This is a genomic window from Micromonospora desertarenae, assembly GCF_056150265.1.
This window is the reverse complement of sequence record NZ_JAXCFQ010000019.1, coordinates 1-55,664: the sequence shown is the minus strand read 5'-3', so window position 1 is coordinate 55,664 and position 55,664 is coordinate 1. Positions and strand designations below refer to the sequence as shown.

The following is a 55,664-nucleotide window of genomic DNA, read 5'->3' as shown; positions in this document are numbered from 1 at the left end:
GCGTCCGGCGCGGGCGGGCGCCGCACGCCGTGCCGGGCCGCCGGGCCGCGCCGCCCCGGGGCGGCACCCTGGGACTGATCGCGCTCTGGGGCGTGGCCTGGTTCGGCGGGTACAACGTGGCACTCAACGCGGCCGAGCGGCTGGTCGACGCCGGCACGGCGGCACTGCTGGTGGCGATCGCGCCCATCCTCGTCGCGGTGGCCGCGGTCGCCGTCCTGGGCGAGCGGCTCACCGGCCGGCTCGGCGTCGGGGTGGTGGTCGCCTTCGCGGGGGTCGCCCTGATCGCGGCCGGCGGCTTCACCGGGCAGGCGGACAAGGTCGGCGTCGCGCTGGCGGTGCTCTCCGCCGTGCTGTACGCCTTCGGCGTACTGCTCCAGAAGCGCCTGCTGGCGCGGGTGGACGCCGTGACGATGACCTGGCTCGGCGCGCTGGCCGGGACGGTGGCCCTGCTGCCCTTCGCGCCCGCGCTCGTCGCGGAGCTCGCCGCGGCCCCGGCGCCGGCCACCCTGGGCATGCTCTACCTGGGGGTGTTCCCGACCGCTGTCGGCTTCCTCGCCTGGGGCTACGTGCTGTCCCGCTGGACCGCCGGCCGCACCACCGCCGCCACCTACCTGTCGCCGCCGGTGACCGTGCTGCTGTCGTGGACGCTGCTGGGCGAGGTACCGGCGCCGCTCGCGCTGCTCGGCGGCGCGCTCTGCCTGACCGGCGTGGTGTTCGCGACCCGCCGCTGACACCCTCGCGCCCGCCTCCCGATGTAAAACTTTCTAGACACGGTGTCAAGAACGCCTTACTTGACTGTGTCAAGGATTCTTTACATCGGGAGGCGGTCATGACGCACGAGGAGAAACGCGCCTGGATCATGCTGGTGGTCAGCGCGGTCGGCTACGCCGTCTACGCGACCGTCGTGCTGAGCCGGGTCGACGGCGGGCCACTCGCCGCCACCCCCTACGCCGGCGTTCTGCTGTGGACCATCGGCGGCGCGATCGTCGCGAGCATCGTGGCCGAGATCGCCATGGGCGTGGTGAACCCCCGGGCGTCCCGGGTCAGGGACGACCGCGACCGGGAGATCGGGCGGCTCGGCGACCACGTCGGCCAGGCGTTCGTCGTCATCGGCGCGGTGTCGGCGCTGCTCATGGCGCTGGCCGAGTGGGACTGGTTCTGGATCGCCAACGTCATCTACCTGTGCTTCGTCCTGTCGGCGGTGGTCGGCTCGCTGGCGAAGGTGATCGTCTACCGCCGGGGTGTCCCGCAGTGGTGAAGCCGACCCGCGTCACCAACAGCATCCGCGCGCTGCGCTTCGCGCACGACGAGATGACCCAGGCCGAGCTGGCCGAGCGGATCGGCGTGACCCGGCAGACGGTCATCGCCATCGAGCAGGGCCGCTACTCCCCCTCGCTGGAGATGGCGTTCCGGATCGCCCGCGTGTTCGGCGCGCGGCTCGACGACGTGTTCCAGTACCCCGAGGAGGCGGCACCGTGAAAGCCATCGTCCACGACAGCTACGGCCCGGCCGACGTACTCCGGCTCCGCGACATCGACCAGCCGGCCATCGGCGACGACGACGTCCTGGTCCAGGTCCGCGCCGCCGCGGTCGACCCCGGAGTGTGGATCTTCATGACCGGCCGCCCCTACCTGGCGCGACTGGCCAGCGGGTTGCGCCGGCCCCGGGTGCCGGTGCTCGGCCGGGACCTGGCCGGCGTGGTGGCCGCGGCCGGCGCCCGGGTGACCCGGTTCCGGCCGGGCGACGAGGTCTACGGCACCTGCCTGCGCGGCTCGTACGCCGAGTTCGCCAGCGCGCCGCAGCGGCGACTGGCCCACAAGCCGGCCAACCTGTCATTCGCGCAGGCCGCCGCGGCGCCGGTCTCCGGGATGACGGCGCTGCGCGCGGTCCGCGACAGCGGCCAGGTCCGCGCCGGGCACCGGGTGCTGGTCATCGGCGCGTCCGGCGGCGTCGGCTCCCACGCCGTGCAGATCGCCAAGGCGTACGGGGCGACGGTCACCGCCGTCTGCGCCCCGGCCCGGGCCGAGTTCGTCCGCTCCCTCGGCGCCGACGACGTCCTCGACTACACCAGCGAGGAGGTCGACCGCGACGGCCCGGTCTACGACGTGGTCATCGACACCGGCGGCGACCGGCCGTTCTCGCTGCTGCGCCGCGCCCTCACCCCGCGCGGGACGCTGGCGCTGGTCGGCGGCGCGTACACCAAGGGCCCGGTGCTCAGCGGCTACGACCGGCAGATGGTCCGCGCACCGCTGCTGTCCCTGTTCGTCGGCCAACGGCTGCGCAGCGTCAGCGCCGTGGAGCGGGCCGAGGACCTGGCGGAGCTGGGGAGGCTCATCGAGTCCGGCGCGCTCACCCCGGCGGTGGACCGCACCTATCCCCTGGCCGAGACGGCGGACGCGATCCGCCACCTCCGGGACGGTCACCCGGCCGGAAAGATCGTCATCACCATGCCCGAATTAACCGGTCGTTGACCAGCCGGGCCGGCTGTTAGCGTCGGGCGGTGTTCGCCACCGAACGGGTGCGACTGCGCCCACCCACGCCCGACGACGCGCCGAACCTGTTCCGCCTGAAGAGCGATCCCGAGCTGCACCTGATCACCGACGGCGAGCCGTTCCTGCCGCGCCACGTCGGCCAGCTCCGGGCCTGGCTGGAGCGGCAGGTCGTCGAGCCGGCCGACGGCCAGAGCCCGGTGCTGCTGCTGGCCGAGACCGTGGCCGACGGCACCTTCCTGGGCCGCGGCGTGCTGTGGGGGATCAACGCGTTCAACGGGTACGGCCACCTCGGCATCGCGCTGGTCCCCGAGGCGCGCGGCCAGGGATACGGGACCGAGGTGATCCACCTGCTCTGCCGGTACGGCTTCCGCAACCGCAACCTGCGCCGGCTGGAGCTGGAGACGCTGGCCAGCAACACGGCCATGCGGCGGACCGCGGAGGCGTGCGGCTTCACCCACGAGGGCACCCAGCGGGAGCGCGAGTACGACGGCGACGGCTTCGCTGACTTCGTGCTCTACGGCCTGCTCCGGCGCGACTGGAAGCCGTAACCGGGCGGTCCTTCCGGGAGGGCGGGATAGCCTACCTGCGGCGCCGCGATCCGCGTGACCGGAGGAGTCGATGCTGGGATGACGGCAGAGCGACCGATGCCCACACAGGACGACGTGCTCGGGTACTTCCACACGCTGTCGAACTGGGGACGGTGGGGCGACGACGACCAGCTCGGGACGCTGAACCACATCACCGACGACGTCCGGCTGGCGGCGGCGCGGGCCGTACGCCACGGCAGGAGCGTGTCGTGCGCCTGGGAGGTCGCCGCACCGGAGGAGATGGAGCGGTCGACGACGACGTGCCCGTGCGCCGCCGACATGCCGGGTGCCGAGAACATGCCGCCCGCCTTCCACGCCGACCGGCGCTGGGGCTTCTCGTCCGAACGGCTCGGCATCATGTTCCACGGCAACACCGTCACCCACCTCGACTCGCCGTGCCACATCTTCTGGGACGGCACGATGTACAACGGGCGGTCGCACTCGTTGGTCGACGCCGCCACGGGATCGGGGTGGGCGGCCGTCACGGCGGCGGCGAACGGGATCGTCACGCGTGGTGTCCTGCTGGACGTCGCGAGGGTCCGTGGTGTGCCGTGGCTGGAACCGGGGCAGGGTGTGTGTCCCGACGACCTGGAGGAGGCCGAGCGTCGCCAGGGGGTGCGGGTGCGACCCGGCGACGCGGTACTGCTGCGGACCGGCTACGGCCGCTTCCGGCACGAGTCCGGTGCGGCCAGTGGGTTCACGCAGGCCGGCTGGCACGCGTCCTGCCTGCCGTGGCTGCACGAACGGGAGGTCGCGCTGATCGGCGCGGACACCCCGCAGGACGTCCAGCCGTCGGGGTACGACGACGTGCTGATGCCGGTGCACGCCGTGAGCCTCGTCGCGATGGGGCTGTGGCTGCTCGACAACTGCGACCTGGAGGCGTGCGCGACGACGGCCGCCGACCTCGGCCAGTGGGACTTCCAGCTCGCGGTCGCGCCGATCCGCTTCGCCGGTATCTCCGGCAGCCCGGTGAACCCGATCGCCACCTTCTGACCTGACGTACCCCGTCAGGCCGGCCGCCCGCGATCCTGTTCACCCACGCCGCCCGGTGTCGATCCCGGTCACGAGCGGGCGTGGCATGGCGGTAAACCGGGTTGTGGGTGCGGGTGGGCGCGCGAGATCGTTTGAGGCGGCACCCTGCCGCACCTGTTGGAGGACTTCAATGGCCGACCTCGCGCCCGCATCGCTGCCCGCCCCGCCCTACTACGCGGTCGTGTTCACCTCCGTGCGGACCGCTGGCGACAACGGCTACCGGGACCGGGCCGAGCAGATGCTGAAGCTGGCTGCCGACCAGCCGGGATTCCTCGGGGTCGATTCGGCTCGGGGTGCGGACGGTCTGGGGATCACGGTGTCGTACTGGCGAGACGAGGAGTCGATCGCGGCCTGGCGGGCTCACGCGGAGCACGCCCCGGTCCGTGCCCACGGGCGGGAGCACTGGTATGCCTCGTTCGCGGTGCACGTAGCCAAGGTCGAGCGCGCCTACGGTTTCACCCGCCCAGCAGGTCGGTAGGCGCCGCCGCGGTTTCACCGCCGCCACTTTGGACGCCCCGGCCGGCCTGTTCCTTCCGCCCCTGCGTCTCGCGCAGAAGCTGGACGGTCCGGCAGCTGCGGCTGGAGCAGGACGACAGTTGTCACGATTGGTAATCGCCCGAGCACTCGGCAACTATTGTCGATCGTTCACAGTGACGTCGGCACAGTGGATGCGGAGGGGCGAGGGCGAGATGGCCGGTAACGTTCGCACGGGAGAGGTCGATGAACTGACGTTCATCAACCCGACGGGTCTCTACGATCCTCGGCCGAACGCGTACTCCCATCTTGCGGTGTTCCCGGCCGGCTGGCGGATGATCCTTCCGGCCGGACAGGGCGGCGAGACCGCGGACGGCAACCTGGTGGCGGACTTCGGGACGCAGCTCCGGCAAGCGCTGACGAACACGGAGACCGTGCTCGCGGCCGCCGGCGCCACGATGTCGGACGTGGCGAAGTTCAACCTGCTCATCGTCGACCACGACGAGGAGAAGTTCGGGGTGGTGAAACAGGAGTTCGGTCGGGTGTGGGGTGACCGCAAGCCGGCATGGACGCTGATCCCGGTGCCCGCCCTGGCGTTGCCCGGCATGCTGGTGGAGATCGACGTCATCGCTGTGGTGCCGCGCTGAGAGAACAGCTCACAGCGCCACTATCGCCGCCGTCTCCGCCGGTAGCTCGATGCGGTCGCGCATCACCGTTACCCCGTCCCCGGTCGCCAGCAGCACCCGCCGCGCCACCCCGGGCAGCGTGATCCGCTGCGGCTTCCCCGCCAGGTTCGCCGCCACCAGGCACTCCCCCCGCCGCATCACCAGGAACTGGTCCCCGTGCCGCACGTCCACCGCCGACAGCCGCGGATCCGACAGGTCGGCCCGCGACTTCCGCAGCGCGATCAGCCGCCGGTAGAACTCGTACATCTCCCGGTGCTCCGGCTTGTCCAGCTCCGCCCAGTCCAACCGCGACCGCAGGAACGTCTCCGGATCCTGCGGATCCGGCACGTCAGCCGAGGCCCACCCGTGCGAGGCGAACTCCCGCTTGCGCCCAGCGGCAACGGCAGCAGCAAGCTCCGGTTCGGGATGCGACGTGAAGAACTGCCACGGCGTGGAGGCCGCCCACTCCTCCCCCATGAACAGCATCGGCGTGAACGGCGCCGTCATCAGCAGCGTCGCGCCCACCCGCAGCAGCGCAGGCGACAGCGAAGCCGAGAGACGATCACCAACCGCCCGGTTCCCGATCTGGTCGTGGTTCTGCAAATAAGCCACTAACCGGTGCCCGGGCAGCCGCTGGCGATCCACCGGCCGCCCGTGGTGCCGCTGCCGGAACGACGACCAGGTGCCCGCGTGGAAGAACCCGCCGGTCAGCACGTCGGTCAGCGCTTCGAGGGACCCGAAGTCCCCGTAGTAGCCCTGCCGCTCTCCCGTCAGCAGCGTGTGCAGCGCGTGGTGGGCGTCGTCGTTCCACTGGGCGTGCAGGCCGTACCCGCCGGCCTCGCGGGGCGTGATGAGCCGCGGGTCGTTGAGGTCGGATTCGGCGATCAGCGACAGCGGCCGGCCCAGGTGCGTCGACAGCGCCTCGACCTCGACGGTCATCTCCTCCAGCAGGTGCGTGGCGCGGGAGTCGGGCATGGCGTGCACGGCGTCCAGCCGCAGGCCGTCGACGTGGTAGTCGCGCAGCCACATCAGCACGGAGTCGATGATGTAGCGGCGTACGCCGTCGGAGTGCGGCCCGTCCAGGTTGACGGTGCGGCCCCACGGGTTGCTCTGCTCGCTGAGGTACGGCGCGAACATCGGCGCGTAGGCCCCGGAGGGGCCGAAATGGTTGTAGACGACGTCGAGGATCACCCCCAGCCCCTTGGCGTGGGCGGCGTCGACCAGGCGTTTCAGCCCGTCCGGCCCGCCGTAGGGCTCGTGCGGGGCGAACCAGCAGACCCCGTCGTACCCCCAGTTGTGCTCGCCGTTGAAGGCGTTGACCGGCAGCAGCTCGATCAGGTCGACGCCCAGGTCGACCAGGTGGTCGAGCTTGCCGATCGCCGCGTCGAAGGTGCCCTCGGGGGTGAACGTGCCGACGTGCAGCTCGTACAGGACGCTGCCGGGCAGTTGCCGGCCGGTCCACGACGCGTCGGTCCAGGGGAACGAGGAATGGGAGTAGAGCCGGCTCGGCCCGTGCACGCCGGCCGGCTGCCAGGCCGAGCGGGGGTCGGGCAGGGGTTGGTCGTCGTCGTCGAGGAGGAAGGCGTAGTCGGTGCCGGGGCCGGCGCCGGGCACCTCGACCCGCCACCACCCGCCCGGGCCGGGGCGCATCGCGCGGTCCGCGTCGCCGGTCAGGCGCAGCCGGACCCGGGTGGCGTCCGGCGCCCACACCGCGAATTCGGTCATGACGCAGCCTCCACGGACTCGGTGGTGGGAGCCAGCAGCGCGACGGGATAGGTGCTCAGCAGATCATGAAGGAGCAGCTCAGACCCACTGTAGACCCGACCGGTGAACATGTCCCTAACTCGATGAACAGAAATCGACAGGGTGGTGCCGCGCCACCCGCCGGCGGCGGCCAGCCGCAGCGGCAGCCGGGTCGCCACCGCTGTCGCGCCACCCCGGTCGAAGGCCACCACGTGCCGGGCGGCCGGCCCGCGCACCGGCACCGGCCGGTAGCCGGTGAACAGCTCCGGGCGGTCCCGCCGCAGCCGCAGGGTCCGCGACACCACCAGCAGCTTCGCCGCCCCGCCGGCGTCGACCGCCGGCCGCCAGCCGGCGTCGAGCCGGGCCAGCAGCTCCCGGCGTACGGCGAAGTCGACCGGCCGCCGGTTGTCCGGGTCGACCAGGGAGTTGTCCCACAGCTCGGTGCCCTGGTAGGTGTCCGGCACCCCGGGCATGGCCAGCTGCACCAGCTTCTGCCCGAGTGAGTTGGACCAGCCCGCCGGGGTGATCTCGGCGGCGAAGGCACCGATCGAAGCGTTCAGGGCGGCGTCGTCGTACATCGCGTCGACCAGCGCGTGCATGGCCCGCTCGAACGCCGGGTCGGGGTCGGTCCAGCTGGTCGACGCGGCGGCCTCCCGGGCCGCCTTCTCGGCGTACGCGTGCAGGCGCTCGCGCTCGATCGGCCAGGCGCCGACGGCGGTCTGCCACAGCAGGTGCGCGAAGGCCGGGTCCGGCAGCGGTACCCGTGCCATCCAGTCGCCCACCAGCGACGCCCAGCGCTCCGGCAGCTCCGACAGGACGGCCAGCCGGGCCCGCACGTCCTCCGACCGCTTGGTGTCGTGGGTGGAGAGCGTGGTCAGGCTCGCCGGCCAGCGCACCTGCCGGGCGGTGGCGAACCGGTGGAACTCGGCCGGCGGCACGCCGAAGTGCGCCGGGCTGCCGCCGACCTCGTTGAGCGCCACGAACCGGCTCCACCGGTAGAACGCGGTGTCCTCCACGCCCTTGGCCATCACCGCGCCGGTGAACTGCGGGAACCGCTGGGCCAGCTCGTCGTCGGGGTCGCGCAGCCGGCGGGTGAGCGCGTCCAGGGCGCCGGTGAGGTCGGGGCGGCGCCGGCCGGCCTCGGCGCGGGCGGCGGCCAGGTGCCGGGCGCCCTCCGGCGGGTAGCCCCGGTACACCGGGAAGGCGGCGGCGAGTTCGGCCAGCGCCGACCGGGCCGCGGCCGGCTCCACCTCGGGGGCGAGCGCGGCCAGCCGGGTCAGCTCGGCGGCGAGCAGCCGGGTGGCCGCGGCCAGCTTGGTGTCGTGGGTCAGGTCCTGCCACGAGGTGGGGTGCCCGACCAGCCGGGTGTCCAGGGCGGTGAAGTCGGCTTCGGCGTCCGGGTCGACGAAGAGGCCGCCGACGGCGGCGAGGGCGTCGTAGCCGGTGGTGCCGTCCACCGGCCAGTCCGGCAGCTCCTCGCCGTACTCAAGGATCTTCTCCACCACCAGCCAGGCGCCCGGCGCGGCCGCCCGCAGCCGGGCCAGGTAGCCGGCCGGGTCGCGCAGCCCGTCGGGGTGGTCGACCCGGATGCCGTCTACCTCGCCGGCCGCCGCCCAGCGCAGGATCTCGGCGTGCGTGGCGGCGAAGACCTCCGGGTCCTCCACCCGCAGCCCGGCCAGGTCCGAGACGGCGAAGAACCGGCGGTACGTCAGCTCGGCGTCACCGCGCCGCCAGGAGACCAGCTCGTAGTGCTGCCGGTCGTGCACCTGGCGGGGCGTGCCCTCGCCGGTGCCGTCGGCGATCGGGAAGCGGTGCTCGTGGTAGCGCAGCTCGCCGTCGGCCAGCTTGAGGTCGTCGAGGGCGTGCGGGTTGTCGGCGAGCACCGGCAGCAGCAGCCGGCCGCGCTCCCAGTCGATGTCGAACCAGCCCGCGTACGCCGACTCGCGGCCCCGGCGCAGCACGTCCCACCAGGCCGGATTGGCCGCCGGCACGGCCACCCCGGCGTGGTTCGGCACGATGTCCACGACCAGGCCGAGGCCGGCCGCCCGCAACGCCCGCACCAGGCGTTGCCGGCCGGACTCGCCGCCCAGTTCCGGGTTGACCGCCCGGTGGTCGACCACGTCGTAGCCGTGTGCGGAGCCGGGCGTGGCGGTCAGCAGCGGCGCGCTGTACAGGTGGCTGACGCCGAGGTCGGCCAGGTAGTCGGCGAGGCCGGCGGTGGCGGCCAGGTCGAAGCCGGGGCGGACCTGCACGCGGTAGGTGGCGCGAGGGGTGGTCGCCATGTCAGGCCGTCCTCTCCAGCACCACCACGCAGCGGTCCGGGACGGTCAGCGCGCCGCCGGCCTCGACCACCGCCGTCTTCTCCGGTTCCGGTTCGGCGGTGCTGATCACCACTTCCCAGCGCTGCCCGAACTCGGGACCGGGCAGGGTGAAGTCCAGCGGCGCGTCGTGGGCGTTGAAGCAGAGCAGGAAGGAGCTGTCGACGTGGCGCTGGCCGTACTGGCCGCGTTCGCGGATGCCCTCGCCGTTGACGAAGAGCGCCACCGAGCGGCCGAAGTCGTTGCCCCAGTCCTCGCCGGTCATCTCCCGCCCGTCCGGGGTGTACCAGGCCAGGTCGGGCAGGGGTTCGTCGACCAGCCGGGAGCGCACCGGCAGGCCGGTGAAGAACCGGCGGCGGCGGAACACCTGGTGCCGGCGGCGGAAGGCGACCAGCTTGCGGGTGAACTCCAGCAGCTCGGCGTCGGCGCCGTCCCAGTCGATCCAGGCCAGCTCGCTGTCCTGGCAGTAGGCGTTGTTGTTGCCCCGCTGGGTGCGGCCCAGCTCGTCGCCGTGGCCGATCATCGGCACGCCCTGGGAGAGCATCAGGGTGGCCAGGAAGTTGCGCCGCTGCCGGGCCCGCAGGGCGAGCACCGCCGGGTCGTCGGTGGGCCCCTCCACGCCGCAGTTCCAGGACCGGTTGTGGCTCTCGCCGTCCCGGTTCTCCTCGCCGTTGGCCTCGTTGTGCTTGTCGTTGTACGACACCAGGTCGGCCAGGGTGAACCCGTCGTGGCAGGTGACGAAGTTGATGCTGTGGAACGGGCGGCGCCCGTCGTCCTGGTAGAGGTCGGCCGAGCCGGAGATGCGGGAGGCGAACTCCGCCAGGGTGGCCGGCTCGCCGCGCCAGAAGTCGCGCACGGTGTCCCGGTACTTGCCGTTCCACTCGGTCCACACGGGCGGGAAGTTGCCCACCTGGTAGCCGCCGGGGCCGACGTCCCACGGCTCGGCGATCAGCTTGACCTGGCTGACCACCGGGTCCTGCTGCACCACCTCGAAGAAGGTGGAGAGGCGGTCCACCTCGTAGAACTCCCGGGCCAGGGTGGCGGCCAGGTCGAAGCGGAAGCCGTCGACGTGCATCTCGGTCACCCAGTAGCGCAGCGAGTCCATGATCAGCTGTAGCGAGTGCGGGCTGCGTACGTTGAGGCTGTTGCCGGTGCCGGTGTAGTCGACGTAGTAGCGCCGGTCGTCCTCGCTGAGCCGGTAGTAGCTGGCGTTGTCGACGCCCTTGAAGCTCAGCGTCGGGCCGAGGTGGTTGCCCTCGGCGGTGTGGTTGTAGACCACGTCGAGGATGACCTCGATGCCGGCGGCGTGCAGCGCCTTCACCATGCCGCGGAACTCCTGCACCTGCTGGCCGAGCCGGCCGAGCGCGGAGTAGCCGTGGTGCGGGGCGAAGAAGCCGATGGTGTTGTAGCCCCAGTAGTTGCGCAGTCCCAGGTCGGCCAGCCGGTGGTCGTGCACGAACTGGTGCACCGGCATCAGCTCGATGGCGGTCACCCCGAGCCGGGTCAGGTGCTCGATCATCGGCGGCGAGGCGATGCCGGCGTACGTGCCGCGCAGCTCCTCGGGGATGTCGGGGTGGCGCATGGTCAGGCCGCGCACGTGCGCCTCGTAGATCACCGAGTGGTGGTACGGGGTGCGCGGCGGGGCGTCGTTGCCCCAGTCGAAGTACGGGTTGACCACCACCGACTTGGGCATGAACGGCGCCGAGTCGGTGGTGCTCATCCGCTCCGGGTCGCCGTGCTCGTAGTCGTAGACCGCCGGGTCCCAGGTGACGTCGCCGTCGATCGCCTTGGCGTACGGGTCGAGCAGCAGCTTGTGCGGGTTGCAGCGCAGCCCGTTCGCCGGGTCGTACGGGCCGTGCACCCGGTAGCCGTACCGCTGCCCGGGCTCGATGCCCGGGACGTAGGCGTGCCAGACGTAGGCGTCCACCTCGCGCAGCTCGACCCGCCGCTCGGCCCCGACGTCCCACTCGTCGAAGAGGCAGAGCTCGACCCGCTCGGCCACCTCCGAGAAGATCGCGAAGTTGGTGCCCATCCCGTCGTAGGTGGCCCCGAGGGGATAACGCTCACCCGGCCAGACCTGCATGTCGCTCCTTCGGCGCAAGATCATGAGCGCACCACGCACCATGAGCACACCACGCGGCGAGGCCGGCGGTGCGCACGCCGGGTATTGCCCCGCCCGCTCCGCGGCCAATCCACCCGTTCGGCCGATGACCGTAATCCGCCCGACTGATCCGCGTTGAACCCTTCGGGTGGCGTCCGTCACCTTGGCCCTTTTCGAGATGCGGGATCGGCGCCGATGCCTTTTGCTTGTTCGCGGGACGCGCCCGCGCGTCGCCGCCTCGGCCCTCGGCCACCCTTCCTTCCACTCCGCCGGCACCGGCGCCGGCGCGTTCCAGCCTGCATGGACGGAGATTGATGTGACCACGCTGCGGGTCGGCGAGCCGCTCGCCACCGCCTCGGACCGCACCTGCCGGCCCACCCCGACGTCCCGCCCCGCCATCCCGCAGCCCGCCACCGGCGGCGTGGCCCCGCCGTCCCGGCGCATCCTGATGCTGTCCTGGGAGTACCCGCCGGTGCTCGTCGGCGGCCTCGGCCGCCACGTCCACGCCCTCTCCGTCGCCCTCGCCGCCGCCGGCCACCAGGTCACCGTCGTCACCCGCCACGCCGACGGCGCACCCCTGGAGGAATACGCCGACGGCGTCCGCGTCATCCGCGCCGCCGAAGACCCCGTCACCTTCCCCCTGGCCACCAACAGCCTGCTGGCCTGGACCATGGCCTTCAACCACACCCTCACCCGCGCCGCCCTGCGCGCCACCGACACCGCCCACTACGACGTCATCCACGCCCACGACTGGCTCGTCGCACACACCGCGATGACCCTGCGCGATCACCTGGACGTCCCGCTGGTCAGCACCATCCACGCCACGGAGGCCGGCCGGCACCAGGGTTGGCTGCCGGAGGAGATGAACCGCACCATCCACGGCGTCGAGCACTGGCTCAGCACCGAGTCGACCCGGGTGATCGTCTGCTCGGGTTACATGCGTGACGAGGTGGGCGCGCTCTTCGGCGTGCCGGGCGGCCGGGTCGACGTGGTGCCCAACGGCGTCGAGCCGCGGCGCTGGCGGGCGCCGGCGGCCGCGATCGCCGCCGCCCGGGATCGGTTCGCCGGCACCGGACCGCTGGTCACCTTCGCCGGCCGGCTGGTGTACGAGAAGGGCGTGCAGCACCTGCTCGCCGGGCTGCCCCGGCTGCGGGAGCGGCACCCCGGGCTGCGCGTGGTGATCGCCGGCGACGGGCCGTACCGCGGCGAACTGGAGGCGGACGTGCACCGGCTCGGCCTCGGGGCCGCGGTGAGCATGCCCGGTTTCCTCGGCGGCACCGACCTGCCCGCGGTGATGGCGGCGTCGGACTGCTTCGCGGTGCCGAGCATCTACGAGCCGTTCGGCATGGTGGCGCTGGAGGGCGCGGCGGCCGGGGCGCCGCTGGCGGTCTCCGCGACCGGCGGGCTGGCCGAGATCATCGAGCCCGGGGTCACCGGGATGACGTTCCGGCCGCACGACCCGGACGGGCTGACCGACGCCGTGCACGCCCTGCTGTCGGACCGGGAGCGGGCCCGCGCGCTGGCCCGCCGGGCCCGGGCGATGGTGCACGAGCAGTACGGCTGGGCGGCCATCGCGCAGCGCACCGCGGCCACCTACGCGGCGGCGATCGCCGGCGCCCCCGCCTTCACCGCCGAACGCGCGGCGCAGCGGATGGCCCAGGGCCACCAGCTCCCGGCCATCGCCGAGGGCAACCTCCTGGCCGCCGCCGGCCTGCGCTGACCCGCACGGACCGGACAGCTCGACCGACCGCACCCCAACCGTGTCGAGCTGCCCTCACCGACGGGGCAGCGACGAACCGCACCCGACCCTGTCGAGCTGCCCCCACCAACGGGGCAACGCGACCAACCCGCACGCCGACCCCGTCGAGCTGCCCGCGCGGACGGGGCGATGAATCCGCCGCGTCCCCACGTGCGTGGTCTCATCGGCGGGGCAGCTCGACAGGGCGCGAGCAGGGGTACAGGCCCCCCGCACGACGGAACAGGCCGCCGACCCTCACGAGGGTCGGCGGCCTGTTCGACGCGGTGGTCAGCGCTCGGTGAGCGGCAGGTAGTCGCGCTGCGGGGAACCGGTGTAGACCTGCCGGGGGCGGCCGATCTTGGTCTCCGGGTCGTTGATCATCTCGCGCCACTGGGCGATCCAGCCGGGGAGCCGGCCCAGCGCGAAGAGCACCGTGAACATCTTGGTCGGGAAGCCCATGGCCTTGTAGATCAGGCCGGTGTAGAAGTCCACGTTCGGGTAGAGCTTGCGGGAGACGAAGAAGTCGTCCGCCAGGGCGATCTCCTCCAGCTCCATCGCGATGTCCAGCAGCGGGTCCGGCTTGGCCATCCGGCCGAGCACGTCCTGCGCCGCCTTCTTCACGATCGCGGCCCGCGGGTCGTAGTTCTTGTAGACCCGGTGGCCGAAGCCCATCAGCTTGACGCCGTCCTGCTTGTCCTTGACCTTGCGGACGAAGGAGCGTACGTCGTCGCCCTCGGCCTGGATCTTCTCCAGCATCTCCAGCACTGCCTGGTTGGCGCCGCCGTGCAGCGGGCCGAACAGCGCGTTCACGCCGGCGGAGACCGAGGCGAAGAGGTTGGCGTTGCTGGAGCCGACCAGCCGCACGGTCGAGGTCGAGCAGTTCTGCTCGTGGTCGGCGTGCAGGACGAAGAGCATGTCCAGCACCTTGGCCATCACCGGGTCGACCTCGTACGGCTCGGCCGGCACGCCGAAGGTCATCCGCAGGAAGTTCTCCACGTAGCCCAGCGAGTTGTCCGGGTACAGCAGCGGCTGGCCGATCGACTTCTTGTACGCGTACGAGGCGATGGTGGGCACCTTCGCCATCAGCCGCACGGTGGACATCTCCACGTGCGAGGAGTCGAACGGGTCCAGGCTGTCCTGGTAGAAGGTGGAGATCGCGCTGACCGCCGAGGAGAGCACGGCCATCGGGTGCGCGTCGCGCGGGAAGCCGTCGAAGAAGCGGCGCATCTCCTCGTGCAGCAGCGAGTGCCGGCGGATCCGCTCGCTGAACTCGGTCAGCTGCTGCTCGGTCGGCAGTTCACCGTAGATCAGCAGGTAGGAGACCTCCAGGAAGGAGGACTTCTCGGCCAGCTGCTCGATCGGGTACCCCCGGTACCGCAGGATGCCCGCGTCGCCGTCGATGTAGGTGATCGCGGACGAGCAGGCCGCGGTGTTGACGAAACCGGGGTCGTAGGTCGTCAACCCGGTTTCCTTCAGCAGCTTGCCCACCCCGATACCGGCGGGGCCCTCGACCGCGGACTTCACCGGCATCGACAGCTGCCCACCGGGGTGATCGAGCTTGACTTCCGTCATGTGGTTCCTCGCTTTGCCGGCAGATCTACGTTGAATTGCCTTCGCTTCTACCGTATTCGCGGTTCCCGGGACACCGCCCACCGTGGTTCGGCGGTGAGGCATGCGTCACCCGATTCCCGACCAGCCAGCGGGGAAACCCGACCCGCCACCCACCCGGCCCGGGCCGGACCGCCGTGGGAGCGCGCCCGGGCTCGGCCTGGAAACGCGGCGGCCAGGCGCGGGGAACGGGTCCGGCGCGCGGGTGGGTCAGGAGAGGGCGAGCCGGCGCAGCCCGCCGTCGGCGGCGACCTGGTAGACGTCCAGCCGGTTCGCGCCGGCCTGGAAGAGCCGGTCGTCGGCGAGCAGGGCGGCGAAGCGCCGGCCGCCGGCGTCGCGCGGGGCCACCGGGACCACCGCGCCGACCCGGCCGTTGACCGCGACCGCCAGCAGCGTGCCGTCCGGCACCTGGTCCGGCACGTCGCCCCAGACCAGCGCCGGCAGGCGGCCGGTGTCCGGGTCGACGTCGGCGAACGCGGCCAGGTCGCCCACCCGGGCCGAGCCGCCGGCCGGCCGGTCCCCCACCGTCGTGCCGACCAGCGGGTGGGTCGCCGGCGGCGGGAGCGGGTCGGGCACCCCACCGGGCAGCGGGACGGGCTGCCCGGGCCGGTCGTAGAAGTGCTTCGCCGCGTCGCGCGGCGCCTGCCGGGCGGAGCGCCCGTCGACCGGCCGGGGCAGCCGGATGGCGGCCTCGTCGGCGACGGTGGGCAGCAGGTCGACGTGTTCCCAGTTGCGGTCGTCGACCCGGCCGGCCCGCTGCCCGGGTGACTTGACGAAGAGCGGCACCCAGGCCACCTCGTCCGGGGCGGCCCGGATGGCGTCCATCCCGCGGCCCTGGAAGCCCTGGGTGAAGCTCACCCCGTGGTCGGCGGTGACCACCAGCAGGGCCTGGTCGTAGAGGCCGGTGGCGCGCAGCGTCCGCAGCGTCTCGCCGATCAGCCGGTCGGTGTAGGCGAGCTGCGCGAGGTGCCGCTGCCGGGCCAGGTCCACCCAGCCGGCCCCTTCGTTGGGCAGGTCCTCGGGCGCGTCGTAGCGCGCCCCGGAGGGCAGGTACGCCCACGGCGAGTGCGGCATCAGCAGGTGCAGGAAGTGCAGCGTCGGCCGGTCGGCGGGCTTGAGGCCGGCCAGGAACGCGGTGAACCGGGCCGGCTGGTTGTCGTCCAGGCTGTCCCAGCGGAACTTCGGGTCGGCCGGGACCGGTTCGGCGGCGTCCAGGCCCGCCTCGGCGCGGGTGCGTTCCCGGTAGGAGTCCTCCGGGTCGATCCGGCTCTCCACCGGCGCGGTCAGCTGCCCCAGCAGCCGGCCGGTCTCCCGGACCAGCACGCCGAGCCCCTGCTGCGGGCTGACCGGCTGGTCGCAGCGGCTGGGCGGGCAGAGCCGGGTGATGCTCTCCTCGGCCCGGACGTCGTAGAGCCCGCCGAAGGCGGTGAAGAGGTTGTCCGGGTACTGCGAGTAGTGCGGGGCCACTTCGCGCTGCGGGTAGCGGCCGGTGAGCATCGCCGGCAGCGCGTACGGCGTCCAGCCGCTGACCCCGGTGGCGTTGCGGTACCAGGTGGAGCCGGCGGCCAGCTCGGCGAAGTGCGGGAACCGGGTCGCGTCGACCCGCCCGTCCGGACCGAGCAGGCTGACCAGCGGCAGCTCGTCGAGGATCAGCATGACCACCGGCGGATGCCGGCCGCCCTGCGCCGCGCCGGCCGCGCCGCCCTCGCCGCGCGGCAGCACCACCGCCGACGCGGGCGAGACGAACAGGAACAGCCCGACGAAGACCAGCGGACCGGCCGCCGCCACCCGCAACACCCGCCCGGGCGCCCGCCACCGCCGGTGCGCCGCCGCCCCGGCCGCGCCGGCCACCGCCGCCGCCAGCAGCAGCGGTACGCCCCGCAGCCCGGTGACGTGCCGGCCGGCCTGCACGGCCAGCGCGGCGAGCAGCAGCCCGACCAGCAGGGTGTGGGTGGCGGCGCGGGCGGCCCGGCCGGCCAGCCGGGTCAGCGCGCCGAGCAGCGCCACGGCCAGCGTGGGCGCGACCGCGATCAGCGCCACCAGCAGCAGGATCTCGCCCCGGTCGGCGCGGTGGAACAGGAAGAAGTCCGGGCTGCGCCCGAGCACGTCGAGCAGCGGCTGGGTGACCACCAGCCCGACCAGCGCCGCCACCTCCAGCAGCCGGGCCAGCTCGGCCCGCCACCCCGCCGCCGGTTCCCGACCCCTGCTCGCCGGTCCGGGCACGGGCGGGTCCCCGGCCGCGGGCGCGCGGGCCGGTCGGGCCGAGGGCGTGGGCCGATCCCCCTCCGGAGATCCGACCGCGGGTGTGGGCGTGGCACGGGGCGCGAGGGCCGGACCGGCCGGATCCGGCGGGTTCGGTCGCGGGTCGGTCGGGCCGGGCGGCGGGGCGGGTGGCGGTTCAGCCACCCACGACCACCGCGTACAGGGTCCGGGTGCCCGACGGCAGCTCCAGCCGGCGCTCGATCCGGCCGCGCGCGCCGAGCAGCCGCTCGAACGCGTCGCGCCGGTAGTCGGGGAAGAGCCCGTCGGGCTTGTTGGCCAGCAGCCGGCGGGCCATCGGGTCGTCCGGATGGACGAACTCCACCACGATCCGCGCGCCGGGCGCGCAGAGCCCGGCGAGGAAGTCCACCACCTCGGGCAGCGGCACGTTGCGGCCGATCGCGAGGTGGTGCACCACGGCCAGGGCGAGCACCACGTCGGCGGCCGCCCGGTCGGCGAACCCGGCCCGCTCGACGCTCCGCCAGCCGCCGCCCGGTGAGGGGTCGGCGAGGTCCATCACCAGCGGCAGGACGCGCCGCTCCCCCTCGGCGCGCAGCGCCCGGTACAGCTCGTCCACCACGGCCGGGTCCTGTTCCACGGCGACGACGTACTCGGCGTGCCGGGCGGCGAGCCGGGCGTACCGGCCGTCGTTGGCGCCGAGGTCGAGCACCAGCCGGGCGTGCGGGGTGGCGGCCAGCGCCCCGGCCACGAACGCCTCCTTGGCGGCCCGGTCGCCGGCCGAGTAGCCGCAGGTGCGCTGGTACGCCGACCAGTGGCTGGCGGTGCCCGGCGGGTCCAGCCGGCGGACGAGCTTCTCGAGGCCGCGTACGGTGGCCAGCCCCAGCTCCCGCGAGTAGCCGGCGGCCCGGAGCCGGTCCCGGGTGTCGGCGGTGCTGGTGTCGGCGTGCCGGCTCTGCATCGCCCCGTGCAGGTGCACGTGGGTGAGTACGCCCGGCCGCAGCCGGCGGGCGCCGCCGAAGAGCCGGCGCATCTGGTCGGCGTCGAGGCCGTCCACCCGGGCCCGCAGCCAGGGCTGGAAGTCCAGGCCGAGGTGGGCGCCGAGCAGCAGCGGATAGAGCAGGGTCTGGCAGAACTGGCGGTAGCCCGCCCAGGGCTCGCCGTCGCGGGCCGGGGTGAAGGAGCCGACGTCGATGAAGACCGGCTCGACGCCGCGCCACTGGAGGTTGTACGCCGAGCCGTCCTTGGTGGTGAACCCGGCCGGCAGCGCCGTGCGGAGGATCTCCAGGTGCAGCAGCGCGGCGTCGCGCAGCATGCTGAAGGACCACTCGTACGGGTGGGAGACGAACGGGATGCGCTCGTGCCGGAGCGCGGCGGTCCAGCCGGCGCCCGCGGGCAGCAGCGCCGGGTCGGCCGGCTCGGTGCCGCAGACCTTGCCGGCGGCGAGCAGGGCGGCGAAGAACTCGGTGCCGGCCAGGGTCCGCCACTCCTCGGCCGCCCGCGAGTCGAGCCCGCGCAGCACGTCGTCGCCGGCATGGAAGACCCGGTTGGCCGGGTCACGGAAGGAGCCGGGCTCGGGCCGCAGGTCGGTGTGGGAGATCGCCATCGCCGGCGGATCAGCGCTGGTCGGTGGGCTGGCGGCGGAACCGGTCGACCAACCGCCGCCAGTAGAGCTTGGCGGCCACCGCCACGCCGGCCACCCCGCCGACCACCGCCTGCACGATCAGGCTGCCGGACCCCGCGTCCAGGTAGGCCAGATGGTTCACCGACCGCTCCTTCCCCTCGCCGTGTCGACACCCGACGCCCGGATATGACCGGAAAGCCGGACTTCAGACACCGTACGTCGGCTGTCCGCCTCGTGGAGGCGACATCGGCCATCCGTCCGCCGTCCGATTCGTTCAAGACACCGGCCGGGGACCCTCCCTACCGTGGGCGCCATGGCACCGACACTCGATCTCATCGGTTTGGTCAGCGGCGACCTGCCGCGCTCGCTCGCCTTCTACCGCCGGCTCGGCCTCGACATCCCGGCCGACGCCGACGCCACCTCGCACGTGGAGATCACCCTGCCCGGTGGGCTCCGGCTCGCCTGGGACACGGTGGAGGTCATCCGTTCCTTCGACCCGGACTGGAAGCCCGGCCAGGGCGGGGGCGCGAGCCTCGCCTTCCGCTGCGACGATCCGGCCGAGGTGGACCGGCTCTACGCGGAGCTGGTCGCCGAGGGCCACCAGGGGCACCTGCCGCCGTGGGACGCCGAATGGGGGCAGCGCTACGCGGTGGTGCTCGACCCGGACGGCAACGGGGTGGACCTGTTCGCCTGGCAGCCGAAGACCACGGACTGACCGGCACCGGCACCTCGGTCCGCCGCCACCGCCGCGGTCAGCCGCGGGCGAGCAGGGCCGTCGGGGGTACGCCGGCCAGGTCCCGCACGTCCCGGGTGAAGTGCGCCTGGTCGGCGTAGCCGCAGCGGGCGGCCACCTCGGCCAGCGGCGCGCCCGTGCGGGCCAGCTCCAGCGCGCGGCGCATCCGCAGGATCCGGGCCAGGGTCTTCGGGCCGTACCCGAACCACTGCCGGGACCGGCGGTGCAGGACGCGCGGATCCAGCCCGACCTCGGCGGCGGTCGCGGCGACCGGGGCGCCGGCGGCCAGCGCCGCGGCGACCCGGGCACCCACCGGGTCGGGGCCGCCGGCGGCGCGCAGCCGCCGGCGGGCCACCTCGACCAGCACGGTGGCCGGGTCGGCCGCGGCCCGCTCGGCCAGCCCGGCGACCGCCCGGTCGCCCCAGAGGTCGGCGAGCGCCACCCGCCGGTCCCGCAGCTCGACGGCGGGCACGCCGAGCACCGCCGGGCCGGTGCCGGGCGGCAGCCGCAGCCCGACCCACCGCTGGCCGGGTACGGGGACGCTCAGGTGGGCGGTGCGGTCCGGCCCGGCCACCAGCAGCCCGGCGTGGCTGGACCAGAGCAGGTCGACGCAGCCGTCGGGCAGCACGCGGGTGGGCGCGGCGCCGCCCGTGCTGGCTGCCGTCCAGAGCACCGCGTCGGCGAGCCCCGCGGGGCGTTCCCGGTACACGCCGACCAGCCTGCCACGGCGCCGGTCGGGGCACGACCCGGCGATCGCCGGTGCGGACGCCGGTCACGTCGCTAACCTGCCGGTGTGCGATGGGTCGTGGTCGACGCACCGCTGGACTCGTCCGGGCGGGGCCGGGGCGAGCAGCGGGCCCCCGACGCGCTGCGCGCCGCCGGCCTGCTCACCGCGCTCGACGCCGAGGACGGCGGCCGGGTCGAGGCGGTGGTCGACGACCCGGTCCGTGACCCGGAGAGCGGGCTGATCGGGGCGACCCAGGTCCGCCGGGCCGGCGCCGCCATCGCCGAGCGGGTCGGCGCGCTGCTCGCCGGCGGCCGCCGGCCGCTGGTGCTCGGCGGTGACTGCACCATCCTGCCGGGCATCTGCCTGGCCCTGCCGCCGGCGGTGACGCTCTGGTTCGTCGACGGCCACCCGGACTTCTACGACGGGCGGATATCGGAGACCGGCGAGGGCGCCGACATGGACCTCTCGGTGGTGACCGGGCACGGCCCGTCCGCCGCGGTGGGCCGGGACGGCCCGCTCGTGGACCCCGCCCGGGTGCACCTGATGGGGCACCGCCCGCCCGCCGACGGCCCCGGCCGGGCCGAGGCGGACCGGATCGACCCGAGGATCCACCAGCTGCCGGCGGCGGAGCTGCGGCGGCGGGGTCCCGGCGCGGTCGGCGCGGAGCTGGCCGCGGCCGGCGACGGGCCGGCCTGGCTGCACCTGGACCTGGACGCGGTCGATCCGGCCGACCTGCCGGCGGTCAGCTATCCGGAGCCGGACGGGCTGCGCTGGGCCGAGCTGACCGCGCTGGTGACGCCGCTGGCCCGGGCCGACCGGCTGCTCGGGATGAGCGTGACCGACCTGAACGTCGACCTCGACCCGGACGGGCGGCACGCGCGGCGGGTGGTGGCCGTGCTCGCCGAGCTGCTGGCGCGCTGACGCTCACCCGTCGGCGAGCGGACCGGGCAGCCGGACGGTGAACACGGTCCGGCCCGGCCGGCTGTCCAGCGCCACGGTGCCGTGGTGCGCCGCCACCACCGCCGCCACGATGGCCAGGCCCAGCCCGGTGCTGCCGTGCGCCCGCGAGCGGGAGCTGTCGCCGCGGGCGAAGCGCTCGAAGACCTCCGGCCGCAGCTGCTCCGGCACCCCCGGACCGTCGTCGGCCACGGCGAGCACGGCGGCGTCCGGCCCGGCGCGCAGGGTGGTGGTGACGGTGGTGCCCGGCGGGGTGTGCGCCCGGGCGTTGGCCAGCAGGTTCGCCAGCACCTGGTGCAGCCGGGCGGCGTCGCCGGGCACCCGGACCACCGCGTCCGGCAGGTCGAGCCGCCAGTGGTGCTCCGGGCCGGCGACGTGCGCGTCGCTGACCGCGTCCACCACCAGCGCGGTGAGGTCGACCGGTCCGACCGCGAGCGGCCGGCCGGTGTCCAGCCGGGCGAGCAGCAGCAGGTCGTCGACGAGGCTGGTCATCCGGGCGCTCTCCGACTCCACCCGGCGCAGCGCGTGCGCGACGTCCGGCGGCACCCGGTCCCGGCCGCGCCGGGCGACCTCGGCGTAGCCGCGGATCGCGGCCAGCGGGGTGCGCAGCTCGTGGCTGGCGTCCGCCACGAACTGGCGGACCCGGGTCTCGCTGGCCTGCCGGGCGGCGAGGGCGGCGCCGACGTGCCCCAGCATCCGGTTCAGCGCCGCGCCGACCTGCCCCACCTCGGTACGCGGGTCGGTGTCGGCGGCGGGCACCCGCTCGGAGAGCGCCACCTCGCCGCGGTCCAGCGGCAGCTCGCTGACCCGCCCGGCGGTGGCGGCGACCCGGCGCAGCGGCCGCAGCGTGGCCCGGACGACCAGCGCGCCCGCCGAGCCGGCCACCAGCAGCCCGGCGGTGGCCACCCCGGCCTGCGCGACGACCATCCACCAGACGGTCTCCCGCACCCCGGCCAGCGGCAGGGCGACCACCTGAATCCGACCGCCGGGCAGTTGCCGGGCCACGGCCCGGTAGTCGCCGCGCTCGCCCAGGTCGACGGTGCGCGGCGCGGCGCCAACCGGCAGCCGGGCCAGCGGGGCCACCTCCGCCACCGGCACCGGCTCGCCCCCGGCCCGGCTCCCGGCCTGCGTCCGCGCCTCGGTCACCGTGCCGTCGACAACGGTGGCGGCGAGGGAGCCGGGTGGCAGCCCGGGCGGGAGGCCCGCGCCGAACGGCGGGAACGGGCGGTCGCCCCGGGACATCGGGCCGGGCACCAACTGGGCGTCGATCCGCTCGACCAGGAACTGCCGCAGCGCCACCGTGGTCAGCCCGCCGATCGCGACACTGACCAGGGCCAGCAGCCCGACCAGGGTGACCACCAGCCGGGTCCGCAGCGACCAGCCGGCCGGCCAGCGCCACAGCCGTCCCGGCGGGCCGGCGGGGTCACCCGGCCGGCTTGAGGACATACCCCGCCCCGCGCAGCGTGTGGATCATCGGCTCGCGACCGGCGTCGATCTTCTTCCGCAGGTACGAGATGTAGAGCTCGACCACGTTGGCCTGGCCGCCGAAGTCGTAGTTCCAGACCCGGTCCAGGATCTGCGCCTTGCTCAGCACCCGGCGCGGGTTGCGCATCAGGTAGCGCAGCAGCTCGAACTCGGTGGCGGTCAGCGTGATCAGGTCGCCGGCGCGGCGCACCTCGTGGCTGTCCTCGTCCAGGCTGAGGTCTCCGACGGTGAGCACCGCCTCCTCCCGCGCGGCGACCGCGAAGCCGGACCGGCGCAGCAGCGCCCGCAGCCGGGCGATCACCTCCTCCAGGCTGAACGGCTTGGTGACGTAGTCGTCGCCGCCGACGGTGAGCCCGGCGACCCGGTCCTGCACCGCGTCCCGGGCGGTCAGGAAGAGCACCGGGACGGTCGGGGCCTGCTCGCGCAGCCGGCGCAGCACCTGGAAGCCGTCCAGGTCGGGCAGCATCACGTCGAGCACCACCGCGTCCGGCTGGAACTGCCGCGCCGCGCCGAGCGCCGATGTCCCGTCGCCGACCGTGCGGACCTGCCAGCCCTCGTAGCGCAGCGCCATCGCCAGCAGCTCGGCCAGGGTCGGCTCGTCGTCGATCACCAGCACCCGGACCGGCTCACCGTCCGGGCGCCGCAGCTCCACCCGGGTCTGCCCCTCGCTTCCCATGGCCCCCATGCTGGCCGGGCAGCCTACGGCCCCGGTGTGCGCCGGCTGTGTGCCAGCTGTGGGCCGCTCACTCGGTCACCCCGACCGGGTCGGTGCGCACGTAGGTCATCGTCCAGGTGCCCCCGCCGTCGGGGTTGCCCCGCTGATAGAGGTGGTCGGGCCCGCCGGGGGTGACCGCGCCGGCGCCGTCGGGGTGGCTGAGGATCCACCGCGCCGGTGGTGCGCCGTCGGCGTCCGCGGGCAGCCGCCGGACCAGGTCGTGGGCGGGTCCGCCGACGAACCGTACGGTCACCTCGCTCATCGCCCGACCTCTCGCGCCGCGCGGCCGGCCCGCCCGGCCCGGACCACCGCCCTGGCTCGCAAGCTACCCGCCCACCCCGCCGGGCGGACCCGGTCGCGCCGGATCGGCCGGCGGTTTGCCCTGATCGGGGCCCGGGTACCGCTGCCCAAGGCACCGCGCGGGCGGCGCCACGGAGACGAGGAGCGGTCGATGAGAACGCTGGACGGGCGGTACCGGCTCGAACAGCGCATCGGCATCGGCGGCATGTCGGAGGTCTGGCGGGCCCACGACGCGGTGCTGGACCGGCCGGTCGCGGTGAAGTTGATCTCGCCGGGGCAGGAGGGCCAGGACGCCTCGGTGGAGCGGATCCGGGCCGAGGCCCGTTCCGCGGCCCGGCTGGTGCACCCGAACGTGGCCAGCGTGCACGACTTCGGCACCTGCGCGACGCTGCCCGGCCGCGAGGTGCCCTACATCGTGATGGAGCTGGCCGAGGGCGAGACGCTGGCCGCGCACCTGCGGGCCGGGCCGCTGGACTGGCGGATAGCGGTGCGGGTCTGCGCCGAGGTGAGCGCCGCGCTGGCCGCCGCGCACGCGCACGGCATCGTGCACCGCGACGTCAAGCCGGCCAACGTGATCCTCACCCCGGCCGGGGTGAAGGTGCTGGACTTCGGCATCGCCACCCCGGCGGGCACCCCGGACCCGATGCCCGACGGGATGCTGGTCGGCACGCCCGCGTACCTGGCGCCGGAGCAGCTGGACCGGGCCCCGGCCACCCCGGCCGCCGACATGTACGCCCTCGGCGTGCTGCTCTACTACTGCCTCTCCGGCGAGCTGCCGTACCCGGCCGGCACGATGACGCAGCTGCTCGGCGCGCGCCGCCGGCAACCACCGCGGCCGTTGCCGGCGGTCGACGGGCTGCCGGCCGAGGTGGCCGAGTTCTGCGCGCGCTGCCTGACCGACGACCCGGCGGCCCGGCCGAGCAGCCTGATGGCCGCGCTGGTGCTGGCCGAGGCGGTGGACGCCCGGGTGTACGTGCCGATGCGGCTACCGACACCCCCGCGCCCCCGGCGGGCGGCGGTCTCCCCGTGGACCGAGCGGGCCGCCGCCGAGGCGACCGAGGTGGCCGCGGCCGCCGATCTGACCGGCCACGCCGGCTGACCGCCCGCCCGGACGCGCCCTGTCCTGCGGTTTCACCGGTCAGGGGCCGGGTAGCCGGGCGGGGAGTGACGGGAGGAACGCGATGCCGGATCCGAGTTCCTGGCTCAACGAGACAGCCACCGCGACCGCCGAGGGCGGCCACGTACGCACCGACGACGAGGTGCTCTCCACCACCCTGGCGTCCCCGCTGGCACCGCACTGCACCGGGTTGACCCCGTCGCAGCTGCTCGCCGCCGCCTTCGCGTCCTGCCTGCACCACGCGGCGGTGGAGGCGGCCGGCGGGATCACCGACGAGGCGCACACCGTGCAGGTGCGGGCGGAGGCGAAGCTGGGCCGCGACGACGACGGCCGGTACCGGGCCGACGTGCACGCCTCCATCGCCTCGGCCGGGTTGAGCCGGCAGCAGCTGGCCCAACTGGTCGAGCACGCCGACCGGTTGTGGCCGTTCTCCAGCGGCGACGGCAGCCGTCACCGGCTCACCGTCACCCCGGCGGAGAACGGCCGCCACTGACCGCCCGGGTGCCGGGCCGGCCGGAGATGGACCGCCCGGCCAGGCGCTCCTCGCCTGAACGGCCTACGACGGCCCCCACTGTTCGGTGGATGCCGTCGAGCGGCCCGCCGAACCGTCCCAAGATCCACGTTGCGCCCGTTACCGGCGGGTATATACGACATGAACGGAAAGACGGACAGCGCCGCGATGTGAGCTAAGCGGATTCCCGCCCTCGATCGTCCAGCAGATCGGGCGAAATTGTGACGCATGCCACCAACCAGACCGGTGGCAACGGCCGAGGCACTTTCTAGCCTCGGCGGGTGCACCCCGACGACCATTTCGACCAGAAGCTGACCGAGGAACGGCCGGACACCCCGCCGGCCGATGCCGCATCATCCGAACGGACGATCGGCCGTCACCGCGCTCCGGAGCCGTCCCGGCGCGGCGTCCGCGCCCTGCTGACCTCGGCCCCCGCCCGGGTCGCCCTGGCCACCGGCGTCTCCTGCTGCCTCGGCGTGGCCACGATCGCCGTCGTGCGCGGCGACGACGCGCCGCGCGAGCCGCTCGCCGAGGCGGTGGCCGAGCGGGCCGCGGCGGCCGACGAGGCGGCCTCCCGGTCGCTGGACCGGGCCGTCTCCCCCGCGCCGGTCAGCCCCAGCCCGACCCCGAAGCCCACCCCCTCGGCCACCAAGAAGAAGGCCCCGAAGAAGCCCGCCAAGCCGCGCCGCCCCCGTCCGGTCGCCGGCCTGACCCAGGCGCAGATGGACAACGCGAAGATCATCGTGGACGTCGGTGTGGACATGAAGATCCCCCGCCGCGGCCTGGTGGTCGCCATCGCCACCGCGATGCAGGAGAGCAACCTCTACAACTACGCCAGCGGCGTGCTGCCCGAGTCGCAGAACTACCCGCACCAGGCCATCGGCTGGGACCACGACTCGGTCGGGCTGTTCCAGCAGCGCCCGAGCAGCGGCTGGGGCACCGTCAAGGACCTGATGCGGCCGGCCTACGCGGCCCGGGCGTTCTACGAGGCGCTGCGCGAGATCCCCGGCTGGCAGGAGATGAGCGTCACCGCGGCCGCCCAGGCCGTGCAGATCTCCGCCTTCCCCGACGCGTACGCCCAGCACGAGGGTCGGGCCACCACGGTGGTGGCCGCGCTCGTCTGAGTCGTTCGACGGCGCCTCGCGTCGGCGGTCGGCCCGGCCGGGTCACCGCCGGCCGGGCGCCGGCACCCCTGAGGGCCCGGTGACCGCCGCGGCCGCGGTCGGCGTGTCCGCCGGCACCGGCTCGGTGCGCAGGCCGCCGAGGATCTCGTCGACCCGGTCCTCCCGGCGTCGGCGGTCCAGCAGCGCCGCCTCGAACTCCCGGCGGGCGCGCAGCGCGTCGGCGTACGCCTGCTCGCGCAGTTGCCGGGCCTCCTCGCGGGCGGCGTCCAGCTCGAGGCGCGCCCGGGCGAGCAGCTCGGCCGCCTCCCGCTCCCGTTCGCCGGCGCCGCCCCGGCCGGCGCCCGCGTCGCCGGCCTCCAGCCGCCGCAGCAGCCCGCAGAGCCCGGTCGCCTCCTGCCGGATCAGGTCCCACTCCCGCCCGGTCCCCCCGGCGCGCTCCGCCCGCGCCGCCAACCGGGTCAACCGGATCCCCAGCTCGTCCAGGCAGGAATCGACCTGCCGCTGGTCGTAGCCGATGTCAACGACGGAGAACCTCATACTGTCGCCCCCCAGGCAGCTGGTGTTTCTTCCCCACCTGGATCCTCGGCGCTGGCGGCGACGCCCGAGCGGGTTCGGGAAAAATGTTCAGCATCCGAGCGGCGGCGGGTCGTCGGGCCGGCCGGCGGGTCCGCCCGGGGGCGAGTCGGCGCGGCTCAGGAACGCTTGGGCAGCACCACGACCCGGCCGAAGAACTCGTCGATCCGGCGCACCACGTCGTTGAAGTCGTCCAGGTCGATCGGCTTGGTGACGTACGCGTTGGCCTGCAGGGTGTAGCTGCTGACGATGTCGGTGTCGGCGTTCGACGTGGTCAGCACGACGATCGGGATGGTCCGCAGGTCCTCGTCGCGCTTGACCTCGCCGAGCACCTGCCGCCCGTCCATCCGCGGCATGTTGAGGTCGAGCAGGATGACGTCGGGCCGCCGGGCGTCGGTGTGCCGCCCCTCGCGGCGCAGGAACTCCATCGCCTCCTGGCCGTCGCCGACCACGTCGATGACCTTGTCGACGTCGGAGTCCGCGAGCGCCTCCTCGATCATGAGGACGTCGCCCGGGTCGTCGTCCACCACCAGGATACGAACCGGAGTCGGGGTGTCTGAAGGCATCACTACCTGCCTCTGGTCGGCGGGGACGGGGACCTGACGATCACCGTGGCTGGCGGGGAAATCTAGCCCATCACGGCGTGGTCTGTGACGCCGGGTCGGTCATGTCGGAATCGTGACCGAGGACGTCGGCCAGGCCGGTCACCTCGAGCACCCGGGCGACCCGGCCGCTGGCCCCGGTGACCCGCAGCCAGCCCCCGGCCGCGCTGGCCCGGTTGTCGCCCCGGACGAAGGCGGCGATGCCGCTGGAGTCGCAGAAGGTCAACCCGGTCAGGTCGACCAGCAGGCGGTGCGTCCCCGCGTCGGCGAGCCGGTCGAGCACGGCGACGAGTTCCCCGGCCGTACTCAGGTCGAGCTCTCCGGTGAGCCACAGCCGTGCCCCGCCGTCCCGCTCGGTGTGCCTGACGGTGAACGTCACCGGGATCTCCCTCGCTCCGCCGCAGGCAGACGCTTGCAGTGGAGCAAGTATAGGGGGGAGGCCCAGGCCCGTCGCGACCCACGCCCGGTCCCCGGCCAGCGGTCGTGGCGCGGTCAGCCGGCACCGGCCGGGGTCACCGTCGCCCGGGCCTGCGCGAGGAACCGGGCCGCCCGGGGATGGTCGCGCAGCACCGTGGCGTAGTGCCCGAGGGTCATCGGCAACGCCGCGGCCGGCACGCCCCGGCTGGTGAGGATGTCGGCCATCCAGGCGACGAAGTCGGTGAACAGCGTGCCGTCGTCCACATAGAGCGCGGCGGCCAGGAAGTCCAGGATGTAGCCGAGGTCGCTGACCGTGGAGTCCAGTTGGGCCGGGGTGTAGTCGCGGCTGGCCGGCATCCGGTCGCGCACGTCGGCCAGGGCGCCGTCGATCAGCTCGCCCCGCCGGCGGACCAGGCCGGCGTACTCGTCGTCGACCAGGTGGGACAGCTGCGCCGCGGGCGTGCGGCGCAACGACCGCTCGTCGGCGACCAGGTCGGCGGCCGAGGGCGCGTCCGGCGCCCAGGCCACGCCGAGCCGGCGGGCCCACCGCCCGTCCGGCCCGAACCCGCGCCCGCCCACCACGATCGGCACGTCCGAACGGCGGCACGCCTCGATCATCCGGTGCGCGTGCGGCAGCCGCATCGGCAGCGCGCAGGCCAGGGCGACCGCGTGCGCGTCGTGCCGGTGCAGGTACGACACCAGGTGCGCGGCCGGCACGCTGGCGCCCAGGAAGGTGACCTGCCAGCCGCGCAGCCGCAGCACCTCGGCGACCAGCCGGGGCGGCAGGGCGTGCCACTCGCCGTCCATGCACGCCACCACCACCCGCCCCCGGGTCGGGCGGGGATCGGCGTACCCGGCGACGGCCGCCACCACCCGCTCGCTGATGTGCGTGGCGGCGTGCTCCTGCGCCACGCTCCACTCGTTGCGCGCCCAGCGCTCCCCCACCTCGGCCTGCGCCGGGGCGACCAGGTCGAGCAGCACCCGCTCGGCCGGCACGCCGGCGTCGAGCAGGCCCCGCGCCACCTCGATCGCCGCGTACTCGTCGGCCTCCTGGAGGCAGTGCAGGTAGGCCGGGAAGACGGCCGCCGGGCCGGCCTCGGTGGTCGCGGCGGTCACGGGCGGGTCTCCCTCGTCTCGGGTACGGCGTGCAGGTGCCGGGCCGCCCGGGTGCCCGGACCGGTCGCGCGCAGCACGAGCACGGCGATGTCGTCGTGGTCGCCGTGGGCGAGCCAGTCGCAGGTGACCTGCTCGACCCGCTCGGCGAGCGCCGGCGCGGGCATCCGGTGGCAGTCGGTGAGCGCGGTGACCAGCCGGTCGGTGCCGAACTGCTCGTCGCCGCGCCGCCCGCCCCGGGCCTCGGTCACGCCGTCGCTGTAGAGCAGGCAGGTCTCCCCGGGCGCCAGCCGGACGGTCACCTCGCCGATGCGCGGGTCGGGCACCACCCCGATCAGCATCCCGGACAGCGGCACCGGCTCGACCGTGCCGCAGCCGCGCAGCACCAGCGGCGGCAGGTGCCCGCCGCCGGCCATGGTCAGGGTCAGGCCGCCGTCGCGGTGCGGGCGCACCACGCCGAGCACGACGGTGGCGAACCGGCCCTGGCCGTGCGCCTGGGTGGTCTCCAGCAGCGCGTCGTTGAGCAGCTTCAGCAGCCGGGCCGGCTGCGACTCCACCCGGTGCAGCGCCTGCAGGCACTGGCGCAGCTGGCCGGTGAAGACCGCCGCCTCGACCCCCTTGCCCGAGACGTCGCCGAGGAAGAAGACCGAACCGCCGTCGGCCAGCCGGTGCGAGCCGTAGAAGTCGCCGCCGATGCGCAGCCCGGCCTGGGCCGGCCGGTAGGCGGTGCCCCACTGCACGCCGGCCGCCTCGGCCGGCTCCACCGGCAGCAGGCTGGCCTGCAGGGTGTCGGCGACCTCGGCCTGGTCGCGGTAGAGCAGCGCGGTGGTCAGCGCCGCCCCGGCCCGGGCCGCGAAGGCACGCACCAGGTCGACGTCGGCCGGCTCGTACCACCGGGTGGCCCGGCGGGCGACCAGCAGCACGCCGGCCGGCGCGTCCCGGCCGGGCAGCGGCACCACCCGGGCGGTGACGTCGGCGGCGGCCAGGCCGGGCAGCCAGCCGGCCTCGGCGGCCTGCTCGACCAGCCAGTCGACCGCGTGCGGCTCGGCGCCGGCCAGCCCCTCGCCGATCGCGGCCGGCAGGTCCACGGCGGCCAGCACGCCACTGTCGACGGTGTGCCCCTCGTCGTCGGCCCGGGTCGCCCGCCACCAGCGGGCCCGGCCGGCGCGGGGCGCGAGCACCAGCACCGCCACCTCGGCGAGGGTGGGCACGGCGAGGCGGACCACCGCCGCCGCGGCCCGGTCGGGGTGCAGCGGGTTGCCGAGCTTCTCGCCTACCACGGCGAGGAAGGCCGAGCGGGCCCGCTCGGCGAGCAGCGCGTCGGCGCGGGTCACGCTCTCCGTGACGTCCTCGACGTACCAGCAGCAGCGGCCGCCGGAGAGCGGCAGCAGGCGGGTCCGCAGCCGGCGGCCGTGGTGGGTGAACTCACCACCGGCGCTGAGCTGCGGCAGGCCCGCCGCGGCCAGCGGTGCGTCCGCGACCACCTCGGGCAGCAGGCGCTCGGCCACCGGGCTGACGTGCCGGACGACGCCCCGGGCGTCGCAGACGAGCAGGCCCTCCCGGAAATGCTCGACGACCTCGGACCAGTCGACCGGGCTCGGCGCGCGGTCGCGGGCCAGGGCGGGCAGCGCGGGGCCGACCGGGCCGGCGGCCGGCCGCCCCGGCGCCCGCGCGATGCCCGGCGTGGAGATCCGACCGTCGCCCGGGTCCCAGTCCCTGACGTCGGTTGAAGTCACCAGCTGAGCCCCACTCTCCCCATCGACACCGCGCACCGCCGTCCACCCGGCATGCTGGTCACGTCCGTCACCCCACCCTACGCCGGTACGCCGGTAACGCCACCCCGCGCGTGGTCGGACCGCCCCGCGCCCCCCGGCTTGCCTCCCGGCCGGGAGCTGGGAACATGGAGGGATGGCCGCCCAGCTGTTGACCATCGAGGTGGACCGGCTCGACTCCGGCCGGGCCCGGCTACGACTGTCCGGCGAACTCGACTTCGACACCGCCCCGGAGCTGGTCGCCGCCACGGCCGACCTGCGCCGCGACGGCTACCGGGAACTCCTGATCGACCTGGCGGGCGTGACGCTCTGCGACTCCTCGGGGCTCAGTGCCCTCGTGGTGGCGCACCGCGGCGACGCCGCGGTGGTCCGGCTCACCGGCGTGGGCCCGCAGCTGGCGTCGCTGCTCAACCGCACCGGCCTGACCGAGCTGCTCGGGGTGGAGCGCCCGGCCGACGGCGGGATGCGCGCCGTCGGCTGAGGCGGGCCACCCGTCGCTCGACCCGAGCGGGGGGATGGCCCCCGACCCTGGGACCAGGGGTCGGGGGCCGGAGGATGGTTCAGGGCGTGGCCACCGGCTGTAGTCGTGGCCCGGTGCTGCCACGGCGGGGCGCCGCGGGTGGCTCCGCGTCGTCCGGTGGTCCGGAATCGGGCGTCTGAAAGAGATAGCGGACAAACTCCCCACCCGCCTCGTTGTCGTCCGCTCCCGGCCACTGCCCGATGCAGTCCACCCCGACCACCTCGCGTCCGGTGCCGTCGGCCTCCTCCAGCAACGCCCAGAGGCTCACCGGGTAGCAGCGGGTGTCCTCGGGCGAGAGCCGCCAGCGGGCGTACCAGCCCGGACGGGCGGGCACGATCTCGACGATCCTCTTCATGACGACCTTCCCTTCCGCGTACCTCGGAAGTTTCCCGGTCCGCCCCGATCGTCGGCGCCGCCCGGGTGAGCGTCCCTCACCCCGGCCGGATGAAGCTGCCGGCGGCCGGCCCGGCGCCGCTGCCCGGCCCGGAGCGTCCGTTTCGGCCGCGGCGACGGCGGGAAGGCGGCCCGATGGAAGCGAGGGAACACCAGCGGAAGCGAGGTGTCACCATGCGCAAGCAGATGGAGGGCGACAACCAACGCCGCCGGGCCCTGGCCCGGCAGGCCCGCGAGCGCGGGATGCAGGCCAGCGAGGTCGGCGCCAGCCTGAGCGCCACCAAGCAGCTCACCAAGCTCGACCGGGGCAAGCGCCTCGGCCCGCAGCCGGCGGGCAGCCGGCACAAGCCGGACAGCACCCGGGGCGGCCCGGCGCCGCCGCCGGCGGGCATCCCGGAGAACCCCCGGCCCCGCCCGGAACCCGGCGCCGGTACGCCGGCGGAGACCACCGTCGGCTACCGCCGGCTGGTCGAGGACGTCGCCCGCCGTACCGGGGCGGACTTCCGTACCGCCAAGATCGGCGCCGAGGCGACAGTGCTGGTCCTGGCCTGGGCGTTGGGCGAGGCGGAACGACAGCGGCTGCTGACCGCGGTGCCGCCGAAGCTGCACGACGTCGTCCCGGTCGACGGCATCCAGCGGCACCAGGACCTGTCCGGCTTCCTGGCCGAGGTGGGCCGGATCAGCGGGAACACCCCGGAGCACGCGCGCTACCAGGCGGAGGCGACCATGGCGGCGCTGCGCGACCAGGACGGTGACCTGGTCGCGTCACTGCACGTGCCGGAGGGTCTGCGGGACCTGCTGGCCCCGCCGGAGCCCGGCGGCGGTGTGGTGGGCGCCAGCACCAGCACCCCGACGCTCGGCGACGCCGAGATCCGCGAGGCGCTGGGCGACCTGCCGTACTGGTCGGGTGACACCAACTCGCTGTCGCGCACCATCGCCCTGCCGCCGGACAACCTGGAGCGGGTGCTGGCCCGGCTGGACCAGCTCCGGGAGGAGACCGGACGCGGGCCGAAGATCGGCCGGGTGGACCAGACCACCGCCGTGGTGACCGTCCGTTCCCGGCAGGCCCGCGCGGTGACCGCGCGGGACGTCGACCTCGCGCACGCCGTCGACGCCGCGATCGACGAGGCGGGCGCCGGGCTGAACAGCGGCTGACCCGCCCCGCGGGCCGGCGGGCCCGGGTGGCGCGCCGGCGTCCCGCGCCGGCCGGGCCCGCAGCGCCGGCCCGCCCGCCACGCCGGGCGCGGGGGTCGGCTAGCGTGCCCGCCATGGACCGCGCCGCCGACCGGTTGGAGCTGGTCGACGACCCGGCCCGCCCCGGCGGGCGTACGCTGCTGGCCGCCGGCGTCGAGCAGTCGTACGTGGACGTCACCGACCCGCGCCACCTGCACTTCGAGTACGTGCGGCGGATGGCGGCGGTGGCGGACCTGGCGGCGCCGGCCGGCCGCCCGCTGGACGTGCTGCACCTCGGGGGCGGGGCGCTGACCCTCCCCCGCTACCTGGCCGCCACCCGGCCCGGCTCGGCGCAGCTGGTGGTCGAGCGCGATCCGGCGGTGGTCGAGCTGGTGGCCCGGGAGCTGCCGGCGCTCCCGCCGCAGGTGCGCACCGAGGTCGCCGACGCCCGGGACGCGCTGGCCGCCGCCCCGACCGGGCGGTACGACCTGGTGCTGGCGGACATCTACCGGGCGGCCCGGATGCCCGGGCACGTGACCACCGTCGAGTTCGCCGCCGAGGCGGCCCGGGTGCTGCGCCCCGAGGGCATCTACCTGGTCAACGTGACCGACCTGCCGCCGCTGGTCTTCGCCCGGGTCCAGGCGGCCACGCTGCGCGCCGCCTTCGCCGACGTGTGCCTGGTGGCCGACCGGCGGATGCTGTGCGGCCGGCGCTATGGCAACCTGGTGCTGGCCGCCGCCCGGCGACCCGGCCGGCTGCCGGTGGGCCGGCTGGCGGTGCTCGCGCTCCGGGACCGGGTGCCCGGCGGCGTGCTGCACGGCCCGGCGCTGGACGCGTTCGTGGCCGGCGCCCGCCCGGCCACCGACGCCGCCCTCCGCTGAGGCGCACAGCGCGCCCGCACGCCACCGACGCCGGCTTGCTCCGCCCTGCTGCCGTCGGGCGGCGAGGCCTCAGCGGGCCCGGACGGCCACCTCGGGCGAGGAGCTCTCCAGCGGCACCGCGTTGGCCGGGACCAGGCCGAGCTGCACCCCCGGCCGGGGCAGCGTCGCGTCGAGCACCCAGTCGGCGCCCACCCGCGCCCGATTGCCGGGCATGGCCAGCAGGTGGTAGCCGCGGGTGACCGCCTTCGCCGGCAGTCCGGCCAGGTTCAGCTTCAGCGGGTTCGCCGCCGCGTCCCGGCCGCCCAGGTCGACCACCCAGCCCAGGTCGTGGTGCCGGTACGGCCGGCGGCGCCCCTGTCCGTACGAGGCGGCGATGTTGTGCGCGGCCAGCTTGCCCTGCCGCTGGGCGTGCTGTGCGGTCATCGTGCAAATCTGCCCGGGGTGGGTCAGGTCGGGCACCGCGGCGGCGTCGCCGCAGGCGTACACCTCGGGGAAGCCGGGGACGGTGAGGTACTCGTCGACGACCAGCCGGCCCCGCTCGGTGCGCAGGCCCAGCTCGGCCACGAACGGGTCGGGGCGCACCCCGACGCACCAGACCAGCGTGCAGGTTGGCACGTAGTCGCCGTCGGTGAGCTTGACCCCGTCGGCGGTCGCCTCGGCGACCGAGGTGCCCATCCGCACGTCCACGCCCCGGCGCTCGAGCACCCGGTGGGCGGTGTCCGACATCCGCTTGTCCAGCTCGGGCAGCACCCGGGGGGCGATGTCGAGCAGCTGCCACCGGGGGCGGATCTTCAGCCGTGGTCGCTGGGCCATCAGCGCGTCGGTGAAGAGCTGGCCGTGTGCGGCCACCTCGGTGCCGGTGTAGCCGGCGCCGACCACCACGAAGGTGGACCGGGCCCGCTGCTCGGCCGGGTCCTCGGCCTGCTCGGCCAGTTCGATCTGACGGACCACGTGGTCGTGCAGGTAGAGCGCCTCGGGCAGGCCGCGGAAGCCGTGCGCGTACTCGGTCACCCCGGGGATGGGCAGCAGCTTGTTGACGCTGCCCACGGCGAGCACCAGCCGGTCGTACGCCAGCCGGTTGCGGTCCCCCTCCGGCTGGGTGAACCCGACCCAGCGGTTCTGCAGGTCGACGTGGTCGGCCTCGCCGATGACCACCCGCACCCCGTCCAGCGTGCCGGCCAGCGGCACGGCGATCCGGGTCGGCTCCACCACCCCGGCGGCCACCTCGGGCAGCAGCGGCAGGTAGAGGAAGTAGTCGGTGGAGTTCAGCACCACGATCTCGGCCTTGTTCCGGGCCAGCCGGCTCAAGGTCTTCGCCGCGTGGTAACCGGCGAACCCGGCCCCCACGATCACCACACGAGGTTTCGTCATTGCGGCCCCGTTCCCACCGACTGGAGGGACAAACGTGGCCTCAACCGGAAAGCCGGACGTACCCGGCGTCGCCCACCGCCTCCACGTCCCAGGAGTGGTCGAAGGCCCGGATCCGGTCCACCCTGATCCGGCCGATCTCGGCCGGGATGTGCGGATCGAGGGTCAGCCGCCCGTCCACCGGCTCGAGTCCGAGCATCGCTCGGACGAAGGCCAGCGGGGCGCCGGTGGCCCACGCCTGCGGGCTGCACGCCGTCGGGTACGGCACCGGGAAGATCAGCCGGTCCCGGGGGAAGCCGCTCATCGCCTCGGGCAGCCGGTGGCCGAACTGCTCGGCGGCCTCCAGCAGCGCCAGGCTGATCCGGTTCGCCTCGTCCCGGTAGCCGTAGCGGGCCAGGCCGAGCACGGCCAGCGAGTTGTCGTGCGGCCAGACGGTGCCCAGGTGGTAGCCGAGCGCGTTGTAGAGCCGCTCGCGGCGGGACATGGTCCGGATACCCCAGCCGGAGAACATGTCGTCCGACATCAACTGCCGCACCACCGCCGCCGCCCGCTCCGCCGGCACGATCCCGCTCCACAGCAGGTGGCCCAGGTTGGAGGTCATCGCGTCGACCCGGTTCTTGTCGCCGTCCAGGGCGACCGCGTAGTAACCGCCCCGCTCCTCGATCCAGTAGTCCCGGTTGAACCGGTCGAACAGCCCGGCCGCGTCCGCGCGCAGCCGCTGCGCCAGCGCGGGGTCGGCCAGCGGCCCGTCGGCCAGCTCGGCCAGCCGCAGCTTCGCGTCGTAGGTGTAGCCCTGCAGGTCGGAGGTGGCCAGCGGCAGCACCGGGATCCGGCCGTCGGCGAAGCAGACCCCGTCCGGCGAGTCCCGCCAGCACTGGTTGCCGAGCCCCTCCGGCGAGCGGGTGGCGTACTCGACGTAGCCGTCGCCGTCCCGGTCGCCGTAGTCGTCGATCCAGTGCAGCGCGGCGATCGCGTTGTCCCGCAGCAACCGGACGGTCTCGTCGTCGCGGCTCCACCGCCAGTACTCCGACAGCAGGATCAGCCACAGCTGGGTGGCGTCCGCGGTGCCGTAGTTGGGCGTGTACGGCTTCACCCCGGTCCGGGTCAGCTCGCCGCTGCGTACCTCGTGCAGGATCTTGCCGGGCTCCTCGTCGGTGAAGTCGTCGCAGCGCCGCCCCTGCAAGCGGGCCAGCGCGAGCAGCGCCCCCTTGGCCAGCATCGGCCCGGCCCCCAGCGTCTGGTACGCGGTGATCAGGGTGTCCCGGCCGAAGACGGTGAGGAACCAGGGCAGGCCCGCCCCGGGCAGCACGATCCGCTGCCCCTTGACCTCGAGTTCCAGCCGCAGCGCGGCGAGGTCGTCGCGCGACTTGCGCACGGTCTGCGTCAGAGCCTCGTTGTCGCTGGTCAGCAGCGCCCGGTTGGTGGTCCACCGGCGCACCGGATCCTCGGCGCGCTGGTGGACCACGTCGGCGATGTCGCCGCGGACCGGCTCCACCACCCCCATCCCCGGCGGCAGCGGCACGTGCAGGTCCACCTCCCACTCCTGGCGTGGGGACAGCTCGATCCGCCAGACCAGCTCGTCGCCGTCGATCCGGGCGACCGGCATCGAGCTGCGCACCCGGGTCTCGGCGGCGAACCCGTCCACCGCGTACGAGAAGCACAGCTCGGAGCGGTCCGGCTGGTGGTCGCGGACGATCTGCGCCGAGCGGTCCCGCACGCCCGACTTCACCTCGAACAGGTCGGCGAAGTCGGCGGTCACCGCCAGGCGCAGCTCGAACCGGACCGGCTCCGGCCGGAACGACACGATGGTCACCCGCTCGTGGAAGCCGTCGCCCACGTAGCGCAGCCGGCGCAGGCCCAGGCTGTTGAGGGGCAGACCGGGCAGGTCCGGATTGGTGAGCACGTACTGGGCCGAGTAGTGCTGGAGCGTCTGCGAGCGCAACGCCAGCAGCCGGCTCCCGTTGACCGACAGCACCCACCCGCAGACCAGCCGGGTGTCCAGGTGCACCAGGCCGCCGATGCTGCCCGGCGGCACGTCCCCGCACCGGTCGGCGTACATGAAGGTCGGGCCGCTGAGCACGGCGAGCGAGTCCGGGCCGAGTTCGGGCGGCAGGGCCCGCTGGTCACCGCCCTCCCAGGCGGTGGCGACCAGGCCGGGGGTCGGATCCGCGGGCGTGGCACGCACGGCAGCCATACGTCTCACCGTAGGAACGCCGATCACCGCCCGTCATCACCCGCTCCGGGTGAAAACCGGCAGCACATCCACGGCCGACGATATGGACAAACACCACCGTCGATGGCGAGGATGCGGTGATGGGATCTCATGACACCGCCGGCGACCGACCCACGAGGTCCACCCGGCGCACCTTCCTGTCCGCCTCCGCCGCCGCCACCGCCGCCACCGTCGCCGTTCCCCTGCTGGCCGAGCCGGCCGCCGCACACGACGCCCCGCCGGACGGGCCCGGCCGCCCGGTCCGGCCGCAGCCCCCCGACCGGGAGCTGCGTGACCTGCTGCGGCAGGTCGACCAGCGGCGGATCGAGGCGATCGTCCGCCGGCTGGCGGCGTTCGGCACCCGGCACACCCTCTCCAGCCAGGACGACCCGGAGCGCGGCATCGGCGCCGCCCGGGACTGGATCCACGACCGGATGCGCGAGTACGCCGCCGCCTCCGGCGGCCGGATGACCGTCGAACTCCAGTCGTACGTGCAGCAGCCGGCCGCCCGGATCCCGGTGCCCACGACGATCACCAACGTGGTGGCGACGCTGCGCGGGGAGACGTCGCCGAACCGGACGTACGTGATCACCGGGCACTACGACTCCCGGGCCAGCGACGTGATGGACGCGGTCAGCGACGCCCCGGGCGCCGACGACGACGCGTCCGGGGTCGCCGTGGTGATGGAACTGGCCCGGCTGATGGCCACCCGGCGCACCGCCGCGACCATCGTCTTCGCCGCCGTGGCCGGCGAGGAGCAGGGGCTGTACGGCTCGGCGTACCTGGCCGGGCAGCTCAAGGCGGCCGGCGCGGACGTGCAGGGCATGTTCAGCAACGACATCGTGGGCAGCAGCACCGCCGACGACGGCACCCGCGACCCGCGCAGCGTGCGGCTCTTCGCCGAGGGGGTGCCGACGGCGGAGACGCCCGCCGAGGCGGCCACCCGGCAGTCCGTCGGTGGCGAGAACGACTCGTCGTCGCGGCAACTGGCCCGGTTCGTCGCCGACACCGCCGAGAACTCGGCCACCGGCATGCGGGTCCGGGTGATCTACCGGCGGGACCGCTACCTGCGCGGCAGCGACCACATCTCGTTCCTGCGCGAGGGCTGGCCGGCGGGCCGGTTCACCGAGCCGAACGAGGACTTCGCCCACCAGCACCAGGACGTCCGGGTGGTCGACGGCAAGCAGTTCGGCGACCTGCCGGAGTTCTGCGACTTCGCGTACATCACCCGGGTGGCCCGGGTCAACGGCGCCGCGCTCTGGTCCCTGGCCCGCGCCCCCGGCACCCCGAAGGGCGCGGTCATCGTCACCAGCAACCTCACCAACGACACCACCCTGCGCTGGCAGCGCGGCACCGAGCCGGACCTGGCCGGCTACGAGGTGCTGTGGCGGGAGACCACCGCGGCGGAGTGGCAGCGGGTGATCCCGGTCGGCGACGTCACCGAGGTGACCATCGACCTGTCCAAGGACAACGTCTTCTTCGGCGTGCGGGCGGTGGGCCGCGACGGGCACCGCAGCCCGGTGGCGTTCCCCCGGCCGGGCAGCTGAGCTTCCCGCCGGGCGGCTGAGCGGTTCACCCGGATCGGGTGGGGTCCGCTCACCCGGGGACGGCGGAGCATGGTCGTCGGTCCGATCTGAGCGCACGACGGAGGCAACCTGATGAGCACGCCGATGTCCAACGACCAGCGGCAGCCGATCTACCTGCGGCAGAGCGGGCGCAAGCAGCTCACCCCGCGGCAGCGGCGGCGGGTGGAGCACAAGCAGGGGCGCATCGAGCGGCTGGGCATGCTGCGCACCGACGCGCGGCGACCCGGGCGCTGAGTCGCCGGCCGGTGCCGGCCGCCCCGCCACGGGCGGCCGGCACCGCGCTATCCGGCCGCCGGAGCGGTGATCGCCCAGCGCTCGTGGTCCCGCCAGGCCCCGTCGATGTAGAGGTACTCCGGCGAGTAGCCCTCCAACCGGAAGCCCAGCTTGCGGGCCACCCGGCGGGACGGCTCGTTGCCCGGTTGGATGTTCGCCTCCAGCCGGTGCAGGCCCAGCACGGTGAAGGCGTGCTCGATCACCAGGCCGATGCCGGCCGAGGCGTGCCCGGTGCCGCTGTACGGCAGGAACGCGGCGTAGCCGAGGTAGCCGCCGCGCAGCGCGCCGAGCAGGATGCCGCTGATGTTCACGTACCCGGCGATCGCCCCGCTGGCCCGGTCGCAGATCAGGTAGCCGGCGTGGTCCCGGCGGCGGATCTTCGCGAGGTACGCGGCGTACGCCGCCGGGTCGGCGGGCGCGGCGAGCCAGGGGTGGTGCAGCTCGCGGCTGCGCCGCGCGGCCGCGATGAACTCGGCCTCGTCGCCGGGGCGGGGTCGGCGGATGCCGGCCGGGCCGGCGGTGCGCAGATATCTCACGGCGGACAACTGTGGCCCCCGCCCCGGGCCGCGTCCAGCGGGTTACCCGGATCGGCGCCCGGGTGTGCCCGGCGTCACCGGCGCGACCGTCGCCGGCGCGCCGGTCAGGCTCGGCGCTCGACGGTGTAGTGGATGGTCTGGGCGACGATCCAGCCCTGCTCGATCACGAACGAGTCCGCCCCGTCGCGGACCCGGGCGCCGTCCGCCTCCGCCGTCCACTCCAGGAACGCCACCCGCCCCTCCACCAGCCGGTTGGTGTACGTGTACCGGCCGCCGGGCAGCTCCTCCTCCAGCAGCCGGGCCAGCTCGCGGACCCCGGCGTGGCCGCGGAACACGCCGCGGCGCTCCAGCACGACCACGTCCGGCGCGGCGTTGCGCTCCAGATCCTCGGCGAACCGGTGTTCGGCGGCCAGGCGCAGGTGGTCGTCGAAGACCTCCCGCGCCGACCGGGCGCGCAGTTCCGCCGTCACGACCGCTCCCTCCGCCGACCTGGCCCGCCGCCCCGATCGTCACCCACCCACCCCCACCCGCACCGCCCTTTCCCGCATCCCCGCCCCGACCGACCTCCCCGATCCGCCGCCCGAGATCGCACGTTCACCGTAGGAGTGGCCATTTGCCGCCGGGCAGCCACTCATTCAGTGAACGTGCGCGGGGGCGGCGAGGCGGCGAGGCGGTAGGCGGGGTAGTAGGGCTGGGCGGGGGGTAGGTGAGGCCAGCGGTGGCGCAGGTGCTCGGCGGTCACGGCGAGCCAGGCGGTGAGGGCCGGCAGGGTGCCGGTGGTCGCGTCGACGGCTACCCGGAGGGTGTCCAGCAGCTGGCCCCGGCGGGAGAAACCCATCGGGTGCGGCGGGTCGGCGGCCAGCAGCTTCGGCAGCCGGGCCAGCCGGACCACTGCCCAGGCGGCGGTCGCGGCGGCCATCCCGGCCGCCCAGGACGCGTCGTCGCGGTCGCCGGCGGCCGTCCGGTAGGCCCGCTCCACCCGGCGGCCCACCTCGACCGGCACCCGCGACCAGCACGGCGCGCCGTAGAACGGCAGCCGCAGGTGCGCCGCCTCGACGTACGGCGACTGGAACCGGGCGCCCTCGAAGTCCAGCAGCCGGACGCCGTCCGCGCCCAGCCGGCAGTTCTGCGGCGCGAGGTCGCCGGTGCCGAGCACCGGCGCCGGCTCGGGATTGGCCAGCCAGGTCGCCAGCCGCGCCGCGTCCCGGTGTGCCGGGCCCGCGGCGGGCAACGGTCCGTCCGGGCCGGCCAGCGCGGCCACCGCCGCCCACCAGCCGGCGAACGGCGTACCGGCCAGGACGCCGCGGTCGTGCTCGGCCGGGGCGCGGCGGCCGGCGGCGGCGAGCCGGCCCCGGAAGGCAGCCTCCCGGCCCCGGGTGGCCGCGTGCAGCCGGCCGGCGGCCTCGGCGAGCGCGACGAAGCCCTGGGTCGCCCGGTCCGGGTCGGTCCTGACCAGCAGGTCCTCCAGCCCGGGACCGGCGCCGAGGTCCTCCAGCACCAGCAGGCCGAGTCGGTCGTCGTGCGCGAGCAGCCGCGGGCCCACCCCGCACCCGATGTCGGCCAGGAACTCCAGGGCCACCCGCTCCCGCACCGGGTCGCCCGGCCGGTCCGGGCCAGGGCGCCGGGCCTTCACCACCACCGACCGCACCGGCCATCCGGGCGGTCCGTGCACAGGCACCCGCGACAACCAGGGGTACGCCGCCCGGTCGGCCGACCAACCGGCCGCCGCCGGGGTGGCCGCGCCGACCCGCACCGGTCCCCCGGCGACCCGGGCGAGCAGGTTGGCGAGCAGAGAGGTGGGCGGGTCCGGCACCCGGTCGAACCTACCGGCCGCACCGGCTTCGCGCGGTGCCGATTACCCATGGCGAACCCGGCGGTGCCGAGCCGCCTGAGCGCGCCGGACAGGCCGGGCGCGCTGGGCGCGGCTTGGCGCGCCGGCGGGCCCGGCGGGACGGCCGGTCAGAGTGGGCCGGGGTGCGGCTGGTCGAGCGGCATCGGCACCTGGAGGTAGGTGCTGCCGCGCAGGTCCAGCCAGGCCCGGTCGGGCGAGCGGACCAGGCGCAGCATCACCCCGGAGCAGTTCGGGCAGCGCCCGACCAGACCGGGGGCGTGCGAGTAGACCCGCAGCCCGGCCATCGGGCCGAGCATGCCGCAGTTCTCGCAGCGGCCGCTGGCGGTGCTCAGGTCGACGGCGAACAGCTCGCGCAGCGGGCCGTCGAGCATGTTGCCGTCCAGGTAGGACATGTCGGTCATGGTGCCTCCTCGACGCTCAGCCGGTGGGGCCGAACCGTTCGGTCTTCACCCGCCGGCTCTGGTGCCCCAGCCCGACCAGCAGGTCCGCCACCGTCTCCACGAACCCGGTGGGGCCGCAGACGTAGCAGAGTGGTTCCAGGTCCGGCGGCCAGCCGTGGCTGTTCACGTCGGCCAGCCCGATCCGGTGCGGCTCACCCCGCCATCCTGGCGGCGCCTGCCGCGTGTAGACGTACGCCACGTCGAGGCCGAAGTCGTCGCGGGCCCGGCGGCGCAACTCGTCGGCGTAGATCACGTCGTCCGGGGTGCGCACCGAGTAGAGCAGCCGGAACGGCGCCCGGTTGCCGGCCGCCCGGCGGGCCCGGATCATCGCCATCAGCGGCACCACGCCCGACCCGCCGCCGACCAGCAGCACCGGGGCGGTCTCCTCCGGCCGCCAGACGAACCAGCCGCCGACCGGGCCGCGCACCTCGACCGGGTCACCCTCGGCGTACGTGTCGATCAGGTACGGCGACACCTCGCCGTCCGGCACCCGCTGGACGGTCACCTCGATCCGTGGGCCACCGGGGCCGTCCACCACCGGCCCGGCCACCGAGTACGACCGCGCCGCCTGGTAGCCGTCCTCGGCGGTGAGCCGGAGGTCGACGTGCTGCCCGGGCACGTGCCCCGGCCAGTCCGGCACCTCCAGCACCAGGGTATGCGCGCTCGGCGTCTCGACCCGGCGCTCCACGAGCCGGGCCACCCGCCACCGCAGCGGCGCTGTCAATCGCCCTGGTACCGCTGCTCACGCCACGGATCCCCGTAGTCGTGGTAGCCGGCGGTCTCCCAGAATCCGGGCTCGTCGGTGGGGGTCAGCCGGATGCCGCGCACCCACTTGGCCGACTTCCAGAAGTACAGGTGCGGCACCAGCAGCCGGGCCGGCCCGCCGTGTTCGGCGGGCAGCGGGGCGCCCTCGAAGGTGTGCGCCACCCAGGCCCGCCCGCCGCGCAGGTCGTCCAGCGGCAGGTTGGTGGTGTAGCCGCCGTACGAGTGGGCCTGTACGTAGTGCGCGCCGGTGTCGACGCCGTCGAGCAGGGTGTCCAGCGAGACGCCCTGCCAGGTGGTGTCCCGCTTGGACCAGCGGGTCACGCAGTGGATGTCCACCGTCGGTGTCTCCTGCGGCAGCGCCATCAGCTCGTCCCAGCTCCACCGGTACTCGGCGCCGGTCTCGGTGGTGATGACGAACTCCCAGGTGTCCAGCGGCACCTTCGGGGTCGGGCCGGCGGAGAGCACCGGGAAGTCCTGGGTCAGGTACTGCCCCGGCGGCAGGGCCGGCTCCGCGGAGCGGGGCCGGCCCTGGAAGCCTGGTGACACGATTCCCACCCGTCAGTCGTACCACCCCGGTCGGGCCGCCGGGGGCGGTCGGGCGGAGCCGACCGGGCCGGGTGACCCGCTCAGCGCCGCTCGGCGACGACCTCCCGCTCCCCGGCCACGGTGCGGGTGGCGCGCAGGCTGGTGATGGTGACCACCACCAGCACCGCGATGATCACGCCGAGCGAGGCCAGGGTGGGGATCTCCGGCACGCCCTTCCAGATGCCGTGCGCCCAGTGCAGGGCGAGCTTGACGCCGATGAAGGCCAGGATGACGGCCAGGCCGTAGGTGAGGTGGACCAGCCGGCTCAGCGCGGCGTGCAGCACGAAGTAGAGCGCCCGCAGGCCGAGCAGGGCGAACGCGTTGGTGGCGAAGACCAGGTACGGGTCCTCGGTGATGCCGTAGACGGCCGGCACCGAGTCGACGGCGAAGACCACGTCGGTGGCGAGCACCGCGACCACCACGAGGGCGAGCGGGGTCAGCGTCCGCCGGCCGTGCTCCCGGATGGTCATCCGGGTGCCGTGGTAGTCGTCGGTCACCGGCATGAACCGGCGCAGCAGCCGCACCGAGCGCATCTTGTTGATGTCCACCTCCTGCTGGTGGCCGGAGACGGCGTCGCGCAGCAGCTTGATCGCGGTGACGATCAGGATCGCGGCGAAGAGCAGGAAGGCGAAGTCGAGGGTCTGCAGGGCGGCGGCGCCGAGCGCGATGAAGATCGCCCGGAGCACCAGCGCGCCGGCGATGCCGTAGAGCAGGACCCGCTGGGCGAGGACCGCGGGCACCGCGAACGCGGCCAGCAGCAGCATGAAGACGAAGAGGTTGTCGACCGAGAGCGACTTCTCCACCAGGTAACCGGTGAGGTAGTCGATGCCCTGCTGGGAGCCGTAGCGGCCCCAGACCCAGACGCCGAAGGCGAGCGGGAGGGCGATGTAGAAGGCCGACCAGCCCAGTGCCTCGCGCAGCGACACCTCGTGCGGGCGGCGGGTGACGAGGAAGTCCAGCACCAGCAGCGCGAGCACGCCGACGATCGTGACGCCCCACAGCGTCGGGGTGCCGACCGACTGGATCTCAGCCGCAGCAAGGTATGACGAACCGGACATGGAGCCTCCTCGAACACCGTGACATGTTCGAGGTCTCCTTCACCCACCTTTCGTGGGCAACCACCCGAGGCGCGCTCCGGGGCCCGCCGTACTGACCGGAATGGTTCGTGGGAAGTACTCCCCTCGTGGCGACAAGGTTAGGCCAGGCTGATTCCGCGCGCCAAGCGGCACCCCGGTGGGCGGGATCAGCGGGCGGTGATCGCGGCCAGGACCCGGTCGACGGCCAGGTCGGCCATGCAGGCCGGGCCGGCCGGGTCCAGCGGGCAGCGCGCCGCCCACCAGCAGGGCTGTTCGGTGATCGCGGTGGGCCGACGGTGCTCGCACCCGGGCAGTCCCTGCAGGTCGATCCCGCCGATGCCGTACCGCCGGGCGTCGGTGGGGCCGAAGAGGGCGACCGTGGCCGCGCCCGCGGCGGCGGCGAGCCGCACCGGCCCGGTGTCCGGGCCGACCACCACGCCGCCCCGGCGGGCGACGGCGGCGAACTGCCCGGCCAGGGTGGGCAGGTCGGCGCGGGGCAGCGGAACGCCGAGCGGGTCCTCGGCGGGCACCGGCCCGACGGTCAGCACCGGGTGCCCGCGCCGGGCCAGCTCGTCGGACAGCCGCCGCCAGTGCGGGTCCGGCCAGCGCTTCACCGCCATGCCCGCGTCGGTGACCAGCACCACCGGCGGCGCGGGCGGGTCACCGACCAGCCGGTCGACGACCCGCTCCCCGGCCGCGCGGGCGGCGCCGGGGACGTGCACCCGGGGCCGGGCGGCCCGGTCCGCCGCGTCCAGCAGCCCCTCGGCGTGCAGGATCTCCAGGTAGCGCTCGCCGACCGGCTGGTCCGGCGGGGGTTGGCGCCACAGGTTGGTCACCGCACGGGTCGCCGCCGCCGACAGCAGCTCCGGGATGCCGTCGTAACGGGTGGTGCTGATTGCCAGGTCGGGGCGGCGCTCGGCGAGCGCCGCGACCACCGCCTCCCGCTCCGCTCCCGGCCGGCCGTGCCGCGGCGTACACACCTCGGTGACCGCCGGGTCGGCGCGCACCAGGTCCGCCCCCGGCTCGTGGGTGAGCAGCCGGATCCGGGCGCCCGGGTGGCGGCGGGCCAGCCCGTGCACCGCCGGCAGCAACATCACCAGGTCGCCGATCCCGCCGAGCAGGTCGACCACCAGGATGTCCGGCCCCCGGTCAGGCACCGGCGCCCGCCAGGGTCCGCCGGTAGAGGTCGCGGTGCGCGGCGGCCACCCGCGGCCAGGAGTACGCGGCGGCGAAGGCCCGGCCGCGCTCGGCGAGCCGCCGGCGCAGCACCGGGTCGGCGAGCAGCTTGCCGACCGTACGGGCGACGGCGGCGGCGTCCCGGCGCTCCCGGATGACCGCCACGGCGCCGCTGCGCGCGAGTTCGCCGTCGCCGGATTCGGGCAGGGTCACCGCGGTCGGCAGGCCGTGGGCGAGCGCGGCCAGCAGCGCCCCGCTCTTCGTGCTCACGCCGGCGGTGAACGGCAGCACCGCCACGTCGGCGGCGTGCAGGGCGGCGGAGACCCGCTCGGCGGGCAGGTGGCCGGTGAAGGTGACCGCGTCGGCGACGCCGTGCCTCCCGGCGAGGGCGGTCAGTTCCGCCCGGAACGCGCGCGCCTCGGGCTCGGGCAGTGCCTGGGCGGTGAACCCGCCCACCACCAGCAGTCGCAGGTCGGGGTGGTCGCGGCGGAGCGCGGGCAACGCCTCGATCAGGTAGCGCACGCCCTTGACCGGGTGCACGAAGCCGAAGAACACCAGCACCGGCGTACCCTCGGGCAGGCCCAGCTCCGCGCGCAGCCGGTGCCCGGCGGTGGGTGCGCCCACCTGGTCGGCGACGTTCGGGGCGAGCGGGATCTGCGCGGCGTCGCGCCCGGTGCGGGCCCGCAGCACCGCGGCGTGACCGGGGTTGGTGACGATCACCGCGGCGCTGGCCGGCACCAGCCGGCCCGACTCCCGGTCCCAGCGGCGGGTCCGCTCCACCGCCGACCAGAGGCGGGCGGGCAGCCAGCCGGGCCAGGCCCACGAGCCGTACTCGTGCAGGGTGGTGACCAGCGGAACGGTCCGGGGCAGCCGCAGTGGCAGCAGCCCGGGTTGCCCGGAGAAGCGGTACGCCGCCGGCGCGAACTGCACGTGCACCAGGTCCGGGGCCAGCCGGCGGACCGCGCGGGCGGCCCGGGTGGTGGCGCTCGCCCAGCCGTCGCCGTCCGGCCGCACCGGCACGCCGGTGGCCTCGACCCCGACGTCGGGCAGCGCGGCCAGCAGGTGCCGCACGTAGTCGCTCACCCCGTCGTGTTCCGGTGACCCCGGGCCGTGCAGCATGGCCACCCTGATCCGGTCGTCGACCACGCCGCCTCCCCGCCTGCGCCGGAGCCCGCCCGGGCGGCAGCCGGCTGCCCGGCCCCGCACGCCTTCTGCCCGCACCGGGGCCCGCCCGGACCGGAGGCGGATTCCCGGCCCCTTACGGCGCAAACCCGCCAGCGCCTATCGTGGCCCGATGACCGAGGACGTCCCGGCCGGCCCGCTCGCCGGCGTACGGGTGGTGGAGCTGGCCGGTATCGGGCCGGGCCCGTTCGCCGCGATGATGCTGGCCGACCTGGGTGCCGACGTGGTCCGGGTGGACCGGGTCGCCGAGGTGGACCCGGCCGCCTTCGGCACCCCGCACCCGGACCTGCTCAACCGGGGTCGCCGCTCGATCGCCGTCGACCTGAAGTCCGCCGGCGGCCGGGAGGTGGTGCTCGCCCTGGTGGCCGGCGCGGACGCGCTGATCGAGGGCTTCCGGCCGGGGGTGACCGAGCGGCTGGGCATCGGTCCGGCGCACTGCCTGGCGGCGAACCCCCGGCTGGTCTACGGGCGGATGACCGGCTGGGGGCAGGACGGGCCGGTCGCCCCGTACGCCGGGCACGACATCGACTACCTGGCGCTGACCGGGGCGCTGCACGGCATCGGCCGGGCCGGCGAGCGCCCGGTGCCGCCGATGAACCTGCTCGGCGACTTCGGCGGCGGCGGGATGATGCTCGCCCTCGGCCTGGTCGCCGCCCTGTACGCGGTCCGCGGCGGCGCCACCGGCCAGGTCGTCGACGCGGCCATCGTGGACGGCGTGGCGGTGCTCAGCACCCAGATCCACGCGCTGCGGCGGCTCGGCATGTGGCAGGACCCGCGCGGGGTGAACCTGCTCGACGGCGGGGCGCCCTTCTACGACACCTACGAGTGCGCCGACGGTAAGTACCTGGCGGTCGGCGCGCTGGAGCCGAAGTTCTACGACGAACTGGTGCGCCGCACCGGTTTCCCGCTGCACCCGGACGAGGCGCTGGACCGTACCGACCCGGCGAACTGGCCGGCGCTGCGGGCGGCCTGGGCGCGGCTGTTCCGCACCCGCAGCCGGGACGAGTGGACCGCGCTGCTCGGCGCCTCGGACGCCTGCGTGGCCCCGGTGCTGGACTGGCGGGAGGCGCCCGAGCACCCGCACCTGGCCGCGCGGCGCACCTTCGTGGAGCGGGACGGGGTGACCCAGCCGGCGCCGGCGCCCCGGTTCTCCGGCACCCCGACGGCGCTGCGCCGGCCGCCGCCGCAGCCCGGCGAGCACACCGACGAGGTGCTGGTCGAGGCGGGCTTCGACGCGCTCCGGATCGCCGACCTGCGGGCGACCGGCGCGATCGCCTGAGCGCCACCTCGGTTCACCGCACCCGACACCAGGCGGGTGCGGCCCGGCCGTAGCGCCCGGCCGAGGTCGCGCCCTGCGTTCGGGTGCGCCTGTTGTCACTGGAACGACAACAGACGCACCCGGTCCCGTCGCAGGCGACCAGCGGCGGTGCGACCGGGCCGGCGGGCCGGCCGGTCAGGAGCGGCGCAGTGTCGCGCCGGGGGCCATCGCCGGCTCGACCAGGTCGCGGTAGTCGCGCGGCAGTTGGGCCGCCACGTCGTCGAACTCGCCACCGCTGATCGCCTCGCGGAGGGTGACGAAGACCGCCCGCGCGCCGTCCCGGGCGGCCGCCTCGTCGACGCCGGCGCGCAGCGCGACCCGGGCGACGAACTCGGCGCCGCCGAACCGGTCCGCCGACTCGGTACGGGGGCTCGGCTTGAGCACCAGCTGGAGCGGCTTGGGCAGCTGCACGGCCAGGTCCAGCACCTCGCCACCGGTCAGCCGCTCGGCGAGCGTCTCCAGGGTGGCCCGGGTCAGCGCGACGGCCCGCTCGGACGGGGTGCGGGTGCGCTGGGCGACCTGGTCGATGAAGGTGTCGTAGTTCATCGCGTGCTCCCTCGGCTCGGTGCGTGCGCGTACCCGCGACCCGGGTCGGGAAACGGCGCCGGATTTCCGGCGGGGACGGCGCGTGCCGCCCGGCTGGGCGGGTAACCGCCGCCGGTCGTGACCGGATCGATGCCCGAGGAGCCGACACCATGGCGAGTTACGCCGACGTGCTGCAGTACCTGTCGAGCCTGGACTATCCGGCCGGCAAGGACGACGTGGTCCGCGAGGCGGAACGGGAGGGCGCCCCGCCGGAGGTGCTCAAGGCCCTGCGCGCCCTGCCGCCGGTGGACTACGCCAACGGCAACGAGGTGGCCCGCTCCGCGGCCATCGACGCCGCCCCCGAGGTGAGCGCGTCCCAGCGGGCGGCGCAGGCCCGGGAGCCGCACACCCGGGTCTCGCAGCACCTGCGCGGCATCTGACCTCCGCCGCCACCCGCACCCGGGCCGAGCCCGGTCGCGTCACCGCGCGACCGGCAGCGGTCCGGGCTTCCGTCGGCGCGCCGCCCGGCGCTCACCGCCGTCGTCGGCTCGGCCCCGCGTGGCAATCTCCCGCGCCACGGTTCCGCGTTCGGGCACGGCCGGCGGGCGGGCGGAGGCGACGGGCAGCGGCCGGCGGCCGACGGAGGCAGCGGGCAGCGGGCGGAGGCGCGGATCCGGTCAGTGCGCCGCTTCCGAGGTGCGCTGCGGACCCTACGGCAGGCGGCGGTGGGGTGACGGGCCGGACAGGCGGGCGCCCCGTGTCGCGAACCGCGACCGGGGCGCCCAACAAACACCTGACCTGGGCGAACGCGCCCGAACCGGATCGCGGCCGCCAGGCGGTGACGTACGCCCGAACCGGGCGGGCATCACTGCCGCGATCATCATACGATAGGGATCATCCGTACGGTCAGAAAATCCGGAACTGTGGGCCAGTCCACTCCACCGGATCAGCCGGTCACCTCGGCGTACCGGTGTTCCAGGTCGACCCGGGCCAGCGCCCCGACCAGCCAGGCGAGCCGTTCCGACTCGCCGCTGCCGGCCAGCCCGGCCAGGTCGTCGGCGGAGCGCCCGAGCCCGAGCTTGCGGGCCGCGACGAGGGCCCGCCGGTCGGCCACCGGCGCCACCTCCCGCCACAGCGCCTGCGCCTCGCGCAGGAACAGGTCGACCACCTGGTCGTCCACCCCGGGCAGGTCGGTGAGCAGCTTCCGCTCGCGGGCCGGGTCGTGGTGGGCCACCGCGCGCAGCCGGCGCAGGTCGCCCCGGTAGCGGTCCACCACCGTCTGGGCGAGGTCGCCGAGGACGGTGGCCAGCGCGTCCACGTCGCCCCGCTGGCCGGCCTCGCGCAGCACCCGCAGCCGGTCGGCGTGCAGCGAGCGGGCCAGCCGGGCCGCGCTGTCCCACCCGTTCTCGGGCAGCGCGCGGGCACTGTCCACGGCCCGCCGGAAGTCGCCCCGGCGGGCCAGCAGGACGGAGAGACAGAGCAGTTGGAACAGGTTCGACGGGTTGTTGATGACCCGGAAGCCGTACTGCTCGGCGAACCCGCGCCCGCTGCCGGCGAGCCGGCGTACCAGGCGCTTCTTGTCCTCGATGCTGGAGATGGCACTGGTCGGCATGCCCGCGACTACCCGCGTCGCCGCCGGCCACGCCTGCCCGAGCGGGGTCAGCCGCGCACGCCGCCGCTGCGGTCGCGGGCCTTGAGCCGGGTGGTGGGCAGCGCGGGGGCGGGCAGCGGCGGGGCCGGGTCGTCGGCGACGACGCCGAACCGGCGCCCGGCCATCCAGTCCTCCCGGGCGGCGGCGACCTCCTCGTGCGAGCGCCCCACGAAGTTCCACCACATCACCAGCGGCTCCTCGAACGGGGTCCCGCCGAGCAGCAGCAGCTGGCTGCCGGGTTCGCCGCGCACGGTCAGCCGGTCCCGGCCGGTGCCGAGGTAGAGCAACGCGCCCGGGGCGAGCGACACCCCGTCCACCTCGGCGGAGCCCGACATGGCCAGCAGGCCGTACTCGAAGTCCGGGCGCGACTCCAGCGCGGCCGGCGCCGGACCGCGCAGCTCCAGCTGCGCGCCGAGCAGCGGGGTGTGCGCCACCGCCGGGGAGCGTTCCCCACCCAGCTCGCCGACCAGCAGGGTGACGTCCAGCTCGCCGGCGGCCCAGCGGGGCAGCTCGCCGTGGTGGGCGAAGTCGGGGTCGCCGGCCCGCGCCGGGTCGGGCAGCGCCACCCAGAGCTGCACGCCGTGCATCAGCGGCGGGTGCGCCGCCGGCGAGCGCTCGGAGTGCGCGATGCCGCGCCCGGAGGTCATCACGTTCAGCTGGCCGGGCCGGATCGGCTGGACGCTGCCCAGGCTGTCGCGGTGCAGGATCTCGCCGTCCAGCAGCCAGGTGACCGTCTGCAACCCGGTGTGCGGGTGCGGCGGCACCTCCATGCCGGGCCGCTCGGCGACGTCGTCCGGGCCGAAGTGGTCGACGAAGCACCACGCGCCGACCATCCGCCGCTGCCGCTGCGGCAGCAGGCGACGCACAGTGGTGTAGCGACCCAGCGGGACGTCGTGGCCGGGCAGCAGCACGCTGCCGGGATCGACGGTGGCCACGCCCGGCGGTCGGGTCTGCGCCGGCATCGATTCGGTACGCTCCACCGCCCCGACTGTACGCTCACCACCCAGGGCGCGGGCCCGGACCTCGGCGGCGCGGCCGGCCGGCGCGACCACTCCGGGCCTCGACGTGAACGCTCCCGTCCCGGCCGGTGAACCGGGCGGCGGTGACCGTCCGTATTCCGGGACGGTTGGCGGGTACGCCGACGCGGGTGGTAGCAACGGGGCTGCCAGGAAGCGAAGGGACGTGTCGGTATGCCGGAGACCGTCGAGTCGGTGTTCGCCAGGGTGGTCGCCCGCAACCCGGGGGAGCCGGAGTTCCACCAGGCGGTGCGGGAGGTGCTGGAGAGCATCGGCCCGGCGCTGGCCCGCCACCCCGAGTACGCCGAGGCGCGGATCGTCGAGCGGATCTGCGAGCCGGAGCGGCAGGTCATCTTCCGGGTGCCGTGGGAGGACGACCAGGGCCGGGTGCGGGTCAACCGGGGCTTCCGGGTGGAGTTCAACAGCGCGCTCGGCCCGTTCAAGGGCGGCCTGCGCTTCCACCCGTCGGTCTACCTCGGGATCGTGAAGTTCCTCGGCTTCGAGCAGATCTTCAAGAACGCGCTGACCGGGCTGCCGATCGGCGGCGGCAAGGGCGGCGCGGACTTCGACCCGAAGGGCCGCTCGGACCGCGAGGTGATGCGGTTCTGCCAGAGCTTCATGACCGAGCTGTACCGGCACATCGGCCCGCAGACCGACGTGCCGGCCGGGGACATCGGGGTGGGCTACCGGGAGATCGGCTACCTGTTCGGCCAGTACCGGCGGATCACCAACCGGTACGACTCCGGCGTGCTGACCGGCAAGGGCCTGGCCTACGGCGGCGCCCAGGCGCGCCGGGAGGCGACCGGCTACGGGGCGGTCTTCTTCGCCGAGGAGATGCTCCGGCAGGCCGGCGACGGCCTGGAGGGCAAGCGGGTGGTGGTGTCCGGCTCCGGCAACGTGGCGATCTACGCGATCGAGAAGGTGCACCAGCTCGGGGGCCGGGTGGTGGCCTGCTCGGACTCCACCGGCTACGTGCTGGACGAGAAGGGCATCGACCTGGACCTGCTGCGGGAGCTGAAGGAGGAGCGCCGCGCCCGGCTGGACGACTACGTGCGGCACGTGCCGCACGCGGTGGCGGTCTCCGGCCGTACGGTCTGGGAGGTGCCCTGCGAGCTGGCGCTGCCCTGCGCCACGCAGAACGAGATCGGCGGCGCGGAGGCCGCCGCGCTGGTGGCCGGCGGCTGCGTCGCGGTGGTGGAGGGCGCGAACATGCCCACCACCCCGGAGGCGGTGCGGATCCTGGGCCGGGCCGGCGTCCGGTTCGCGCCCGGCAAGGCGGCCAACGCCGGCGGGGTGGCGGTGAGCGCGCTGGAGATGCAGCAGAACGCCAGCCGGGACTCGTGGACGTTCGCCCACACCGAGCAGCGGCTGCGGGAGATCATGCGGGACATCCACGACCGCTGCTGGGCCACGGCCGAGGAGTACGGGCTGCCCGGCGACTACGTGGCCGGCGCGAACATCGACGGGTTCCGCCGGGTGGCCGAGGCGATGCTGGCGCAGGGCCTGATCTGACCGTCCGCTCGGTCAGCCATTGACGGCGGTTGACGGCGGCCCTAGGTTCAGGGGCACTACCGGCCGGTAGGCACCCGTCCCGCCGCCGACCACGGGCGGCACCGTCCGAGGTGGAGCACCGATGCCGTCCTCATCCGCCCGTACCACCCGGCGTCTGCTGGCCGCCGGCGTCGCCCTGATCCTCGCGGCCGGGCTGGCCGGCGCCGCCCCGGCCGCCGCCGCCCCGGACCGCCACTCCGACGGCTCCCAGCCGCTGCCCGGCTACACGATCAGCAACCCGCCCCTGGATCCGCTGGTGGTGGACGGCCGGCCGACCACGGTACGGCAGGGCGTGCACCGGCACGCCGGCTACATCGTCGAGGTGCCGGCGCGGTGGAACGGCGATCTGGTGCTCTGGGCGCACGGCTACCGCGGCCAGGAGAAGGTGCTCTCCCCCGAGCCGCCCGGCTTCGGGCTGCGGCAACGGCTGGTCGAGCAGGGGTACGCCTGGGCGTCCTCCTCCTACTACAGCAACGGCTTCGACATCCGCTCCGGGGTGCTCAGCACCAGGGACCTGGCCACCCACTTCGGCCGGCTGGTCGAGCGGCCGCACCGGACCTACCTGGCCGGGGTGTCGATGGGCGGCTACATCATCGCCCGCTCGCTGGAGCAGTACCCGGGCTTCTACGCCGGGGCGCTGCCGATGTGCGGGGTGCTCGGTGACCAGACGCTGCTCGACTTCTTCCTCGACTACAACCTGGTCGCCCAGGCCCTCGCCGGGGTGCCCGCGTACCCGACCCCGGCCGACTACCTGACCAACGCGGTGCCGCGGATCCAGCAGGCGCTGGGCCTGGCCGGGCTCACCCCGACCGGCCCGGACACCACCAACGACCTCGGCAAGCAACTGCGTGCCATCACCGTGAACCGCTCCGGCGGCCCGCGGCCCGGCGCCGAGGCGTCCTTCGCGGTCTGGAAGGACTTCCTCTTCGCAATCAGCACCACCAGCGGCGGCGACTCCCCCGCCGAGCGGCCCGGGCAGCTCGCCACCAACCTGTTCACCCGGTACGCCCCGAACTCCCCGGTCGACGTGAACGCGACCGTGCGGCGCGTCGCCCCGGAGAACCTGCGCCAGCGGCTCTCCCCGACCCTCACCGAGGTGCCCCGGATCGCCGGCCGGCCCACCGCGCCGGTGGTCAGCCTGCACGACCTCGGCGACCTGTTCGTGCCCTTCTCCATGGAGCAGGCGTACGCCCGGGACGTCGCCAAGCACGGCCGGAGCAGGCTGGTGGTGCAGCGGGCCATCCGGGCCGCGCAGCACTGCGAGTTCACCCCGGCCGAGGCCGGCGCCGCCTGGGACGACCTGGTCTCCTGGGTACGCCACGGCAAGCGGCCGGCCGGCGACACGGTGACCGACCCGGCGGTGGTCGCCGCGCCGGACTACGGCTGCCGGTTCAGCGACCGGGCCGCGTACGCCGCCGGCGTCGGCACCCGCCGCCTCTACCCGGCCTGCTGAGGCAGCCGGGCGCGGGGCGTCAGTGCGGCGTGCGCAGCCCCGCCTCCAGGGCGCCCCGCAGGCCCAGGTAGCCGACGATCCGCTGGTGGATCCGGGCGTAGTGGGCGCGCTGCCCGGCCGACAGCCGCGGATCCGTCATGGCCGCGGCCAGGTCGACCACCCGGGCCGCCGGCCGGTACTCCATCCAGGTCGGCAGCACCGTCACGTCGGTCACCTCCCACCGCCCGCTCGCCGTGCGGCGGAAGGTGAACTCCGGCACCACGGCGTCCTGCGTGTTCTCCGGCGAGCCGTCGCCGAACCGGGTGGTCAGGTTGCCCATGCCGTAGGCGACCCACTTCGCGCCGATCTTCTCGAAGGGCTGCACCACGTGGGCGTGGTGGCCGACGATCAGGTCGATCTCGTCCGAGTCCAGCAGCACCCGGGCGAGGTCGAGCTGGTCGCCGTTCGGCTCGTTCTGGTACTCCGTCCCCCAGTGCATGGACAGGATGACGATCTCGGCGCCGGCCGCCCGGGCCCGCCGGGCCTCGGCGAGGATGGCGTCCTGGTCGATCCGGTTCGCCGCCCACGGTCGGCCCGCCGGCAGCTCGATGCCGTTGAAGCTCAGGGTGTACGACAGCTGCCCGACCTTGACCCCGGCCACGTCCAGCACGTTCGGCCGGGCGGCCTCCGCGGCGCTGCGGGCCGTGCCGGTGTGCCGGAGCCCGACCCGGTCCAGGTTGTCCAGCGTACGGGCGATGCCCGCCACCCCCGTGTCCAGCGAGTGGTTCGAGGCGGTGGAGCAGGTGTCGAAGCCGGCCCAGGCGGCCGCGTCGGCCAGTTGCGGCGGCACGCTGAGCTCCGGCCAGCCGGTGAACGGCCCCCCGGGTTCGGCCAACGGTGTCTCCAGGTGGCAGATGGCGAGGTCGGCGGCGCTGACCCGGGGGCGGATCGCCGCGAGCACCCGGGTGAAGTCGTGTCCGTCCCGGCCGTTGCGCCGCGCGTCGAGTGCCGCCTGCTCGGTGAGCGGCGGGTGGACCAGCAGGTCACCGGCGGCCACCACGGTCAACTCGGTACGCGGCGTCGGCGCCGCGCTCGGCTTCGCCGGCCCGCTGGTGGGTGCCGCCGGCGGATCGAGCTGCCGCTCCGGCGCCCCACAGCCGGCGACGAGCAGTACGACCAGCAGGACCATCCCGACCTTCGACTTCATGGCCGACATACTGCTGGTCCGGCCCCGGCCCGGGTGGGCAAACGCCGAAGGCTCCCTCCCCGGAGTGGGGAGGGAGCCTTCGACAGTCCTTCATGTTCGGTTGTCAGTTGTTCCAGTGCTCGGTGACGAGGTCGGCGGCCTGCTGTTCCCACTGGGCGTAGTGGTCGGGGTAGGCCGACACCTGCACCGTCTGGGCGGCGA

The 55,664-nt window shown here is 74.8% G+C and carries 55 protein-coding genes (1 of these 55 running past the window's edge); 23 read left to right on the top strand and 32 right to left on the bottom strand.

Translation table 11 applies throughout. From position 1 onward, the window contains the following. From SM577_RS29000 to SM577_RS28965, 8 genes are all read left to right on the top strand, one after another. Positions 1 to 731, top strand: partial view of a DMT family transporter gene (locus SM577_RS29000; RefSeq protein WP_474588479.1) — the 3' portion only. The gene continues 271 nt to the left of window position 1, outside the view; only the last 731 of its 1,002 coding nucleotides appear in the window; its start codon lies off the left edge, out of view; its stop codon occupies positions 729 to 731. 98 nt (positions 732 to 829) lie between these two features. Beyond that, positions 830 to 1,258 carry a hypothetical protein gene (locus tag SM577_RS28995; RefSeq protein WP_474588478.1) on the top strand — a complete coding sequence of 143 codons (429 nt, stop codon included), beginning with the start codon at positions 830 to 832 and terminating at the stop codon, positions 1,256 to 1,258. Then, on the top strand, positions 1,252 to 1,479 hold the full coding sequence (locus tag SM577_RS28990; protein ID WP_368051115.1) for a helix-turn-helix transcriptional regulator: 228 nt from the start codon (positions 1,252 to 1,254) through the stop codon (positions 1,477 to 1,479). The genes SM577_RS28995 and SM577_RS28990 overlap by 7 nt, the downstream gene beginning before the upstream one ends. Next, positions 1,476 to 2,471: an NAD(P)-dependent alcohol dehydrogenase gene (locus SM577_RS28985; RefSeq protein WP_474588477.1), complete on the top strand. Its 996-nt coding sequence runs from the start codon at positions 1,476 to 1,478 to the stop codon at positions 2,469 to 2,471. The genes SM577_RS28990 and SM577_RS28985 overlap by 4 nt, the downstream gene beginning before the upstream one ends. A gap of 29 nt (positions 2,472 to 2,500) precedes the next feature. Further along, positions 2,501 to 3,040 (top strand): GNAT family N-acetyltransferase, encoded by a 540-nt coding sequence (locus tag SM577_RS28980; RefSeq protein WP_302921821.1) that lies wholly within the window; start codon positions 2,501 to 2,503, stop codon positions 3,038 to 3,040. A gap of 96 nt (positions 3,041 to 3,136) precedes the next feature. Further along, positions 3,137 to 4,072 carry a cyclase family protein gene (locus SM577_RS28975; RefSeq protein WP_474588476.1) on the top strand — a complete coding sequence of 312 codons (936 nt, stop codon included), beginning with the start codon at positions 3,137 to 3,139 and terminating at the stop codon, positions 4,070 to 4,072. A 169-nt stretch (positions 4,073 to 4,241) separates the two neighbouring features. Then, positions 4,242 to 4,589, top strand: a complete 348-nt coding sequence (locus SM577_RS28970) for an antibiotic biosynthesis monooxygenase family protein (protein WP_474588475.1) — start codon at positions 4,242 to 4,244, stop codon at positions 4,587 to 4,589. A gap of 211 nt (positions 4,590 to 4,800) precedes the next feature. After that, complete coding sequence (locus SM577_RS28965) at positions 4,801 to 5,232, top strand: RidA family protein (RefSeq protein ID WP_474588474.1); 432 nt, start codon at positions 4,801 to 4,803, stop codon at positions 5,230 to 5,232. 9 nt (positions 5,233 to 5,241) lie between these two features. Here SM577_RS28965 and treZ read toward each other — a convergent pair whose 3' ends face one another. Genes treZ through glgX form a run of 3 tightly spaced genes read right to left on the bottom strand, consistent with a single transcriptional unit; the run spans position 5,242 to position 11,394 of the window. Continuing rightward, complete coding sequence (gene treZ, locus SM577_RS28960; protein WP_474588473.1) at positions 5,242 to 6,975, bottom strand: malto-oligosyltrehalose trehalohydrolase; 1,734 nt, start codon at positions 6,973 to 6,975, stop codon at positions 5,242 to 5,244. Further along, complete coding sequence (treY, locus tag SM577_RS28955) at positions 6,972 to 9,275, bottom strand: malto-oligosyltrehalose synthase (RefSeq protein WP_474588472.1); 2,304 nt, start codon at positions 9,273 to 9,275, stop codon at positions 6,972 to 6,974. Before treY ends, treZ begins: the two co-directional genes overlap by 4 nt. 1 nt (position 9,276) lies before the next feature. Continuing rightward, the gene (glgX, locus tag SM577_RS28950) at positions 9,277 to 11,394 is read right to left on the bottom strand and encodes a glycogen debranching protein GlgX (RefSeq protein ID WP_302921827.1); all 2,118 of its coding nucleotides are present in this window, start codon (positions 11,392 to 11,394) and stop codon (positions 9,277 to 9,279) included. A gap of 334 nt (positions 11,395 to 11,728) precedes the next feature. Between glgX and SM577_RS28945 the strand changes: the two genes are divergently transcribed. After that, positions 11,729 to 13,132: a glycosyltransferase family 4 protein gene (locus tag SM577_RS28945; protein WP_474588471.1), complete on the top strand. Its 1,404-nt coding sequence runs from the start codon at positions 11,729 to 11,731 to the stop codon at positions 13,130 to 13,132. Between the two features lie 306 nt (positions 13,133 to 13,438). Here the strand turns inward: SM577_RS28945 and SM577_RS28940 are convergent, their stop codons facing one another. The 4 genes from SM577_RS28940 to SM577_RS28925 form a co-directional block, all read right to left on the bottom strand. Beyond that, the gene (locus tag SM577_RS28940) at positions 13,439 to 14,722 is read right to left on the bottom strand and encodes a citrate synthase (RefSeq protein ID WP_302921829.1); all 1,284 of its coding nucleotides are present in this window, start codon (positions 14,720 to 14,722) and stop codon (positions 13,439 to 13,441) included. A 246-nt stretch (positions 14,723 to 14,968) separates the two neighbouring features. Further along, positions 14,969 to 16,981 (bottom strand): sulfatase-like hydrolase/transferase, encoded by a 2,013-nt coding sequence (locus tag SM577_RS28935; protein WP_474588470.1) that lies wholly within the window; start codon positions 16,979 to 16,981, stop codon positions 14,969 to 14,971. 175 nt (positions 16,982 to 17,156) lie between these two features. Beyond that, positions 17,157 to 18,581: a methyltransferase gene (locus SM577_RS28930; RefSeq protein WP_474588469.1), complete on the bottom strand. Its 1,425-nt coding sequence runs from the start codon at positions 18,579 to 18,581 to the stop codon at positions 17,157 to 17,159. A gap of 10 nt (positions 18,582 to 18,591) precedes the next feature. After that, positions 18,592 to 18,741, bottom strand: coding sequence for a hypothetical protein (locus SM577_RS28925; protein ID WP_192902051.1), 150 nt, complete (start codon positions 18,739 to 18,741; stop codon positions 18,592 to 18,594). A gap of 171 nt (positions 18,742 to 18,912) precedes the next feature. Between SM577_RS28925 and SM577_RS28920 the strand changes: the two genes are divergently transcribed. Further along, entirely contained in the window at positions 18,913 to 19,314 is a 402-nt protein-coding gene (locus SM577_RS28920) for a VOC family protein (protein WP_302921832.1), read from the top strand. Positions 19,315 to 19,351: 37 nt separating this feature from the next. Here the strand turns inward: SM577_RS28920 and SM577_RS28915 are convergent, their stop codons facing one another. Further along, the gene (locus SM577_RS28915) at positions 19,352 to 20,041 is read right to left on the bottom strand and encodes a helix-turn-helix domain-containing protein (protein ID WP_474588468.1); all 690 of its coding nucleotides are present in this window, start codon (positions 20,039 to 20,041) and stop codon (positions 19,352 to 19,354) included. 84 nt (positions 20,042 to 20,125) lie between these two features. On the opposite strand from SM577_RS28915, the gene SM577_RS28910 reads away from it, so the two are divergent. Beyond that, complete coding sequence (locus tag SM577_RS28910; RefSeq protein WP_474588467.1) at positions 20,126 to 20,980, top strand: arginase family protein; 855 nt, start codon at positions 20,126 to 20,128, stop codon at positions 20,978 to 20,980. 3 nt (positions 20,981 to 20,983) lie between these two features. Here the strand turns inward: SM577_RS28910 and SM577_RS28905 are convergent, their stop codons facing one another. From SM577_RS28905 to SM577_RS28895, 3 genes are read right to left on the bottom strand one after another with little or no spacing between them, the layout of a single operon-like run. Then, positions 20,984 to 22,462 carry a sensor histidine kinase gene (locus SM577_RS28905; RefSeq protein ID WP_302921835.1) on the bottom strand — a complete coding sequence of 493 codons (1,479 nt, stop codon included), beginning with the start codon at positions 22,460 to 22,462 and terminating at the stop codon, positions 20,984 to 20,986. Further along, positions 22,440 to 23,186 carry a response regulator transcription factor gene (locus tag SM577_RS28900; RefSeq protein WP_474588466.1) on the bottom strand — a complete coding sequence of 249 codons (747 nt, stop codon included), beginning with the start codon at positions 23,184 to 23,186 and terminating at the stop codon, positions 22,440 to 22,442. Before SM577_RS28900 ends, SM577_RS28905 begins: the two co-directional genes overlap by 23 nt. A 58-nt stretch (positions 23,187 to 23,244) precedes the next feature. After that, entirely contained in the window at positions 23,245 to 23,478 is a 234-nt protein-coding gene (locus tag SM577_RS28895) for a hypothetical protein (RefSeq protein WP_302921837.1), read from the bottom strand. A 189-nt stretch (positions 23,479 to 23,667) separates the two neighbouring features. On the opposite strand from SM577_RS28895, the gene SM577_RS28890 reads away from it, so the two are divergent. From SM577_RS28890 to SM577_RS28880, 3 genes are all read left to right on the top strand, one after another. Further along, a complete protein-coding gene (locus tag SM577_RS28890; protein ID WP_474588465.1) occupies positions 23,668 to 24,615 on the top strand; it encodes a serine/threonine-protein kinase in 948 nt (315 codons plus the stop codon). Between the two features lie 82 nt (positions 24,616 to 24,697). Continuing rightward, complete coding sequence (locus SM577_RS28885) at positions 24,698 to 25,126, top strand: OsmC family protein (protein ID WP_302921839.1); 429 nt, start codon at positions 24,698 to 24,700, stop codon at positions 25,124 to 25,126. A gap of 299 nt (positions 25,127 to 25,425) precedes the next feature. Then, positions 25,426 to 26,268, top strand: coding sequence for a hypothetical protein (locus SM577_RS28880; protein ID WP_302921840.1), 843 nt, complete (start codon positions 25,426 to 25,428; stop codon positions 26,266 to 26,268). Positions 26,269 to 26,310: 42 nt separating this feature from the next. On the opposite strand, the gene SM577_RS28875 is transcribed toward SM577_RS28880, so the two are convergent. From SM577_RS28875 to SM577_RS28855, 5 genes are all read right to left on the bottom strand, one after another. Then, positions 26,311 to 26,805, bottom strand: coding sequence for an ATPase (locus tag SM577_RS28875; RefSeq protein ID WP_302921841.1), 495 nt, complete (start codon positions 26,803 to 26,805; stop codon positions 26,311 to 26,313). Between the two features lie 155 nt (positions 26,806 to 26,960). Next, on the bottom strand, positions 26,961 to 27,407 hold the full coding sequence (locus SM577_RS28870; RefSeq protein WP_302921842.1) for a response regulator: 447 nt from the start codon (positions 27,405 to 27,407) through the stop codon (positions 26,961 to 26,963). Positions 27,408 to 27,477: 70 nt separating this feature from the next. Beyond that, positions 27,478 to 27,822, bottom strand: a complete 345-nt coding sequence (locus SM577_RS28865) for an STAS domain-containing protein (protein WP_474588464.1) — start codon at positions 27,820 to 27,822, stop codon at positions 27,478 to 27,480. 113 nt (positions 27,823 to 27,935) lie between these two features. Then, positions 27,936 to 28,976 (bottom strand): cobalamin B12-binding domain-containing protein, encoded by a 1,041-nt coding sequence (locus SM577_RS28860; protein ID WP_474588463.1) that lies wholly within the window; start codon positions 28,974 to 28,976, stop codon positions 27,936 to 27,938. Continuing rightward, entirely contained in the window at positions 28,973 to 30,709 is a 1,737-nt protein-coding gene (locus tag SM577_RS28855; protein WP_474588462.1) for a PP2C family protein-serine/threonine phosphatase, read from the bottom strand. Before SM577_RS28855 ends, SM577_RS28860 begins: the two co-directional genes overlap by 4 nt. Positions 30,710 to 30,881: 172 nt before the next feature. Here SM577_RS28855 and SM577_RS28850 point away from each other — a divergent pair, with 172 nt between their 5' ends. Then, positions 30,882 to 31,226, top strand: a complete 345-nt coding sequence (locus tag SM577_RS28850) for an STAS domain-containing protein (RefSeq protein WP_302921846.1) — start codon at positions 30,882 to 30,884, stop codon at positions 31,224 to 31,226. A gap of 79 nt (positions 31,227 to 31,305) precedes the next feature. Here SM577_RS28850 and SM577_RS28845 read toward each other — a convergent pair whose 3' ends face one another. Beyond that, complete coding sequence (locus SM577_RS28845) at positions 31,306 to 31,620, bottom strand: hypothetical protein (protein WP_302921847.1); 315 nt, start codon at positions 31,618 to 31,620, stop codon at positions 31,306 to 31,308. A 212-nt stretch (positions 31,621 to 31,832) separates the two neighbouring features. Here SM577_RS28845 and SM577_RS28840 point away from each other — a divergent pair, with 212 nt between their 5' ends. Both SM577_RS28840 and SM577_RS28835 read left to right on the top strand, forming a co-directional pair. Then, positions 31,833 to 32,813 (top strand): DUF2267 domain-containing protein, encoded by a 981-nt coding sequence (locus SM577_RS28840; RefSeq protein WP_474588461.1) that lies wholly within the window; start codon positions 31,833 to 31,835, stop codon positions 32,811 to 32,813. A gap of 113 nt (positions 32,814 to 32,926) precedes the next feature. After that, entirely contained in the window at positions 32,927 to 33,712 is a 786-nt protein-coding gene (locus SM577_RS28835; RefSeq protein ID WP_474588460.1) for a spermidine synthase, read from the top strand. A 69-nt stretch (positions 33,713 to 33,781) separates the two neighbouring features. On the opposite strand, the gene SM577_RS28830 is transcribed toward SM577_RS28835, so the two are convergent. Together SM577_RS28830 and SM577_RS28825 are read right to left on the bottom strand one after the other, a co-directional pair. Continuing rightward, positions 33,782 to 35,083 carry an NAD(P)/FAD-dependent oxidoreductase gene (locus tag SM577_RS28830; RefSeq protein ID WP_302921850.1) on the bottom strand — a complete coding sequence of 434 codons (1,302 nt, stop codon included), beginning with the start codon at positions 35,081 to 35,083 and terminating at the stop codon, positions 33,782 to 33,784. Between the two features lie 40 nt (positions 35,084 to 35,123). After that, positions 35,124 to 37,274 (bottom strand): amylo-alpha-1,6-glucosidase, encoded by a 2,151-nt coding sequence (locus tag SM577_RS28825; protein WP_474588459.1) that lies wholly within the window; start codon positions 37,272 to 37,274, stop codon positions 35,124 to 35,126. A 119-nt stretch (positions 37,275 to 37,393) separates the two neighbouring features. Between SM577_RS28825 and SM577_RS28820 the strand changes: the two genes are divergently transcribed. Further along, positions 37,394 to 38,839, top strand: a complete 1,446-nt coding sequence (locus SM577_RS28820; protein ID WP_302921852.1) for a M20/M25/M40 family metallo-hydrolase — start codon at positions 37,394 to 37,396, stop codon at positions 38,837 to 38,839. Positions 38,840 to 38,950: 111 nt separating this feature from the next. Continuing rightward, positions 38,951 to 39,112: a hypothetical protein gene (locus SM577_RS28815; RefSeq protein WP_302921853.1), complete on the top strand. Its 162-nt coding sequence runs from the start codon at positions 38,951 to 38,953 to the stop codon at positions 39,110 to 39,112. A gap of 47 nt (positions 39,113 to 39,159) precedes the next feature. Here the strand turns inward: SM577_RS28815 and SM577_RS28810 are convergent, their stop codons facing one another. From SM577_RS28810 to SM577_RS28770, 9 genes are all read right to left on the bottom strand, one after another. Next, the gene (locus tag SM577_RS28810; protein WP_302921854.1) at positions 39,160 to 39,687 is read right to left on the bottom strand and encodes a GNAT family N-acetyltransferase; all 528 of its coding nucleotides are present in this window, start codon (positions 39,685 to 39,687) and stop codon (positions 39,160 to 39,162) included. 104 nt (positions 39,688 to 39,791) lie between these two features. Then, the gene (locus SM577_RS28805) at positions 39,792 to 40,157 is read right to left on the bottom strand and encodes a nuclear transport factor 2 family protein (protein WP_302921855.1); all 366 of its coding nucleotides are present in this window, start codon (positions 40,155 to 40,157) and stop codon (positions 39,792 to 39,794) included. 161 nt (positions 40,158 to 40,318) lie between these two features. Next, positions 40,319 to 41,500 (bottom strand): phosphotransferase family protein, encoded by a 1,182-nt coding sequence (locus SM577_RS28800; RefSeq protein ID WP_474588458.1) that lies wholly within the window; start codon positions 41,498 to 41,500, stop codon positions 40,319 to 40,321. A 146-nt stretch (positions 41,501 to 41,646) separates the two neighbouring features. Beyond that, the gene (locus SM577_RS28795) at positions 41,647 to 41,940 is read right to left on the bottom strand and encodes a DUF6510 family protein (protein ID WP_088993634.1); all 294 of its coding nucleotides are present in this window, start codon (positions 41,938 to 41,940) and stop codon (positions 41,647 to 41,649) included. A 16-nt stretch (positions 41,941 to 41,956) separates the two neighbouring features. Next, complete coding sequence (locus SM577_RS28790) at positions 41,957 to 42,703, bottom strand: ferredoxin reductase (RefSeq protein WP_474588457.1); 747 nt, start codon at positions 42,701 to 42,703, stop codon at positions 41,957 to 41,959. Continuing rightward, the gene (locus SM577_RS28785) at positions 42,700 to 43,290 is read right to left on the bottom strand and encodes a sulfite oxidase-like oxidoreductase (RefSeq protein ID WP_302921857.1); all 591 of its coding nucleotides are present in this window, start codon (positions 43,288 to 43,290) and stop codon (positions 42,700 to 42,702) included. Before SM577_RS28785 ends, SM577_RS28790 begins: the two co-directional genes overlap by 4 nt. Before the next feature lie 80 nt (positions 43,291 to 43,370). Beyond that, positions 43,371 to 44,387: a TerC family protein gene (locus tag SM577_RS28780; protein ID WP_302921858.1), complete on the bottom strand. Its 1,017-nt coding sequence runs from the start codon at positions 44,385 to 44,387 to the stop codon at positions 43,371 to 43,373. Between the two features lie 185 nt (positions 44,388 to 44,572). Continuing rightward, positions 44,573 to 45,562: a glycosyltransferase family 9 protein gene (locus SM577_RS28775; RefSeq protein ID WP_474579893.1), complete on the bottom strand. Its 990-nt coding sequence runs from the start codon at positions 45,560 to 45,562 to the stop codon at positions 44,573 to 44,575. Then, positions 45,555 to 46,727, bottom strand: coding sequence for a glycosyltransferase family 4 protein (locus SM577_RS28770; protein ID WP_474588456.1), 1,173 nt, complete (start codon positions 46,725 to 46,727; stop codon positions 45,555 to 45,557). Before SM577_RS28770 ends, SM577_RS28775 begins: the two co-directional genes overlap by 8 nt. 148 nt (positions 46,728 to 46,875) lie before the next feature. Between SM577_RS28770 and SM577_RS28765 the strand changes: the two genes are divergently transcribed. Next, a complete protein-coding gene (locus tag SM577_RS28765) occupies positions 46,876 to 48,042 on the top strand; it encodes a CaiB/BaiF CoA transferase family protein (protein ID WP_302921861.1) in 1,167 nt (388 codons plus the stop codon). 174 nt (positions 48,043 to 48,216) lie between these two features. Here SM577_RS28765 and SM577_RS28760 read toward each other — a convergent pair whose 3' ends face one another. Beyond that, on the bottom strand, positions 48,217 to 48,627 hold the full coding sequence (locus SM577_RS28760; RefSeq protein WP_302921862.1) for a DUF2267 domain-containing protein: 411 nt from the start codon (positions 48,625 to 48,627) through the stop codon (positions 48,217 to 48,219). A 149-nt stretch (positions 48,628 to 48,776) separates the two neighbouring features. On the opposite strand from SM577_RS28760, the gene SM577_RS28755 reads away from it, so the two are divergent. Further along, positions 48,777 to 49,046 (top strand): DUF2795 domain-containing protein, encoded by a 270-nt coding sequence (locus SM577_RS28755; RefSeq protein ID WP_088993626.1) that lies wholly within the window; start codon positions 48,777 to 48,779, stop codon positions 49,044 to 49,046. Positions 49,047 to 49,552: 506 nt separating this feature from the next. On the opposite strand, the gene SM577_RS28750 is transcribed toward SM577_RS28755, so the two are convergent. Then, positions 49,553 to 50,218: a hypothetical protein gene (locus tag SM577_RS28750; RefSeq protein ID WP_474579897.1), complete on the bottom strand. Its 666-nt coding sequence runs from the start codon at positions 50,216 to 50,218 to the stop codon at positions 49,553 to 49,555. A 47-nt stretch (positions 50,219 to 50,265) separates the two neighbouring features. Further along, complete coding sequence (locus SM577_RS28745) at positions 50,266 to 51,237, bottom strand: pirin family protein (protein ID WP_474588455.1); 972 nt, start codon at positions 51,235 to 51,237, stop codon at positions 50,266 to 50,268. 210 nt (positions 51,238 to 51,447) lie between these two features. Between SM577_RS28745 and gdhA the strand changes: the two genes are divergently transcribed. Then, the gene (gdhA, locus tag SM577_RS28740; RefSeq protein WP_474588454.1) at positions 51,448 to 52,785 is read left to right on the top strand and encodes an NADP-specific glutamate dehydrogenase; all 1,338 of its coding nucleotides are present in this window, start codon (positions 51,448 to 51,450) and stop codon (positions 52,783 to 52,785) included. 121 nt (positions 52,786 to 52,906) lie between these two features. Then, the gene (locus SM577_RS28735; RefSeq protein ID WP_474588453.1) at positions 52,907 to 54,277 is read left to right on the top strand and encodes a hypothetical protein; all 1,371 of its coding nucleotides are present in this window, start codon (positions 52,907 to 52,909) and stop codon (positions 54,275 to 54,277) included. A 19-nt stretch (positions 54,278 to 54,296) separates the two neighbouring features. Here SM577_RS28735 and SM577_RS28730 read toward each other — a convergent pair whose 3' ends face one another. Further along, positions 54,297 to 55,463 (bottom strand): CapA family protein, encoded by a 1,167-nt coding sequence (locus SM577_RS28730; protein WP_474588452.1) that lies wholly within the window; start codon positions 55,461 to 55,463, stop codon positions 54,297 to 54,299. Positions 55,464 to 55,664 lie beyond the last annotated feature (201 nt).

Excerpts from the sequence above, each read along its gene's own strand:
- SM577_RS28995 (WP_474588478.1), top strand. The coding sequence starts at position 830 with ATGACGCACGAGGAGAAACGCGCCTGGATCATGCTGGTGGTCAGCGCG.
- SM577_RS28975 (WP_474588476.1), top strand. The coding sequence starts at position 3,137 with ATGCCCACACAGGACGACGTGCTCGGGTACTTCCACACGCTGTCGAAC.
- SM577_RS28970 (WP_474588475.1), top strand. The coding sequence starts at position 4,242 with ATGGCCGACCTCGCGCCCGCATCGCTGCCCGCCCCGCCCTACTACGCG.
- SM577_RS28965 (WP_474588474.1), top strand. The coding sequence starts at position 4,801 with ATGGCCGGTAACGTTCGCACGGGAGAGGTCGATGAACTGACGTTCATC.
- treZ (WP_474588473.1), bottom strand. The coding sequence starts at position 6,975 with ATGACCGAATTCGCGGTGTGGGCGCCGGACGCCACCCGGGTCCGGCTG.
- treY (WP_474588472.1), bottom strand. The coding sequence starts at position 9,275 with ATGGCGACCACCCCTCGCGCCACCTACCGCGTGCAGGTCCGCCCCGGC.
- glgX (WP_302921827.1), bottom strand. The coding sequence starts at position 11,394 with ATGCAGGTCTGGCCGGGTGAGCGTTATCCCCTCGGGGCCACCTACGAC.
- SM577_RS28940 (WP_302921829.1), bottom strand. The coding sequence starts at position 14,722 with ATGACGGAAGTCAAGCTCGATCACCCCGGTGGGCAGCTGTCGATGCCG.
- SM577_RS28930 (WP_474588469.1), bottom strand. The coding sequence starts at position 18,581 with ATGGCGATCTCCCACACCGACCTGCGGCCCGAGCCCGGCTCCTTCCGT.
- SM577_RS28920 (WP_302921832.1), top strand. The coding sequence starts at position 18,913 with ATGGCACCGACACTCGATCTCATCGGTTTGGTCAGCGGCGACCTGCCG.
- SM577_RS28905 (WP_302921835.1), bottom strand. The coding sequence starts at position 22,462 with ATGTCCTCAAGCCGGCCGGGTGACCCCGCCGGCCCGCCGGGACGGCTG.
- SM577_RS28900 (WP_474588466.1), bottom strand. The coding sequence starts at position 23,186 with ATGGGGGCCATGGGAAGCGAGGGGCAGACCCGGGTGGAGCTGCGGCGC.
- SM577_RS28895 (WP_302921837.1), bottom strand. The coding sequence starts at position 23,478 with ATGAGCGAGGTGACCGTACGGTTCGTCGGCGGACCCGCCCACGACCTG.
- SM577_RS28890 (WP_474588465.1), top strand. The coding sequence starts at position 23,668 with ATGAGAACGCTGGACGGGCGGTACCGGCTCGAACAGCGCATCGGCATC.
- SM577_RS28885 (WP_302921839.1), top strand. The coding sequence starts at position 24,698 with ATGCCGGATCCGAGTTCCTGGCTCAACGAGACAGCCACCGCGACCGCC.
- SM577_RS28875 (WP_302921841.1), bottom strand. The coding sequence starts at position 26,805 with ATGAGGTTCTCCGTCGTTGACATCGGCTACGACCAGCGGCAGGTCGAT.
- SM577_RS28870 (WP_302921842.1), bottom strand. The coding sequence starts at position 27,407 with ATGCCTTCAGACACCCCGACTCCGGTTCGTATCCTGGTGGTGGACGAC.
- SM577_RS28850 (WP_302921846.1), top strand. The coding sequence starts at position 30,882 with ATGGCCGCCCAGCTGTTGACCATCGAGGTGGACCGGCTCGACTCCGGC.
- SM577_RS28845 (WP_302921847.1), bottom strand. The coding sequence starts at position 31,620 with ATGAAGAGGATCGTCGAGATCGTGCCCGCCCGTCCGGGCTGGTACGCC.
- SM577_RS28840 (WP_474588461.1), top strand. The coding sequence starts at position 31,833 with ATGCGCAAGCAGATGGAGGGCGACAACCAACGCCGCCGGGCCCTGGCC.
- SM577_RS28835 (WP_474588460.1), top strand. The coding sequence starts at position 32,927 with ATGGACCGCGCCGCCGACCGGTTGGAGCTGGTCGACGACCCGGCCCGC.
- SM577_RS28830 (WP_302921850.1), bottom strand. The coding sequence starts at position 35,083 with ATGACGAAACCTCGTGTGGTGATCGTGGGGGCCGGGTTCGCCGGTTAC.
- SM577_RS28825 (WP_474588459.1), bottom strand. The coding sequence starts at position 37,274 with ATGGCTGCCGTGCGTGCCACGCCCGCGGATCCGACCCCCGGCCTGGTC.
- SM577_RS28820 (WP_302921852.1), top strand. The coding sequence starts at position 37,394 with ATGGGATCTCATGACACCGCCGGCGACCGACCCACGAGGTCCACCCGG.
- SM577_RS28815 (WP_302921853.1), top strand. The coding sequence starts at position 38,951 with ATGAGCACGCCGATGTCCAACGACCAGCGGCAGCCGATCTACCTGCGG.
- SM577_RS28795 (WP_088993634.1), bottom strand. The coding sequence starts at position 41,940 with ATGACCGACATGTCCTACCTGGACGGCAACATGCTCGACGGCCCGCTG.
- SM577_RS28780 (WP_302921858.1), bottom strand. The coding sequence starts at position 44,387 with ATGTCCGGTTCGTCATACCTTGCTGCGGCTGAGATCCAGTCGGTCGGC.
- SM577_RS28765 (WP_302921861.1), top strand. The coding sequence starts at position 46,876 with ATGACCGAGGACGTCCCGGCCGGCCCGCTCGCCGGCGTACGGGTGGTG.
- SM577_RS28760 (WP_302921862.1), bottom strand. The coding sequence starts at position 48,627 with ATGAACTACGACACCTTCATCGACCAGGTCGCCCAGCGCACCCGCACC.
- SM577_RS28755 (WP_088993626.1), top strand. The coding sequence starts at position 48,777 with ATGGCGAGTTACGCCGACGTGCTGCAGTACCTGTCGAGCCTGGACTAT.
- SM577_RS28750 (WP_474579897.1), bottom strand. The coding sequence starts at position 50,218 with ATGCCGACCAGTGCCATCTCCAGCATCGAGGACAAGAAGCGCCTGGTA.
- gdhA (WP_474588454.1), top strand. The coding sequence starts at position 51,448 with ATGCCGGAGACCGTCGAGTCGGTGTTCGCCAGGGTGGTCGCCCGCAAC.
- SM577_RS28735 (WP_474588453.1), top strand. The coding sequence starts at position 52,907 with ATGCCGTCCTCATCCGCCCGTACCACCCGGCGTCTGCTGGCCGCCGGC.
- SM577_RS28730 (WP_474588452.1), bottom strand. The coding sequence starts at position 55,463 with ATGAAGTCGAAGGTCGGGATGGTCCTGCTGGTCGTACTGCTCGTCGCC.